54 protein-coding genes and 1 riboswitch (2 of these 55 cut by a window edge) are annotated in these 55555 nt (G+C 69.6%); of the genes, 31 read left to right on the forward strand and 23 right to left on the reverse strand.

From position 1 onward, the window contains the following. The 8 genes from sdhA to ACTIFV_RS04695 form a co-directional block, all read left to right on the forward strand. A protein-coding gene (gene sdhA, locus ACTIFV_RS04660; protein ID WP_439591607.1) for a succinate dehydrogenase flavoprotein subunit crosses the window boundary here: on the forward strand, positions 1-206 show its final stretch. 1621 nt of this gene lie to the left of the window's left edge; only the last 206 of its 1827 coding nucleotides appear in the window; its start codon lies beyond the left edge, outside the window; the stop codon is at positions 204-206. Beyond that, positions 206-991 carry a succinate dehydrogenase iron-sulfur subunit gene (locus ACTIFV_RS04665; RefSeq protein ID WP_439591608.1) on the forward strand — a complete coding sequence of 262 codons (786 nt, stop codon included), beginning with the start codon at positions 206-208 and terminating at the stop codon, positions 989-991. Before sdhA ends, ACTIFV_RS04665 begins: the two co-directional genes overlap by 1 nt. Positions 992-1065: 74 nt before the next feature. Next, positions 1066-2241, forward strand: coding sequence for an MFS transporter (locus ACTIFV_RS04670; RefSeq protein WP_439591609.1), 1176 nt, complete (start codon positions 1066-1068; stop codon positions 2239-2241). Positions 2242-2347: 106 nt separating this feature from the next. Continuing rightward, a complete protein-coding gene (locus ACTIFV_RS04675; RefSeq protein ID WP_439591841.1) occupies positions 2348-3514 on the forward strand; it encodes a YihY/virulence factor BrkB family protein in 1167 nt (388 codons plus the stop codon). Between the two features lie 31 nt (positions 3515-3545). Then, complete coding sequence (locus tag ACTIFV_RS04680; RefSeq protein WP_439591610.1) at positions 3546-4397, forward strand: exodeoxyribonuclease III; 852 nt, start codon at positions 3546-3548, stop codon at positions 4395-4397. 169 nt (positions 4398-4566) lie between these two features. Further along, positions 4567-5571, forward strand: a complete 1005-nt coding sequence (gene trpS, locus ACTIFV_RS04685; protein ID WP_439591611.1) for a tryptophan--tRNA ligase — start codon at positions 4567-4569, stop codon at positions 5569-5571. Between the two features lie 9 nt (positions 5572-5580). Continuing rightward, positions 5581-6141, forward strand: coding sequence for a GNAT family N-acetyltransferase (locus tag ACTIFV_RS04690; protein ID WP_439591612.1), 561 nt, complete (start codon positions 5581-5583; stop codon positions 6139-6141). Between the two features lie 12 nt (positions 6142-6153). After that, positions 6154-7014 (forward strand): Fpg/Nei family DNA glycosylase, encoded by an 861-nt coding sequence (locus ACTIFV_RS04695; protein WP_439591613.1) that lies wholly within the window; start codon positions 6154-6156, stop codon positions 7012-7014. Between the two features lie 2 nt (positions 7015-7016). Here ACTIFV_RS04695 and glpK read toward each other — a convergent pair whose 3' ends face one another. Next, entirely contained in the window at positions 7017-8555 is a 1539-nt protein-coding gene (gene glpK / locus ACTIFV_RS04700; protein WP_439591614.1) for a glycerol kinase GlpK, read from the reverse strand. A 32-nt stretch (positions 8556-8587) separates the two neighbouring features. Next, entirely contained in the window at positions 8588-10285 is a 1698-nt protein-coding gene (locus tag ACTIFV_RS04705) for a glycerol-3-phosphate dehydrogenase/oxidase (protein ID WP_439591615.1), read from the reverse strand. 89 nt (positions 10286-10374) lie between these two features. Here ACTIFV_RS04705 and ACTIFV_RS04710 point away from each other — a divergent pair, with 89 nt between their 5' ends. Then, the gene (locus ACTIFV_RS04710) at positions 10375-11361 is read left to right on the forward strand and encodes a sugar-binding transcriptional regulator (protein WP_439591616.1); all 987 of its coding nucleotides are present in this window, start codon (positions 10375-10377) and stop codon (positions 11359-11361) included. Positions 11362-11371: 10 nt separating this feature from the next. Here ACTIFV_RS04710 and ACTIFV_RS04715 read toward each other — a convergent pair whose 3' ends face one another. The 5 genes from ACTIFV_RS04715 to ACTIFV_RS04735 form a co-directional block, all read right to left on the reverse strand. Continuing rightward, positions 11372-13516 carry an alpha-galactosidase gene (locus ACTIFV_RS04715; RefSeq protein WP_439591617.1) on the reverse strand — a complete coding sequence of 715 codons (2145 nt, stop codon included), beginning with the start codon at positions 13514-13516 and terminating at the stop codon, positions 11372-11374. A gap of 8 nt (positions 13517-13524) precedes the next feature. Continuing rightward, positions 13525-14856 carry an ABC transporter substrate-binding protein gene (locus tag ACTIFV_RS04720; RefSeq protein WP_439591618.1) on the reverse strand — a complete coding sequence of 444 codons (1332 nt, stop codon included), beginning with the start codon at positions 14854-14856 and terminating at the stop codon, positions 13525-13527. A gap of 61 nt (positions 14857-14917) precedes the next feature. After that, positions 14918-15826, reverse strand: coding sequence for a carbohydrate ABC transporter permease (locus ACTIFV_RS04725; protein WP_439591842.1), 909 nt, complete (start codon positions 15824-15826; stop codon positions 14918-14920). 8 nt (positions 15827-15834) lie between these two features. Beyond that, positions 15835-16773: a carbohydrate ABC transporter permease gene (locus ACTIFV_RS04730; RefSeq protein ID WP_439591619.1), complete on the reverse strand. Its 939-nt coding sequence runs from the start codon at positions 16771-16773 to the stop codon at positions 15835-15837. After that, positions 16770-18809 carry a beta-galactosidase gene (locus ACTIFV_RS04735; RefSeq protein ID WP_439591620.1) on the reverse strand — a complete coding sequence of 680 codons (2040 nt, stop codon included), beginning with the start codon at positions 18807-18809 and terminating at the stop codon, positions 16770-16772. The genes ACTIFV_RS04730 and ACTIFV_RS04735 overlap by 4 nt, the downstream gene beginning before the upstream one ends. A 143-nt stretch (positions 18810-18952) precedes the next feature. Between ACTIFV_RS04735 and ACTIFV_RS04740 the strand changes: the two genes are divergently transcribed. Then, entirely contained in the window at positions 18953-19972 is a 1020-nt protein-coding gene (locus ACTIFV_RS04740; protein WP_439591621.1) for a LacI family DNA-binding transcriptional regulator, read from the forward strand. Positions 19973-19994: 22 nt separating this feature from the next. Here the strand turns inward: ACTIFV_RS04740 and ACTIFV_RS04745 are convergent, their stop codons facing one another. Further along, complete coding sequence (locus ACTIFV_RS04745; protein WP_439591622.1) at positions 19995-20825, reverse strand: helix-turn-helix domain-containing protein; 831 nt, start codon at positions 20823-20825, stop codon at positions 19995-19997. Positions 20826-20919: 94 nt separating this feature from the next. Here ACTIFV_RS04745 and ACTIFV_RS04750 point away from each other — a divergent pair, with 94 nt between their 5' ends. The 6 genes from ACTIFV_RS04750 (at position 20920) to ACTIFV_RS04775 (ending at position 26037) form a co-directional block, all read left to right on the forward strand. Next, on the forward strand, positions 20920-21852 hold the full coding sequence (locus tag ACTIFV_RS04750; protein WP_439591623.1) for a phytanoyl-CoA dioxygenase family protein: 933 nt from the start codon (positions 20920-20922) through the stop codon (positions 21850-21852). A gap of 91 nt (positions 21853-21943) precedes the next feature. Next, a riboswitch (FMN riboswitch) is annotated at positions 21944-22090 on the forward strand. A gap of 76 nt (positions 22091-22166) precedes the next feature. Continuing rightward, positions 22167-23189: a bifunctional diaminohydroxyphosphoribosylaminopyrimidine deaminase/5-amino-6-(5-phosphoribosylamino)uracil reductase RibD gene (gene ribD, locus ACTIFV_RS04755; protein WP_439591624.1), complete on the forward strand. Its 1023-nt coding sequence runs from the start codon at positions 22167-22169 to the stop codon at positions 23187-23189. Then, positions 23189-23842, forward strand: coding sequence for a riboflavin synthase (locus ACTIFV_RS04760; protein ID WP_439591625.1), 654 nt, complete (start codon positions 23189-23191; stop codon positions 23840-23842). The genes ribD and ACTIFV_RS04760 overlap by 1 nt, the downstream gene beginning before the upstream one ends. Next, on the forward strand, positions 23839-25110 hold the full coding sequence (ribA, locus tag ACTIFV_RS04765) for a GTP cyclohydrolase II (protein WP_439591626.1): 1272 nt from the start codon (positions 23839-23841) through the stop codon (positions 25108-25110). The genes ACTIFV_RS04760 and ribA overlap by 4 nt, the downstream gene beginning before the upstream one ends. After that, positions 25107-25583, forward strand: a complete 477-nt coding sequence (ribH, locus tag ACTIFV_RS04770; RefSeq protein WP_439591627.1) for a 6,7-dimethyl-8-ribityllumazine synthase — start codon at positions 25107-25109, stop codon at positions 25581-25583. The genes ribA and ribH overlap by 4 nt, the downstream gene beginning before the upstream one ends. 97 nt (positions 25584-25680) lie before the next feature. After that, entirely contained in the window at positions 25681-26037 is a 357-nt protein-coding gene (locus ACTIFV_RS04775) for a Fe-S protein (protein ID WP_439591628.1), read from the forward strand. A 36-nt stretch (positions 26038-26073) separates the two neighbouring features. On the opposite strand, the gene ACTIFV_RS04780 is transcribed toward ACTIFV_RS04775, so the two are convergent. From ACTIFV_RS04780 to ACTIFV_RS04800, 5 genes are all read right to left on the reverse strand, one after another. Next, on the reverse strand, positions 26074-26484 hold the full coding sequence (locus tag ACTIFV_RS04780) for a hypothetical protein (protein ID WP_439591629.1): 411 nt from the start codon (positions 26482-26484) through the stop codon (positions 26074-26076). Continuing rightward, complete coding sequence (locus ACTIFV_RS04785; RefSeq protein WP_439591630.1) at positions 26481-27158, reverse strand: TetR/AcrR family transcriptional regulator; 678 nt, start codon at positions 27156-27158, stop codon at positions 26481-26483. Before ACTIFV_RS04785 ends, ACTIFV_RS04780 begins: the two co-directional genes overlap by 4 nt. Positions 27159-27240: 82 nt before the next feature. Further along, positions 27241-28068, reverse strand: coding sequence for an ABC transporter permease (locus ACTIFV_RS04790; protein WP_439591631.1), 828 nt, complete (start codon positions 28066-28068; stop codon positions 27241-27243). Beyond that, the gene (locus ACTIFV_RS04795; RefSeq protein ID WP_439591632.1) at positions 28065-28931 is read right to left on the reverse strand and encodes an ABC transporter permease; all 867 of its coding nucleotides are present in this window, start codon (positions 28929-28931) and stop codon (positions 28065-28067) included. Before ACTIFV_RS04795 ends, ACTIFV_RS04790 begins: the two co-directional genes overlap by 4 nt. Continuing rightward, positions 28928-29869: an ABC transporter ATP-binding protein gene (locus ACTIFV_RS04800; RefSeq protein WP_439591633.1), complete on the reverse strand. Its 942-nt coding sequence runs from the start codon at positions 29867-29869 to the stop codon at positions 28928-28930. The genes ACTIFV_RS04795 and ACTIFV_RS04800 overlap by 4 nt, the downstream gene beginning before the upstream one ends. A gap of 121 nt (positions 29870-29990) precedes the next feature. Here ACTIFV_RS04800 and ACTIFV_RS04805 point away from each other — a divergent pair, with 121 nt between their 5' ends. Together ACTIFV_RS04805 and ACTIFV_RS04810 are read left to right on the forward strand one after the other, a co-directional pair. Next, positions 29991-30206, forward strand: a complete 216-nt coding sequence (locus ACTIFV_RS04805) for an AsnC family protein (protein ID WP_439591634.1) — start codon at positions 29991-29993, stop codon at positions 30204-30206. Between the two features lie 34 nt (positions 30207-30240). Continuing rightward, on the forward strand, positions 30241-32142 hold the full coding sequence (locus ACTIFV_RS04810) for an ABC transporter ATP-binding protein (RefSeq protein WP_439591843.1): 1902 nt from the start codon (positions 30241-30243) through the stop codon (positions 32140-32142). A 4-nt stretch (positions 32143-32146) separates the two neighbouring features. Here ACTIFV_RS04810 and ACTIFV_RS04815 read toward each other — a convergent pair whose 3' ends face one another. Together ACTIFV_RS04815 and ACTIFV_RS04820 are read right to left on the reverse strand one after the other, a co-directional pair. Then, positions 32147-32443 carry a hypothetical protein gene (locus tag ACTIFV_RS04815; protein WP_439591635.1) on the reverse strand — a complete coding sequence of 99 codons (297 nt, stop codon included), beginning with the start codon at positions 32441-32443 and terminating at the stop codon, positions 32147-32149. An 18-nt stretch (positions 32444-32461) separates the two neighbouring features. Continuing rightward, on the reverse strand, positions 32462-32863 hold the full coding sequence (locus ACTIFV_RS04820; protein WP_439591636.1) for a nuclear transport factor 2 family protein: 402 nt from the start codon (positions 32861-32863) through the stop codon (positions 32462-32464). Between the two features lie 63 nt (positions 32864-32926). Between ACTIFV_RS04820 and ACTIFV_RS04825 the strand changes: the two genes are divergently transcribed. Continuing rightward, entirely contained in the window at positions 32927-33400 is a 474-nt protein-coding gene (locus tag ACTIFV_RS04825; RefSeq protein ID WP_439591637.1) for a MarR family winged helix-turn-helix transcriptional regulator, read from the forward strand. Between the two features lie 66 nt (positions 33401-33466). On the opposite strand, the gene ACTIFV_RS04830 is transcribed toward ACTIFV_RS04825, so the two are convergent. Continuing rightward, positions 33467-35344: a phosphoenolpyruvate carboxykinase (GTP) gene (locus tag ACTIFV_RS04830; protein ID WP_439591638.1), complete on the reverse strand. Its 1878-nt coding sequence runs from the start codon at positions 35342-35344 to the stop codon at positions 33467-33469. 121 nt (positions 35345-35465) lie between these two features. Here ACTIFV_RS04830 and ACTIFV_RS04835 point away from each other — a divergent pair, with 121 nt between their 5' ends. After that, complete coding sequence (locus ACTIFV_RS04835) at positions 35466-36905, forward strand: helix-turn-helix domain-containing protein (RefSeq protein WP_439591639.1); 1440 nt, start codon at positions 35466-35468, stop codon at positions 36903-36905. Here the strand turns inward: ACTIFV_RS04835 and ACTIFV_RS04840 are convergent. The 4 genes from ACTIFV_RS04840 to ACTIFV_RS04855 all read right to left on the reverse strand — a co-directional run bounded on the left by ACTIFV_RS04840 (position 36902) and on the right by ACTIFV_RS04855 (position 40897). Beyond that, positions 36902-37792, reverse strand: a complete 891-nt coding sequence (locus tag ACTIFV_RS04840; RefSeq protein ID WP_439591640.1) for a DUF4436 family protein — start codon at positions 37790-37792, stop codon at positions 36902-36904. The two genes, ACTIFV_RS04835 and ACTIFV_RS04840, sit on opposite strands and share 4 nt — an antisense overlap. A gap of 24 nt (positions 37793-37816) precedes the next feature. Next, entirely contained in the window at positions 37817-38896 is a 1080-nt protein-coding gene (locus tag ACTIFV_RS04845) for a winged helix DNA-binding domain-containing protein (protein ID WP_439591641.1), read from the reverse strand. Positions 38897-38983: 87 nt separating this feature from the next. After that, the gene (locus ACTIFV_RS04850) at positions 38984-40471 is read right to left on the reverse strand and encodes an NAD-dependent succinate-semialdehyde dehydrogenase (RefSeq protein ID WP_439591642.1); all 1488 of its coding nucleotides are present in this window, start codon (positions 40469-40471) and stop codon (positions 38984-38986) included. 129 nt (positions 40472-40600) lie between these two features. Next, positions 40601-40897 carry a hypothetical protein gene (locus ACTIFV_RS04855; protein WP_439591643.1) on the reverse strand — a complete coding sequence of 99 codons (297 nt, stop codon included), beginning with the start codon at positions 40895-40897 and terminating at the stop codon, positions 40601-40603. Positions 40898-41014: 117 nt separating this feature from the next. Here ACTIFV_RS04855 and ACTIFV_RS04860 point away from each other — a divergent pair, with 117 nt between their 5' ends. Then, the gene (locus ACTIFV_RS04860) at positions 41015-42664 is read left to right on the forward strand and encodes a thiamine pyrophosphate-binding protein (RefSeq protein ID WP_439591644.1); all 1650 of its coding nucleotides are present in this window, start codon (positions 41015-41017) and stop codon (positions 42662-42664) included. A gap of 79 nt (positions 42665-42743) precedes the next feature. Here the strand turns inward: ACTIFV_RS04860 and ACTIFV_RS04865 are convergent, their stop codons facing one another. Genes ACTIFV_RS04865 through ACTIFV_RS04875 form a run of 3 tightly spaced genes read right to left on the reverse strand, consistent with a single transcriptional unit; the run spans position 42744 to position 46373 of the window. Beyond that, the gene (locus ACTIFV_RS04865) at positions 42744-43082 is read right to left on the reverse strand and encodes a hypothetical protein (RefSeq protein WP_439591645.1); all 339 of its coding nucleotides are present in this window, start codon (positions 43080-43082) and stop codon (positions 42744-42746) included. Positions 43083-43096: 14 nt separating this feature from the next. After that, the gene (locus ACTIFV_RS04870) at positions 43097-44959 is read right to left on the reverse strand and encodes an FAD-dependent monooxygenase (RefSeq protein WP_439591646.1); all 1863 of its coding nucleotides are present in this window, start codon (positions 44957-44959) and stop codon (positions 43097-43099) included. 34 nt (positions 44960-44993) lie between these two features. Continuing rightward, entirely contained in the window at positions 44994-46373 is a 1380-nt protein-coding gene (locus ACTIFV_RS04875; RefSeq protein ID WP_439591647.1) for an MFS transporter, read from the reverse strand. A 112-nt stretch (positions 46374-46485) separates the two neighbouring features. Between ACTIFV_RS04875 and ACTIFV_RS04880 the strand changes: the two genes are divergently transcribed. From ACTIFV_RS04880 to ACTIFV_RS04925, 10 genes are all read left to right on the forward strand, one after another. Next, the gene (locus ACTIFV_RS04880; protein WP_439591648.1) at positions 46486-47970 is read left to right on the forward strand and encodes a fumarylacetoacetate hydrolase family protein; all 1485 of its coding nucleotides are present in this window, start codon (positions 46486-46488) and stop codon (positions 47968-47970) included. After that, the gene (locus ACTIFV_RS04885) at positions 47952-48686 is read left to right on the forward strand and encodes a GntR family transcriptional regulator (protein ID WP_439591649.1); all 735 of its coding nucleotides are present in this window, start codon (positions 47952-47954) and stop codon (positions 48684-48686) included. The genes ACTIFV_RS04880 and ACTIFV_RS04885 overlap by 19 nt, the downstream gene beginning before the upstream one ends. A gap of 21 nt (positions 48687-48707) precedes the next feature. Then, positions 48708-50219: a 5-carboxymethyl-2-hydroxymuconate semialdehyde dehydrogenase gene (gene hpaE, locus ACTIFV_RS04890; protein ID WP_439591650.1), complete on the forward strand. Its 1512-nt coding sequence runs from the start codon at positions 48708-48710 to the stop codon at positions 50217-50219. Between the two features lie 28 nt (positions 50220-50247). Further along, positions 50248-51411 carry a 3,4-dihydroxyphenylacetate 2,3-dioxygenase gene (gene hpaD, locus ACTIFV_RS04895; RefSeq protein WP_439591651.1) on the forward strand — a complete coding sequence of 388 codons (1164 nt, stop codon included), beginning with the start codon at positions 50248-50250 and terminating at the stop codon, positions 51409-51411. Positions 51412-51413: 2 nt separating this feature from the next. After that, on the forward strand, positions 51414-52196 hold the full coding sequence (locus tag ACTIFV_RS04900; protein WP_439591844.1) for a 2-keto-4-pentenoate hydratase: 783 nt from the start codon (positions 51414-51416) through the stop codon (positions 52194-52196). Continuing rightward, positions 52181-52981 (forward strand): HpcH/HpaI aldolase family protein, encoded by an 801-nt coding sequence (locus ACTIFV_RS04905; RefSeq protein WP_439591652.1) that lies wholly within the window; start codon positions 52181-52183, stop codon positions 52979-52981. The genes ACTIFV_RS04900 and ACTIFV_RS04905 overlap by 16 nt, the downstream gene beginning before the upstream one ends. Positions 52982-53004: 23 nt before the next feature. After that, positions 53005-53802, forward strand: a complete 798-nt coding sequence (locus ACTIFV_RS04910) for a transglutaminase-like domain-containing protein (RefSeq protein WP_439591653.1) — start codon at positions 53005-53007, stop codon at positions 53800-53802. 20 nt (positions 53803-53822) lie between these two features. After that, on the forward strand, positions 53823-54365 hold the full coding sequence (locus tag ACTIFV_RS04915) for a hypothetical protein (protein WP_439591654.1): 543 nt from the start codon (positions 53823-53825) through the stop codon (positions 54363-54365). A gap of 173 nt (positions 54366-54538) precedes the next feature. After that, positions 54539-55393, forward strand: coding sequence for an ABC transporter substrate-binding protein (locus tag ACTIFV_RS04920; RefSeq protein ID WP_439591655.1), 855 nt, complete (start codon positions 54539-54541; stop codon positions 55391-55393). A gap of 22 nt (positions 55394-55415) precedes the next feature. Continuing rightward, positions 55416-55555, forward strand: partial view of an amino acid ABC transporter permease gene (locus tag ACTIFV_RS04925; protein ID WP_439591656.1) — the start only. It continues 706 nt past the right edge of the window; 140 of the gene's 846 nt are visible here — the first part of the coding sequence; its start codon is at positions 55416-55418; its stop codon lies beyond the right edge, outside the window.

Consider the following 55555-nt stretch of genomic DNA (forward strand, 5'->3'; position numbering starts at 1 on the left):
GCGAAGAGAGCCGCGGCGGCCACATGCGCGACGACTACCCCACGCGCGATGACGAGAAGTACATGCAGCACACGATGGCGTATCTGTCGGGGGATGCCGGCTCCTCGCACTCCGACGACCACATCCGCCTGGACTGGAAGCCCGTCGTCTTCACGAAGAACGAAGCCGGCGAGTTGCGCTACCCGCCGTTGGAGAGGAAGTACTGATGTCGACAGCACTCGTCGAGCCCGGCGCGATCGATGCGATCGAGGCCGAGACCGCGGACGACACCGGCATCCAGTCGTTCCTCGTCACGTTCATCATCCGCCGCTTCGACCCCGAGGTCGACGAGGAGCCGCGCTGGGTGGACTACGACGTCGAGCTGTACTCGACCGACCGCGTGCTGGACGCCCTCCACAAGATCAAGTGGGAGGTCGACGGGTCCCTCACGTTCCGCCGCTCGTGCGCGCACGGCATCTGCGGCTCCGACGCGATGCGCATCAACGGGCGCAACCGGCTCGCGTGCAAGACCCTCATCAAGGATCTCGACATCTCGCAGCCCATCTACGTCGAGGCGATCAAGGGCCTGCCCCTCGAGAAGGATCTCGTCGTCGACATGGAGCCGTTCTTCGCGTCGTACCGCGAGGTACAGCCGTTCCTCATCGCGAGCTCGAAGCCCGAGCCCGGCAAGGAGCGCATCCAGTCGATCGTCGACCGCGAGGTGTTCGACGACACGACGAAGTGCATCCTGTGCGCCGCGTGCACGTCGTCGTGCCCCGTCTTCTGGACCGACGGCCAGTACTTCGGTCCCGCCGCGATCGTCAACGCGCACCGCTTCATCTTCGACTCGCGCGACGACGCGGGCGACGTGCGCCTCGACATCCTCAACGACAAAGAGGGCGTGTGGCGCTGCCGCACGACCTTCAACTGCACCGAGGCCTGCCCGCGCGGCATCGAGGTGACGAAGGCGATCGCCGAGGTGAAGCAGGCTGTTCTGCGCGGTCGCTCCTGACGGCGCCGCTCGCGGTCGCGGAGCGCCGCACGCAGATCACGCGGTAGGGGCATCGCCTATGCCACGATGAGCGGATGGATCGTCCCCCCGCTCCGCTGCGCGCGTCGCGCCTGGCCGTCACCGCCGCCTACGTCTCGCAGGGCCTCGGCTACGCCGTCGTCGTGACGTCTCTGCCCGCGCTCAAGGCGCGGCAGGAGGTCGACGACACGATGGTGTCGATCATCGTGCTCGGCGTCTCCTTCGCCGCGGCCGCCGGATCCCTCGTCGCGAACGCGATCGCAGTGCGGTGGGGCAGCCGCGCGGCCCTCGCCTTCGGGCTGCTCGTGCAGGCGGTCTTCCTGCCCGTCATCGCGCTGCCGACCGCGTTCCCCGTCTTCTTCGCGGCGTTCATCCTCTTCGGCGTCGGGCTCGGCTGCGTCGACGCCGCCGCGGCGATGCAGGGCGTCGCCGTGCAGCGCAGCTACGGCCGCCACCTGCTCGGCGGCTTCTTCGCGGCAGCGACGGCGGCCGCCATCGTCGGTGCGCTCCTGGTCTCGTTCGTGGCGTTCTCGGCGCTGGGCGCCGGCATCGCTCTCGCCGCGGCCGGCGTCATCGCCCTGGTCGCCGCGCTCATCGTCATCCGCTTCGCCGCGCGCGAGGTCCCCGTCGACGAGGCGCTCCCCGCCGCGGAGCGTGCGAAGCTGCCCCGAGCCGGCATCTGGATCTTCGGTTTCGTCATCCTGGCCGTGTTCATCTCGGACTCGGCGATCAGCACGTGGAGCACGGTCTACCTCCAGGACGAGCTGCTGACGCTCGCGTGGGTGGCTCCCCTGGGCTACGCCGCGTATCAGGCGGTCGTGCTCGTCACGCGCCTGGTGACCGACCGGCTCGTCACGAAGCTCGGCCGGCGACCGCTCGTGACGGCCGCTGTCATCGTGTCGGGGGTCGGCTGCGTCGTGGTGGCGCTCCTCCCCTTCCCCGTCGCCGCGATCACGGGCTTCGCCCTCGCGGGCGTGGCCAGCGGCATCCTGATCCCCGTCACCTTCGGCGCAGCCGGCGAGCTCGCACCCGAGCACAGCGACCAGGTGATCGCACGCGTCAACATCTTCAACTACGCCGGCTCGATCTTCGGCGCGGTCGTGCTCGGGCTGCTCGCCGACGGCCCCGGTCTGGGGATCGCCTTCCTCATCCCCGCCGTCGCGCTGTTCGCGATCCTGTTCTTCGTGCGGCGCTTCCGCAATGCTCCTCAGGGTGCTGCCTCACCCCATTGAGGTGAGGCGAGCGGCGCCCTGTCCTCGATAGCCTGATGGCGTGAAGGACTCCCACGGCAAGCGCTCCCAACAGGCAGCCGCCGAGGCGCGCGCGCATGAGGAGACGCTGCGGGAGCGGTGGGAGGCGACCCAGGAGAACCTGCGGGAGCGCTTCGACGAGCCGATCAACCGCGCGACGCTCCTGACGCAGCGCACGCTCGCGTGGTTCCCCGTGCGCGTATGGCGCCACTTCCTTCAGCACAACGGATTCCTGCTCGCGGCGGGGGTGAGCTATCAGGCGCTGTTCGCGATCTTCGCGACGATCTACGTCGCGTTCACCGTCACGGGGCTCTGGCTGGGAGGGAGCGCCGAGGCCGTCGACGGGCTGATCGAAGTGATCAACAGCTATATCCCCGGGCTGATCTCCGACGACGGGTCGGGCCTCTTCACCACCGAGCAGGTCACGGCGATCGCGACCGGCAGCACGAGCGCGCTCGTGATCACGGGCGCCATCGCCCTCATCACCGCGATGTGGACGGCCATCGGATTCGTCACCTTCGCACGCCGCGCCGTGCGCGACATCTTCGGGATCGCGCCTGATCGACGCAGCTATCTCCTCCTGAAGGCGAGGGACCTGCTCGCTGCCGTCATCTTCGGCATCTCGCTCGTCGCCGGCTTCGCACTCTCATCGATCGGCACGTGGGCGCTCAACCTCATCTTCTCGTTGTTCGGATGGAACACCGCGACCGGCTGGTACGAGGTCGGCGTCCGCGTCTCGGCGGTCGTCGTGTCGCTCGCGCTCTACACCGCGGCCCTCGCTGCGCTGGTGAAGTTCCTGACCGGGCTGACACTGCACTGGCGCCAGATCTGGCCGGGCGCGGCCCTCGGCGGAGCGGCGGTGACGGTGCTGCAGGTCGGGGCGGGCTTCCTCCTCGTCTACACGCCCTCGAATCCCCTTCTCGCCACCTTCGCGATCTTCATCGGACTGCTGCTGTGGTTCCGCATCATCGGCGTCATCATCCTCGTCGCGTCGGCCTGGATCGCCGTCGCAGCGGCCGATCGCAACATGCCGCTCGTGACGAAGTCCGAGGCCGACCGTCTGCGCGAAGAGCACGCCGCGCTCGTCCTCGCAGCCCACGTGCGTCTGCGCACGGCGAAGGACGAGCGCGCGAGCGCGCCGTGGTTCCGCATCCCGTTCGCCGACCGGGCCGTCGCGCGCGCGCAGTCCGAACTCGCGCAGGTCGAGGCATCCGCTCCCCCGCCGCCGGACCGGAAGGGCTCGCTGCTCGACTGACGTGTCGGGGACTGCCCGTAGGCTGGAAGGCGTGTCCCGCCGCGTCCGCATCGCCTCTGTCAACGTCAACGGAATCCGCGCCGCAACGCGCAAGGGCATGCTCGAATGGCTCTCCGAGGCCGATGTCGACATCATGGCGCTGCAAGAGGTGCGGGCGACCGCCGACGAGCTCGCGAAGGCACTGCCGGGCTGGCAGCTCGTCAATGACGAGGCGCTCGCCAAGGGCCGAGCGGGCGTCGCCGTGGCATCCCGGTCCAGCTCCGTCGAGGTGCGTCGCGTGCTCGGCGACGACGAGACGCTCGATTCCGCGGGCCGCTGGATCGAGGTCGACTTCGACGTCGACGGCGAGCGGCTCGCGGTCGTCTCGGCGTACGTGCCGACCGGCGAGGCCGACACCGCCAAGCAGGACGCCAAGTGGGCGTTCCTCGACGCGATGGAGAGGCGGATGCCGCGGCTCGCCGCCGAGTCTCCACTCGCCGTCGTCATGGGGGATCTGAACGTCGGGCATCGCGAACTCGACATCCGCAACTGGAGGGGCAACGTCAAGAAGGCGGGCTTCCTGCCGCGCGAGCGCGCGTACTTCGATCGGTTCCTCGGCGCGACCGGCTCAGCCGTGACGGGCGTCGACGGCTCGACCGGCGAAGGACTCGGCTGGGTCGATGTCGGCCGTCGATTCGCGGGCGAGGTGGATGGACCGTACTCGTGGTGGTCGAACCGCGGCAAGGCCTTCGACAACGACACCGGCTGGCGCATCGACTACCACCTCGCGACGCCCGCGCTGGCGGAGCGCGTGACCGACTACCGCATCGTGCGCGCGTCGGCGTGGGACACCCGCTTCAGCGATCACGCGCCTGTCGTCGCGGACTACACCCTCGGGGTCTAGGCGGCCGCACCGCGGCCGCCTACATCCCGAGCCGCACGATCGGATGCGCTCAGCCCGCTGGCATCCCGGTTCACGCGAGACGCAGGAGGACGGTGCTCTGCCTGCGGCCCGTGTCGCCGGGATCGACGCGCGGCGCTGAGCCGCGGCATCCCTTCTCTAGACTGGACGGATGAGCAAACCCCGTCTGTACTCCGGCATGCAGCCCTCCGCCGACTCGCTCCAGGTCGGCAACTACATCGGGGCCCTCATGCAGTGGCGGGACATGCAGGAGACGTACGACGCGTTCTTCTCGGTCGTCGATCTGCACGCGCTCACCCAGCCGAACGATCCCGCCGAGCTTCGCGAGAAGACGCGGCGGACCGCCGCGCAGTACATCGCCGCGGGCATCGAGCCGTCGAAGTCGACGCTGTACGTGCAGTCGCACGTCCCGGCGCATCCGGAGCTCGCGTGGATCCTCTCGACGATCACGGGCTTCGGCGAGGCCGGGCGCATGACGCAGTTCAAGGACAAGTCGTCGCGCTACGGCACCGACGCGACGTCGGTCGGGCTCTTCACGTACCCGATCCTCATGGCGGCCGACATCCTGCTCTACCAGACCGACATCGTGCCGGTCGGCGACGACCAGAAGCAGCACGTCGAGCTGACCCGCGACCTGGCGGAGCGCTTCAACAGCCGCTACGGCGAGACGTTCCGGGTGCCGATGCCCGTCATCCAGCAGGACACCGCGCGCATCTACGATCTGCAGAATCCGACGGCCAAGATGTCGAAGTCGGCGGAGTCGGATGCCGGAGTCCTCTGGCTCCTCGACGACCCCTCGGTCTCGGCGAAGAAGATCATGCGGGCCGTGACCGACTCCGACGGCACCGTGCGGTTCGATCGCTCCGAGAAGCCGGGCGTGTCCAACCTCCTGGTGATCTATGCGGCCCTCACCGGCCGACAGATCCCGTCGATCGAGGACGAGTACGCGGGCCGCGGCTACGGCGACTTCAAGAAGGGGCTCGCCGAGGTGGTCGTGAACGAGTTCGGGCCGGTGCGCCAGCGCGCGCTCGACCTGCTCGACGACCCCGCAGAGCTCGACCGCGTCCTGGCCGCGAACGCCGCCAAGGCCGAGGCCGTCGCCGACGCGACGCTGGACGACGTCTACGACAGGGTCGGCCTCCTCCGCCGCCGCTGACCTGGCCCGATGCAACCCGTCACCCTGCGCACGGAGCGACTGGCGCTGTCGATCCCCACGATCGACGACGTCGACGCGATCTACGCGGCGTGCCAGGACCCGGACATCCAGCGCTACACGACCGTCCCTTCGCCGTACGAGCGGAAGCACGCCGAGGGGTTCGTTCCGCACGTCGTGACCAGCTGGGAGTCCGGCACCGAGCTCACGTGGGCGATCCGCGAGGGCCAGACCCTCGCCGGACTGATCGGCCTGTACCGCGTCTCGAACGGCGGGGGCGAGATCGGGTACTGGATGTCACCCGGCTCGCGCGGACGCGGTCTGCTGACCGAGGCGGGCAGGGCCGTCGTCGACTGGGGCTTCGCCGAGCTGCAGCTCCAGCGCATCGAGTGGCGCGCCGTCGTCGGCAACGCGGGCTCGGCCCGCATCGCGCAGAAGCTCGGCTTCGGCTACGAAGGACTCCTCCGCCAGGCGCTCAGCAGTCCCCGCGGGCGCGACGACGGCTGGATCGCCGGGCTGCTCGCCGAGGACGACCGCTCCCCCAAGCCCTGGCCCGTGCTCGACACCGCGTGACAGGATAGGCGCATGCCCGAGATGCCCGAGGTGCAGGGGCTCGTCGAGTTCCTCCGCGGCCGCGTGACCGGCCTCGAGATCACGAAGGCCACCGTCGCGAACATCGCCGCGCTCAAGACGTACGATCCGCCGATCACGGCCCTGCAGGGCACGACCGTCACCGGCATCGAGCGCCACGGCAAGTTCGTCGACATCCGCACGAGCGGCCCGCACCTGGTCTTCCACCTCGCGAAGGCAGGCTGGCTGCGCTTCACCGACACGCTCGCCCCGACCCTGATCCGCCCGGGCAAGACGCCAATCGCCCTGCGCATCGCACTCTCCGACGGCTCCGGGTTCGATCTCACCGAGGCCGGCACGAAGAAGTCCCTCGCCTACTACGTCGTGAACGATCCGGCGGATGTCCCGGGCATCGCGCGACTCGGCCCCGATCCGCTCGACTCCGCCTTCGACCGGGCGGCCCTGAAGGGCCTCCTGGAGGGTCGCCGGACGCAGATCAAAGGCGTCCTTCGAGATCAGTCGATCATCGCGGGCGTCGGCAACGCCTACTCCGACGAGATCCTGCACGCCGCGAAGATGTCGCCGTACGCGCTCGCATCGAGCCTCACCGACGAGGACGTCGATCGCCTCTTCGCCGCGATGCGGCAGACGTTGACGGATGCCGTGGCCGAGGCATCCGGCAAACCACCCGCCGAGCTGAAGGACGCGAAGCGTCGCGGCATGCAGGTGCACGGACGCCGCGGCGAGACCTGCCCCGTGTGCGGCGACGAGGTGCGCAGCGTCTTCTTCGCCGACAACTCGCTCGAGTACTGCCCGACCTGTCAGACGGGCGGCAAGATCCTCGCGGATCGCCGCCTCAGCCGTCTGCTGAAGTAGCGTCAGACGTCGTTCGTGCCCGCGAGGATGCGCGCATCCTCATCGACCCAGTCGTACGACTTCGTGACCGCTTTGCGCCACATGCGCACGCGGCGCTCGCGCTCCTCTTCGCCCATGGCAGGCTCGAAGCGCACATCCTCGCGCCACTGCGTGCGCAGCTGCGCGCGGTCCTTCCAGACCCCCGTCGCAAGCCCTGCCGCGTAGGCGGCGCCGAGCGCGGTCGTCTCGATGACTTGCGGGCGCACCACCGGGATGCCGAGGATGTCCGCCTGGAACTGCATCATGAGCTCGTCGCGCGAGCCGCCCCCGTCGACGCGCAGCTCGTCGAGCGTCGTGCCGGTGTCGGCCACGATCGCGTCGATGACGTCGCGCGACTGGAATCCCGCCGCTTCGAGCGCCGCGCGCGCGATGTGGGCTTTGTTGACGTAGCGCGTCAGCCCCACGAGCGCGCCGCGCGCGTCGGGGCGCCAGTACGGCGCGAAGAGCCCTGAGAACGCGGGGACGAAGTAGGCGCCGCCGCTGTCGTCCACCGTCGATGCGAGGCGGGACACCTCGGGCGCCGACGAGATGATGCCGAGGTTGTCGCGCAGCCACTGCACGAGCGAGCCCGTGACCGCGATGGAGCCCTCGAGCGCGTAATGCGCGGGCTCGTCGCCGCACTGGTACGCCACCGTCGTGACGAGCCCGTTCTGCGAGCGCACGATCTCGGTGCCGGTGTTCACGAGCAGGAAGTTGCCCGTGCCATAGGTGTTCTTCGACTGCCCGGCGTCGAACGCCGCCTGCCCGAAGGTCGCCGCCTGCTGGTCGCCGAGGATGCCCGCGATCGGCACGCCGCGCGCGGCGACCGGCTCGTGCACCTCCCCGAGCACCCCCGACGAGGGGACGATGTCGGGCAGCATCGAGCGCGGGATGCCGAAGGCCTCCAGCAGCCCGTCGTCCCACGTGAGCGTCTCGAGGTCCATGAGGAGCGTGCGGCTCGCGTTCGTGACGTCGGTGACGTGGATGCCGCGGCGCGTGTCGCCCGTGAGGTTCCAGATCACCCAGGTGTCGGGCGTGCCGAAGAGGAGGTGGCCCGCCTCGGCATCCGCCCGCGCCCCCGGCACGTGCTCGAGGATCCATGCGATCTTCGACGCCGAGAAGTAGGTCGCGAGCGGCAGGCCCGTCTTCGCGGCGAAGCGATCGGTGCCGCCGTCCTGGGCGAGCCGGTCGATCGCCTGCTGCGTGCGGGTGTCCTGCCACACGATCGCGTTGGTGACGGGGCGCCCCGTGCGCTTGTCCCACACGATGGCCGTCTCGCGCTGATTGGTGATCCCGAGCCCCGCGATGTCGCCGGCTCCCAGTCCCGCCGAATCGAGCGCCGTGGCGATGACCCACTGCGCATTGGTCCAGATCTCGACCGGATCATGCTCGACCCAGCCCGCGCGCGGGAAGATCTGCTCGTGCTCGCGCTGCGCGGTCGCGACGATCGCGCCCTCCGCATCGAAGACGATCGCACGGGTCGAGGTCGTGCCCTGGTCCAGGGCGAGCACGTGCTCGGGCATTCCGCCTCCTCGCGGTGTGTGAGACCGCCAGGCTATCGGGCGTCGACGGACGACCACGACGGGTCGGCCGCGTGTACGCGCGCGAGCCCGCGCTCCACCTCGACGGCGATGGATGCCGCATCCCACCCCATCACGGGCGCGATCGCCTCGGCGATCTCGGTTGCCGACGCGCGCGAGACGCGCCCCGTGAAGGCGAGCGACGTGCGCCGCTGCAGGATGTCGTCGAGGTGCGCGACTCCCTCGGTGCGGGCGAGATGACGCAGCTCGCCCGTGCTGTAGCCGGGCAGCGTCTCGAGCGGACGGTCGTCGGCGTCCAGCCCCGCGATGACGTCGGCCGCGACCGTGCCGTAGCGATCGAGGAGGGTCGCCGCGCGGGCGATGCCGATTCCGTCGTCGTGGGCATCGATCCACTGCCGGCGCGCGCGCTCCGTGGTCGGGTAGCCCCGTCCCCCGCCGATCGCGAGGCCCTTCGTGGTGCGCCGGCGCGGGCGGGCGAGCAGCTCGAGCACCCGATCGGCGAGGTGCTCGGCCGAGGCGCGGAAGGTCGTCCATTTGCCGCCGACGAGGCTCAGCACCGTCGGACCGCTCGGACCCGCGAGCGGCTCGGCCTCGATCCGGTAGTCGCGCGAGACGAAGCCCGGTGCGAGGTCGCCGTGACCGGGCAGGGGCCGCACACCCGAGAAGCGGTACACGATCTCGCTGCGATCGATCTCGATCTCCGGCAGCACCTGCTTCACGAGGGCGAAGAAGTAGTCGACCTCCTCCTCGGTGCACACGATCGGGTCGGCCATGTCGTGCTCGAGATCGGTCGTGCCGATGAGCACGCGGCCCTTCAGCGGGTAGATCAGCACGATGCGGCCGTCGGTCGCCTCGAAGAAGAGCTCGCGCCCGCCCGTCGCCGCGAGCAGCGCCGGGTTGTCGAGCACGATGTGCGAGCCCTTCGTCCCGCCCATGTAGGTCGTGGGATCGCCGAGCGCGAGGTTGGTCACGTCGGTCCAGGGTCCCGACGCGTTGACGACGACGGATGCCGCGAAGGCGAGCTCCTCGCCGGATTCGGCATCGCGCAGCACGACCTTGTCGCCGCTCGCACCGACCGCCGCCGTGTAGTTCGCGGCCCGAGCCTCGCCCCCGCCGGCCGACAGGCCGTCCGCCAGCAGATCGATCGCCAGACGCTCGGGATCGTGCAGCGAGGCATCCCAGTACGTCGCCGTGTACTTCACCGCGGGGTTCAGCTGCGGCAGCTGCGCGAGGGATCGACGCCGCCCGTGGAAGGCGTGCCGCGGCACGCGCCCGCCGCCGCGGGAGAACGAGTCGTAGATGACGAGCCCGATCTTGATGAGGATCGCCCCGCGCTCGCGCGGTCTGCCGGCGCCGTGCCGGAGGAACCGCAGAGGCGCGCTCAGGATGCCCGAGAAGGTCGAGTAGATCGGGATCGTCGTCTGCAGCGGCCGGACGAAGTGCGGCGCCGTGCGCAGCAGCGCGTTGCGCTCGGTCACCGCTTCGTGCACGAGGCGGAACTCGCCGTTCTCGAGATAGCGGATCCCGCCGTGGATCATGTGCGAGGACGCGGCGGAGGCACCGCTCACGTAATCCGATCGCTCGACGAGCGCGACGTCCACTCCCTGCAGCGCGAGATCGCGGAACGTCGCGAGCCCGTTGATCCCGCCGCCGATGATCAGCACGTCCGCGTACGGCCGCGCCTTGAGTGCCTCGAAACCGCCCCGCGTCATGCTGTCCCCCGCTTCGTGAACGCTGTCATCCTCTATCCTCGCATTGCTGACCGTTGTTGCAGCCTGCATGCACATACGTGCATGCTGACATGATGGATACCGCCGAGAGGGATGATCCGGACGACGCGCGGACGATGCAGCGCGCGCTCACGGCGGCTCACCTCTACTACGTGCAGAACCGCACGATGGAGGCGATCGCCGCCGAGCTCGGCACCTCGCGGTCGACCGTGTCGAGGCTGCTCGCCCTTGCACGGGCGACGGGCATCGTCGACATCCGGATCCGCTCCCCGTTCGAGGCCCCGCAGCGGCTGGAGGAGCGCATCGCCGAGCGCTTCGACGTCACGGCGCACGTCGTGCCCGCCCCCGACGACGCCAACGACGTCGAGCGGCTCGAGCGCGTCGCGGCCGCGGCGGCCCACCTGCTCGGCGAGCTCGTCGGGTCGGACATGACGATCGGCGTGGCGTGGGGTGCGACCACGGCCGCGATGAGCCGTCGCCTCGTGCCCAAGGCCGTCCACGGAACGGCATTCGTGCAGCTGAACGGCTCGGGCAACACCCGGACGACGGGACTCCTCTATGCGAGCGAGATCCTGAGTCGCTTCGCCGGCGCATACGGCGGCAGCGTGCAGCAGTTCCCGGTTCCGGCGTTCTTCGACGACCCGCGGACCAAGCTCGCGATGTGGCGGGAGCGCAGCACGCGCCGCATCCTCGCGCTGCAGGAGACCATGGACCTCGTGGTCTTCAGCACCGGTTCCGCCGATTCCCGGCTGCCGAGTCACGTCTACTCGGGCGGCTATCTCGAGCCGCCCGACCTCGAGAGCCTCGCGGCCGAGCGCGTGGTGGGCGACGTGGCGACGGTGTTCTTCCGCGCCGACGGGTCGAGCGACCGCATCGCCTTGAACGATCGTGCGACGGGTCCCCACTTCGATGTGCTCCGCCGCGTGGAGCGGCGGCTGTGCGTCGTGTCGGGCGTCTCGAAGCTCGACAGCCTGCGAGGAGCGCTCGCGGCGCGGCTCGCGACCGACATCGTCGTCGACGAGGCGACGGCACGGGGTCTCGTCGACGAGCCGGCCTGAGAACACGACGTCATTCCGTCCCGGCGATCGCGACAGCCTCGAGAACGATCGTCTGCTGCGGGGCGAGAAGAGGCAGCGGAAGCCCCATCGCCGCGAGCGCCGCACCCGCCATGCTGACCTCTCCCGCGACGTACCACGGCGGAGGTGCATCCTGGACGGCGCGAGGCTCGGCGGCGAGCGCTACGGGAGCCACGCGATAGGTGCGCCCGGAGACCAGACCGGGCAGCCGCACCGGCGGCGCGATCGCCGCCCGCGGCGCGTCGCGCATCGTCACCGCGAACACCGCGTGCGCGCCGTCGTCCGCGACCACTCCGTGCACCCACTCTGAAGGATCGTCGGGATCCGCCCGGACGACTCTCCCGCTGTGCAGGAGCGGTCTCAGCCGACGGTAGTGCCCGACCCACGACGTGATGACGGCGAGATCCTCGGCGGTCGCAGCGCTGAGGTCCCACTCGATGCCCGCGCTGCCGAAGAGCGCGGCGGCGAGCCGGAACGACAGGTCGGCGGAACGGCCGGTGAGGTGTGCGCGCTCGGCGCCCAGATGCGTGCCGAGGTACTCGGGCGGGATCAGGAGGGACGTGGCGGCGTGGATGCCCTGTCTGTCGAGGGGATCGTTGGTGTCGCTGGGCCAGACACGATCGACTCGCGTCAGCATCCCGAGATCGAGGCGAGCGCCACCCGACGCGCAGGACTCGATCTCCAGACGCGGGAAACGGCGACGCAGGCGATCGATGAGCGCGTAGACCGCGGTCGTCTGCCGATGCGCGGATCCGTCGAGCAGATCGCGGTTGTGGTCCCACTTGAGATACGCGATCGGGTACTCCTCGATCAGTGCACTCAGCCGTGAGTAGACGTGCTCGGCGACGGCGGCATCGCCGAGATCCAGCACGCGCTGGAAGCGCCACTCGAGGGCATCCTCGCGACCGAGCAGCCACTCGGGATGCGCGCGGGCGAGAGTCGAGTCGACGCTCACCATCTCAGGCTCGACCCAGAGCCCGAACTCCATTCCTGCTCCGGTCACCCGCTCGATCAGCGGATGCAGCCCCTGCGGCCAGACCTCGGAGTCGACCACCCAGTCTCCGAGCGCACGACGGTCGTCACGGCGTCCCGCGAACCAGCCGTCGTCGAGCACGAATCGCTCGACCCCCACGCGGGAGGCCGCCTCCACGAGGGGCAGGAGTCTCTCGAGCGACTGACCGAAGTACACCGCCTCCCACGTGTTCAGCGTGACCGGCCGCGGACGGCGGATCGTCGACCAGGACCTCACCCACGGATGGACGCGATCCGAGATCCCGTCCAGGCCCGAGTCGGAGTACACGCCGATGGTCCAGGGCCCCGTGTAGCGCTCTCCCGGCTGGAGGACGATCTCGCCCGGCGACGGGAGCTCGCCTGCGGCGAGCACCGCCGGCCCGAGCGCCGATGCCTCGGCCCACAGCTCGGTATCGCCGCTCCATGCCGCGTGCACCGCCCACACCTCTCCGCGACGGTAGCCGAACCCGGGGGTCCCGGCGGCGAGCAGGAAGGCCGCATCGTGCCCTCCGCGCCCGTGGCGCCCCTCGCGCGAATGGATGCCGTGCTCGAGCGGTCTGCGGATGGGGCGACGCTCCCTGCCCCAGACCCCGCTGAAGTCCAGCAGTTCGGCGGCGCGGGCGGGAAGAGGCAGCACCGCGGCGGCGCGCGCGACCGTGAGCGGCCCCGCTCCCGCGTTGACGATCTCCATCCGCTGGGAGAGCACCCCCTCGGGTGCCAGCTCGAGCCGGACACGGAGGCCGACCGCAGCCTCGGCGTCGTACAGGTCGAATGCGATCGATCGACCCAAGGCATCCGTCACGGCATCCGGACCCGGTTCTCGCGACCAGCGCGGCGTGCGGGCTCGATCGGCAGCGGCCGGACCGTCCCGACCCGCCGGGTCCCGTGAGATCTGCACGCCCGGCCGCCCTGTCCACCCGTCGCCCCACGTGGGCACGAGTCCGAGGCGGAAGGGGATGTCGATGGATGACGGCGCCACCGCGGCGATGGATGCCTCCGCCAGAGCCTCGGCCTGGTCCGACGTGAGGGGGCCGAGCTCGGGCCCCCAATGAAGGACAGCGGGCATGCCCGTGCCGCGGGCGTCGATCAGAAGACTGACGCCCGCGGCACGGAGATGATGGATCACAGGACCGACTAGTTCGCGACCGGGATGGACTGCGCCTCGAGTGCGGCGATCGTCTTCGCCTGGCCGTCGGCGAGCGCGTCGGCGAGGGTGCCGTCACCCGAGATCGCCGCCTTGAACCCGTCCGAGACGTCGGCGTAGGTCTGCGTCATCGTCGGCCCCCAGACGAAGTCGGGGTTGACCTGACCAGCGGCCTCGGCGAACACCTCGTAGATCTTCTGGCCGCCGTAGAACTCGACGCCTTCCTGCAGCACGGGCAGCTCCAGCCCCGCCTTGGTGGCCGGGTAGATCGCCGCGGTCTCGTTCAACGAGGTCAGCGCTTCCTCGGAGGAGTTCAGCCACAGCGCGAACTTCGCCGCCTCGTAGAGGTGCTCCGTGCCCTTGAACACGGCGATCGAGGATCCGCCCCAGTTGCCTGCGGCGGCCTGTCCGGCCTCCCACTGCGGGGACGGCGCGACCGACCACTTGCCGGCGGTGTCCGGTGCTCCGCTCGCGATGGAGTTCGCCCCCCACACGGCCGAGTTCCACGTCCAGACCTCACCCGAGTTGTAGGCGTTGTTCCACTCGTCGGTCCACGGCGGGTACACCGAGACCAGATCGTTCTCGATGAGGTCCTGCCAGTAGTCGGCGACCGTCGTGGACACGTCGCTGGTCAGATCGACCGTCCACTCGTCGCCGCTGTTGGTGAACCACTCGCCTCCGCCCTGCCAGACGAACCCGGCGAACTGGTTGATGTCCGACTGGGAGAAGTTGGTGATGTAGCCTCCCAGTTCGCGCACCTTGACGGCGGCGTCACGGTACTCCGCCCACGTCGTGGGGACGGCGATGCCGTTCTGCTCGAACAGGTCGGACCGGTAGAACAGTGCCATGGGCCCCGAGTCCTGCGGCACGCCGTACACCTCCGAATCGGTGCCGAGCGTCACCTGCCCCCAGGTCCAGTCGACGAACTGGTCTTCCGCGGCGACGATCTCCTCGCACGCGGCGAGGTCCTCCAGACCGTCCTGCACGCGGAAGTTGGGGATCGCGTCGTACTCGATCTGGCCCAGGTCGGGGGCGTTGCCCGCCTCGAGCTGGTTGAAGAAGTTCTGATACGTGCCGGCGTTGCCCGAGGGTCCCGTCTGCACCTCCACCTGGATCTCGGGGTTCGCCTCGTTCCAGATCGCGACGGCGTCCTCGATGCCGGGGATCCACGACGTGAACGTGAGCGTGACGTCGCCTTCCGACGGCGCGCAGGCCGCGGCATCCGCGCCGCCGCCTCCATCGCCGCCGGCCGAGCACGCGGCCATCGTCAGCGCGACGGCCGTGAGGGCCGCGACGCCTCCTATTCGTTTCATGTGACGCATTTCTCTCTTCTCTCGGTGGTGTCTTGCGGTGGGCCGACCGGTCGGATCCGGTCGGGGTCTGTCACTTCAGTGCGCCGGTGCCCAGGCCCGTGCGCCAGTAGCGCTGAAGGAGGAGGAACGTGATGATGAGCGGGATGATCGACAGCAGCGCGCCGATCAGCACGAAGCCGCGCAGCTCCGGGAACTGATTGATCGTCGAGTTCCAGGCGTAGAGCCCGTAGGTGACCGGGAACAGCTCTTCACTGCGCAGCATGATCAGCGGCAGGAAGAAGTTGTTCCAGATGCCGACGAACTGGAAGAGGAAGATCGTGATCAAAGCGGGCACCATGAGCCTGATCGAGACCGTGAAGAACGTCCGCACCTCGCCGGCCCCGTCCAGCCTGCTCGCCTCCAGCAGCTCTTCGGGCACGCTCGCCTCCGCGAACACACGCGCGAGGTAGACGCCGAACGGGCTCACGATGCTGGGCAGGAACACGGCCCAGAAGGTGTTGGTCAGCTGCACCTGGCTGAAGAGCAGGAACAGGGGCAGCGCGAGCGCGGTCGCCGGGACCAGCACACCCCCGAGGATGACGTTGAACATCAGCTCGCGACCGCGGAAGCGGTACTTGGCCAGCGCGTAGCCGCACATCCCGGAGACGATCGTCGCGACGAGAGCGCCGATGCCGGCGTACGCGACGCTGTTGACGATCCATCGCACGTAGATCCCGCCGTCGTAGCTCAGCAGCGAGGTGATGTTCTGCCAGAGCGCCGGTTCTGCGAACCAGAGCGGATTGGTCGTGAAGAGGTCGGCGCGATTCTTCGTCGAGGCGACCAGCAGCCACCAGATCGGGATGAGGAAGTAGAGGGTGAAGACGAGCATGATCACCATCGCGACGGTGCGCGAGATCACGCTCTCTCGCGGCCCCCGGCGGGAGCGGGTGCTCTGCGCACGGCGCCCGGCATCCGGAAGCACGGTGGCCCTGGTGTCCATCGCGCCGCTCATGAGTCCGCCTTCCGTCGGGTGATGCGCAAGAACGTGAACGACAGGACGAACGTCGCGAGCGCCAGGACGACGGAGAACGCGGCAGCCAGGCTCACGTTGGGAATCGCCGACGTCGCATAGATCGTCATGTTCGGCGTGTAGGTGCTGGTGACAGCCGAGCTGAACGAGCGGAACACCTGCGGCTCGGCCAGAAGCTGGAGCGTGCCGATGATCGACAGGATCGCCGTGAGCACGAGCGACGGCCTCACCATGGGGATCTTGATCGACCAGGCGATGCGCATCTGACCGGCGCCGTCCAGTCGCGCCGCTTCGTACATCTCGGACGGGATCGCGAGCAGCGACGAGTAGATGATGAGCATGTTGTATCCCACGAACACCCACGTGACGACATTCGCGATCGCCCACAGGACGAGGTCCGCCGAGAGGAAGTCGACGTTCCCGGTGAGGATCGTGAAGGGCGACAGATTGGGCGAATAGAGGAAGCCCCACATGATCGCCGCGATGACGCCGGGCACCGCGTACGGCACGAAGAAGGCGAGCCGGAAGAACTTCTTGCCGCGCAGGAGCGGCGAATCCAGCAGGAGGGCGAACAGGAGCGCGAGTCCGAGCATGACCGGCACCTGTACGACGCCGAAGAGGAGCACCCGGCCGACAGACTGCCAGAACGCTTCGTTCTGGAAGACGAGGACGTACTGCGAGAGTCCGCCGAACACCTCCTTCGCCTCGCCGAACGTGCCCTCGCGCTCGACCACGAGGAGCGATTGCCACACCGCGTAGCCGATCGGCAGCAGATAGAAGAGGAGGAAGAGGATGACGAACGGCGCTGTGAAGATCACGATCGCGCCCTTGTGCGGGATACGGCCGCGGGTGCGAGTGGGCGCGGTCCCCCGGCCCTTCGGCGTGACGAGCGCTTCCGTCGCAGTGCGTACGGTCATGAGCTGCTGTCCTCTCGGATCACACGGACCGCGCCGGCGGGCACGCGAACGCTTCCATCGGCGATCTCGCCCGTCACGAGTTCCACACCGCGAGCGCTGTGGAGCAGGTCGTCCGGGCCGTTGTTGATGATGAATCGATAGCTGCCGCCGGCGCCCGCGCGGCGGACGACGTCGACGTCCCGGCCCGCGTCGGCGAGCCGGCTCGCGCCGGCCGCGCGGAGCACGTCGTCGAGGATGCGCGTCAGAGATGCCTCGTCCGGAAGGGTCGCGAGGTACCAGGCGTCGCCGTCCCCATCCGCACCGCGGCGGCGAGTGACGGCGGGCATGCCCGCCGCGGGACCGCCCACGAACCGGTCGACGACGTCGGCGTCCCGCGCGACCATGCGCTCGGTCCACAGCGAGGCCGTGCCACCCGACTCGAGAGTGAGCACCTGGCCCGGGAGGACGGGCGCGAACTCCTCGACGCGGATGCCGAGGAGATCTCGCCATACCGCCGGATATCCGCCCGGCCGGACGCGGTCGTTCTCGTCGACGATGCCGCTGTAGAAGGTGACGAGAGCGTGGGTGCCCGCGGCGACGGCGGCGTCGAGGGTCGCGGCCTCCTCATCCCGCACGAGATGCAGGCCCGGAACCACGACGAGCCGATACCCCGTGAGATCGGCCCCGGGGCGGACCACGTCTACCTCGGCCCCCGTCGCGCGCAGCGCGCGGTGGAGTGCCCACACCTGATCGAGGTAGGAGACGGCCGAGCTGGGGCGGTTCTCGGCGTCGGTGGCCCACCACGCCTCCCAGCTGAACAGCAGCGCGACATCCGCTACGACCCGCGTACCGGCCACTTCGGCCACACGCTCGAGAATCGCGCCGAGCTCGAGCGCCTCTCGCCACAGAGCGGAGTCGGTGCCGGCGTGCGGGATGAGAGCGGAGTGGAACTTCTCCGACCCCTGTACCGAGGCCCGCCACTGGAAGAAGCAGATGGAGTCCGCCCCGCGCGCGAGGTGCTGGAGGGAGTCGCGGATCATCTGCCCGGGCGCCTTCGCGAGGTTGTGGGGCTGCCAGTTCACCGATCCCGTCGAGTGCTCCATCAGCATCCACGGCGCCCCCTGCGCCAGTCCGCGCGTCAGGTCCGCGGCGAAGGCGAGCTCTGCCTCGGGGTCCGCGAGCCGATGGTCGAGGTAGTGGTCGTTCGCGACGACGTCGACTTCGGGCGCCCAGGTCCAGTAGTCGAGCTCGCGGATGTGAGCGGTGACCATGAAGTTCGTCGTGATCGGAACGCTGCTGTGGCGGCGGATGACGGCGTGCTCTGCGCGGTAGTGCGCCAGCAGCTCGTCGGAGCTGAACCGCGAGAAGTCGAGCACCTGGCCCGGATTGCGGGTCGACAGGGTGAGCCGGGGAGTGCCGATCTCGTCCCAGTCGGTGTAGCGCTGGCTCCAGAAGCTCGTCCCCCATGCGCGGTTGAGCGCGTCGATCGAGCCGTAGCGCGCGTGCAGCCACGCCCGGAAGGATGCGGCGCTCTGCTCGCAGTAGCACAGCGCGTTGTGACAGCCGAGTTCGTTCGACACATGCCAGAGCGCGACGGCGGGATGCTGCCCGTACCTCTCGGCGACGGCGTCGACGAGCGCCAGAGCGTAGTCGCGGAACACGGGGGAGCTGGGGCACCAGGCCTGCCTGCCGCCTGGGAACCGCGTGGTGCCGTCGGCCACCACGGGGAGGATCTCGGGATGCCGGGTCGTCAGCCACGGCGGCGGCGAGGCGGTGCCGGTGCCGAGGTTGACCCGGATGCCGGCGTCGTGGAGCAAGCCGATGATCTCGTCGAGTCCGGAGAAGTCCAGCGAACCGTCGGGCGACTGCAGTTCGGACCACCCGAAGATGTTGACCGCGACGAGGCCGATCCCGACTTCGCGCATGAGGGCCACATCTTCGCGCCACACGCTGCGGTCCCACTGCTCCGGGTTGTAGTCGCATCCGAAGTCGATGCCGCGGTGTTCGTAGCGGGGACGAGCGAGCTGGCGCTCGGTCGTTGCCAGTGGGCGGTTCACGGAACTCCTGGGTCGACGTCTTCGGCGGGTTGTGCACGTGCACAGACTCGAGGAGAGAAGTTCTTCGTCGAGCTTCTGTGAACGTACACAGAATGACATCGAGGCTCGGGGGTGTCAAGCGATCCGAGCGATAAGGTGGTCGCGTGTCGACGACATCCGGACGACCGCGCCGCGCCACGGTCCATGACGTGGCCGTCGTCGCGGGCGTGTCGCGCGGAACCATCAGCCGCTACGTCAACGGCGACCCCTACGTCTCCGACTCTGCCCGGCGGGCGATCGAGAAGGCGATCGCCGAAGTCGGATACGTGCCCAACACCGCCGCCCGGCATCTGGTCATGCAACGCACCGAGACCATCGCCTTCATCGTCCATGAGCCGCACTCGCTCTTCGTCGAGGACCCCAACATCGGCGGAATCCTGCTCGGGGCGAATGCCGCCCTGTCAGAGGCCGACCACCAGATGGCGGTGCTGATCGTCGATTCCGAGCGCGACACCGAGCGGGTCGCCAGGTACCTGTCGGGCGGTTCTGTCGACGGAGTGATCATCGTCTCGGCCCGCGCATACGACCCGGTCGCCCGCGTCGTCGAGCGGCTCCGCCTTCCTGCGGCGTTCGTCGGGCATCCGCCGGGAGCGACCTCGGCGGCATTCGTCGTCATCGACAACCGCGGTTCGGCTCGGGCGATCACGGAGCGACTGGTGCGCACGGGTAGGCGACGGATCGGCATGATCGCCGCAGCGCTCGACCGCGACTCCGGAGCCGAGCGGCTCTCGGGCTTCACCGACGCGTTGGGCGACGCGTACGATGACGCGCTCGTCGAACGCGTCGCGCTGTACTCCTACTCGGCCGGGCGGGACGGAATGAACGCACTGTTGGAGCGAGCCCCCGACATCGACGGCGTGTTCGCCGCGTCGGATGCCGTCGCCGCCGGCGCGATGGAAGCGCTCCGCGCGGCGGGTCGGCACGTGCCGGACGATGTGGGTGTCGTCGGCTTCGACGACAGCGCGTGGGCACGCCGCACTCTTCCCGCGCTGTCGACCGTGCGCCAGCCGGCTGAAGGGCTCGGGCGCGAAGCGGCCGCCCTCGTCCTGGAGCAGCTGCGCGGAGACGCCGCACCGCGCGAAGTCCTCCTGCAGTCCGAGATCGTCTGGCGCGAGTCGGCGTGAATGTGCCGCTCGCCGGCCGCGTTCACGCCGCGCGCAGGCGACGCCGGTAGGCAGCCGGCGTCTCGCCGCACCACCTGCTGAAGCGATCGTAGAACTGGCTGTGCGAGCCGAAGCCTGCAGCGAAGGCGACGTCGGGGACCGCGAGATCGGTCGTCAGCAGCAGTTGCTGGGCGGTGGCCACGCGACATTGGGCGAGGTAGTCGCCGATCGTGATGCCGAGGGCGCCGCGGAAGACCGCCATCGCGTACTGCGGATGGAGGTGGACGTGCGCAGCGATCGCGCCGACGGAGAGGTCCTCCGCGGATCGCTCCGACATGAATGCGGCCATCGCGGCCGCCGCTGCCCGCGGAGCGCCGCCGTCCTGGCGGAGCGATGGGTCGTCGATCCGGACCGCCTCGGGGGCGTCGCGGGCGGCGGCGAGGCGCAGCGCGAAAGCCTCGATCTCGAGTTCGGCGATCCGGCGCGGGAGTCCCGGAGCAGCGAGCTCGGCCGTCCATCGTGCGACACGTTCGCCGAGACCGACGCCCGGATCCACAGGGAGCGCCACGACGTCGCCCGCCATCATCCTCCGCATGAACTGCGCGGGAAGGCGCCACGCGAGGGCCTGCCGGAGAGGCACCGTGAGCCAGGCCTCCGTCCCCGGCTCGGGGCCGCCGACGAGCTGGTGCGGGCGTGCCGCCCAGAAGACGGCGACCGTCCCTGCGGGAATCACCAGCGGCCGCCCGTCGATGACGTACTCCAGGTCGACGTCGGCGTGATTGAACTCCAGGTCGTCGTGGCGGTGCGCGGCGGTCATGCCTCGGGTCGCGCCCTGCCAGCAGTCGAGACCGAATGAGGCCCGCTGGACATCCATATGCTTACTATCCCAGAATTCTTACCGCCGATCTCGGAGGTCGTGCGGAATAGTGCTTCCTATCGTGGACACATCACCGATCAGAGGAGATCACATGTCGACCACGACCACCGTCGAGCCCTCCGTCGCGGCTCAGCCCTATCACCTGAGCGCGGAGGAGATCGCTCACTTCGATCGCGAGGGATATCTCATCCTGAGGAACCGCATCCCCGCCGCCCTGCTGGACCGGCTTCGCCGCGCGGCGGACGGGTGGATCGCCGACGGACGCGACATCGCGCCCGACGCGCCGGCATCGCCGGACTATCACTACGCGCAGCGTGGAGGGGAGCGGCGGATGTTCCGCGTCGACTACCTGCACAGCAAGGGCCGGTCGGCATCACTGGAACTCCTCGGCAGCCCGGCCGTCCTCGGCATCGCAGAGAGCCTGGCCGGCCCGAACTTCGTCCCGACGTACGAATCGCTGGTGTTCAAGGACGAGGGCGACGGAGCCGCGATCGACTGGCACCAGGATGCCGTGCACCCCCGCACGCGGAGGATCTTCAACATCGACGTCTATCTCGACGCCTCTCGTGCAGGAGAAGGCGCGCTTCGCGTGGCTCCCGGATCCCATCGGGCACCGGTCGATGTCTGTCAACTCCAGGAGGAATACGGCTGGGACGCCCCGGGGGTCATCCAGGTCGAACTCGAGCCCGGCGATGTGCTCGTGCACGACGTGATGATCGTCCATGGCAGCGAGGCGGTCCAGGGCAACCGGCTGCGGCGCACGATCTACTACGAGTTCCGTGCGGCCGAGCAGATCGCCGCCGAGGGCCCCTGGGATGCCGAATGGGTCGACCGGCGACTGCGCCTTCTGCCCGTCGGTCTGCGCGAGCATGCGCGCCGCAATGCGGACGAGGACGCGTTCATCTGGAACGTCACGCCGACGTTCGCGCCGGATGCGACGCAGGACGACGAGACGGAACTTCGGATCGCCCACGGCGTCCACTCCCCCGGCTCCTACTGCAGCGCCGGGAACGTGCCGTTCTGAGGGCGACGGGACTCGCCCGTGTCGCCTCCCGTCGCACGGAGGCGACACGGAATGAAACGCGGCCCCGGGCGTTGAGTAGACTCGTGAGCATTACGTGCTCCGGGGTCGGTGGGAATCCGAACCGGCGGTCATAGTCCGCGAGCCGACGCAGATCCTGCTGAGGCTGATCCGGTGGAAATCCGGAACCGACGGTGATGCGATGGTCAGCCATCGCTAGTCCGGATGGGAGGCGCACGAAGGCATCCGACACGAGTCGGAGGCCCCGTCGTCCCGTTGCCCCGGAGTCCGAGAACTCGGAACTCAGGATGGATCGGATGACGGCGAACGACGCGGAGCGGCAGGCCATGCGCCACGCGCTCCAGCTGGCTGTGCGCGGACCCCGCGGGATCAACCCGCAGGTGGGCGCCGTGCTGCTGTCGCCGTCGGGCGAGGTGCTGGCCGAAGGCTGGCACCGAGGTGCCGGCACGCCGCACGCCGAGGTGGACGCCCTGGCCAAGACGGACTCCGCGCGGGGTGCGACCGCTGTCGTCACGCTCGAGCCGTGCAACCACACGGGCCGCACGGGACCCTGCTCCGAGGCCCTGATCGCCGCCGGCGTCGCACGGGTCGTCTACGCCGTCGACGACCCGGGGGAGCACTCGTCCGGTGGCGCCGAGCGACTGCGGGCCGCGGGGGTCGACGTCACTGCGGGCGTCCTGGTCGAAGAGGCGGAGGACCTGCTGTCCTCCTGGCTCACGCTCCAGCGGCTCGGCCGCCCGCACGTCACCGTCAAGTGGGCGCAGAGCCTCGACGGACGCGCCGCCGCGAAGGACGGCACGAGCCAGTGGATCACCGGCCCGACGGCGCGAGCCGATGTGCACCGCCGCCGCGCCGAGGCCGACGCGATCGTCGTCGGGACGGGAACGCTCCTGGCCGACGACCCCTCCCTCACCGCGCGGCGCGACGACGGCACGCTCTACGACAACCAGCCCATCCCCGTCGTGCTCGGCGCGCGCGCCGTGCCGTCGGGCTCGGCCCTGACACGGCATCCGCGTCCCTATCTGCAGCGGTCGGGCGACGACCTCCGCACGGTGCTCGTCGAACTCGGCGACCTGGGCGTGCAGCGCGTGTTCGTCGAGGGCGGCCCCACGCTCGCGAGCGCCTTCGTGCGCGACGGACTCGCCGACGAGATCCTCGCCTACGTCGCGCCCGTGCTGCTCGGGGGCGACCGGCTCGCACTCGGCGACGTCGGCGTCGACACGATCTCGCAGGCACGGCGGCTGGCCGTGGCATCCATCCAGAACCTCGGCGACGACATCCTGATCGTCGCCCGGCCCGCTCGCGAAGGAGATCGCTGATGTTCACGGGAATCGTCGAAGAGATCGGCGCCGTCACGGCCGTCGAGCCGTCGGGCGACGGCGTGCGGGTGACGGTGCGGGCGCCGAAGGCGGTGTCGGATGCCGCGCACGGCGACTCGATCGCGGTCAGCGGCGTGTGCCTCACGGTCGTCGATCAGGGCGAGGACTGGTTCACCGCGGACGTCATGCGTCAGACGCTCGAGATGTCGACGCTCGCGGGCATCGACGCGGGACGCGCCGTCAACCTCGAGCGCGCGACCGTGGCGCACGGGCGGCTGGGCGGTCACATCGTGCAAGGCCACATCGACGGCACCGGCCGCATCCTCGAGGTCCGCCCCGGCGAGCAGTGGCGCGTGCTGCGCATCGAGCTGCCGGCCGCCCTCGCTCCCCTGGTCGTCGACAAGGGCTCGATCGCCGTCGACGGCGTGTCGCTCACGGTCTCGGCCGCATCCCCCGCAGACGAGCCGCAGCAGTGGTTCGAGGTCTCGCTGATCCCCGAGACGCTCGCCGCGACGACGCTCGGCGCCCGCGAGGTCGGCGACTCCGTCAACCTCGAGACGGACATCCTGGCCCGCCACGTGCAGCGGCTCCTGGCATTCACCCCTCAGCACACGACGTACGAACTCGCAACGAACGAAGGAGGCTCCGCATGAGCCTTTCGACCATCCCCGAGGCACTCGCGGCCCTGAAAGAGGGCAAGCCCGTCATCGTCGCCGACGATGAGAACCGCGAGAACGAGGGCGACATCATCCTGTCGGCCGAGCTCGCGACGACCGAATGGCTCGCCTGGACGATCCGCTGGTCGAGCGGGTTCCTGTGCGCGCCCATGCCCGCCGACTGGGCCGACCGCCTCGACCTGCCGCCGATGGTCGCGCAGAACGAGGACTCCCGCGGCACGGCCTACACCGTGAGTGTCGACGCCGCAGACCGCGTGTCCACCGGCATCAGCGCAGCCGACCGCTCGCACACCCTCAACGTTCTGGCCGACCCCGCGTCGACGCCGCTCAGCGTCATCCGCCCCGGACACATCCTGCCCCTGCGTGCCGTCGACGGCGGCGTCCGCGAGCGCGCGGGCCACACCGAGGCCGCCGTCGACCTCATGAAGCTCGCGGGCCTGCAGCCCGTCGGCGCGATCGGAGAGGTCGTCGCCGAGGACGGCAGCATGATGCGTCTGCCCGGCCTCATCGAGCTCGGCGAGCGCGAGGGTCTCCCGGTCATCACGATCGAGCAGCTCATCGCGTACCTCGACGAGGTGCAGCCGGTGGATGCCGCACCCGTGCACAAGCGCCGCGTGAGCCTTCGTGCCGAGGCGCACGTGCCGACCTCGCACGGCGAGTTCCGCTTCCTCGCATACAAGGATCGCATCACCGGCACCGACCACCTCGCGGTCGTCTCGGGCGACCTGGCCGACGACGCACCCCTCGTCCGGGTGCACTCGGAGTGCCTGACCGGCGAGGCGTTCGGCTCGCTCAAGTGCGAGTGCGGCCCGCAGCTCGAGGCGGCGCTCGACGCCATCGAGCAGGACGGCGGCGTCGTGATCTACATGCGCGGTCACGAGGGCCGTGGCATCGGCCTCATCAACAAGCTGCGTGCCTACAGCCTGCAGGAGCGCGGCCTCGACACCGTCGACGCGAACCTCGCGCTCGGTCTGCCGGCCGATGCCCGCGACTACGCGGCGGCCGCCGGCATCCTCTCCGACCTCGGCATCGACAAGGTGCGCCTGCTGACCAACAACACCGACAAGGTCAAGCAGCTCCGCGACTTCGGCCTCGACATCGTGGAACAGGTGCCGCTCATCGTCGGCGTCGGTCCGAACAACCACCAGTACCTCGAGACGAAGCGGGATCGCATGGGCCACATCCTCGACGAGGGCGATCTGCGCGACGCCCTGGCCGGACTCCACGAAGGCGCCGAGCGGTGAGCGGCGTCGGAGCCCCGAAGCCGGGAGAGCCCGTCGACGCGACGGGACTGAAGGTCGTCGTGATCGCCGGCACCTGGCACGACGCGATCAGCGACGGACTGATCGCGGGCGCCGAGCGCGCACTCGAGGCATCCCACGCCTCCTGGCGCCTCGTCCGCGTGCCGGGCTCCTTCGAGCTGCCGGTCGTCGCGAAGGCGGCGCTGGATGCCGGAGCCGACGCCGTCGTGGCGCTCGGCGTCATCATCCGCGGCGGCACACCGCACTTCGAGTTCGTCTCATCGGCCGCGACCGACGGCCTGACCCGCGTCGCGCTCGACACGGGCAAGCCCGTCGGATTCGGCGTGCTGACGCTCGACGACGAGAAGCAGGGCCTCGACCGTGCGGGTCTCGAGGGCTCGAAGGAGGACAAGGGCTATGAGGCGGCGGATGCCGCGGTGCGCACGGCCCTGGTCCTCCGCTCGCTCCGCGCCTGACGGCCGGGATCCGCGCGGCGGGCGCCGCGTGCGGTGCTGCTCTGGCTGAGGCTCGCCTTGCTAGCGGCGAGGCGGTCGCACGTCCTACCGTGACGGCATGGAGATCCTTCGCCACATCGTCGTGTTCGTCCACATCACCGGCTTCGCGCTGCTGTTCGGCGGCTGGGCCGTCGAGGCATTCAGCCGCCGCTTCCAGATCAACAGCGTCATGAACTGGGGCCTCATCCTGGCCGCCGTCGCCGGGCTCGCGCTCGCGGCGCCCTGGGGCATCTCGTACGACCTCAACTACGTCAAGCTCGGCGTCAAGCTCGTGATCCTGCTCGCGATCGGCGCGCTCATGGGCATCGGCGCCTCGCGTGCCCGCAAGGCCGGCTCGTCGGTGGCGCCCGGGCTGTTCTGGGCGATCGGCATCCTGACGCTCCTGAACGCGGCCCTCGCCGTCATCTGGCGCTGACGTGGGCATCGATGGATGCCGCGGCAGCGGCATCCATCAGTTGACGAGGTCGCCCACCAGCGCCATGACCGTGCCGAGCGCGGTGAGGACGATCGGCGCGCCCAGCACGATCGTGCCCCAGACGGTCAGGGCACGGAGGAACCGCGCGCCCTTATCGGCCGGATGCACGATGGTGCCGAGGGCTGAGAACAGGACGGCGAAGGCGAGCACGACGAACCAGGCCAGGGGCAGGGCGAACAGGGCCGGCACGACGGGGAAGGCGATGAACATCCACCCGTCGATCGACCAGCGAAGCTGGGACTCGACGACGGCGCCGATCGCCGAGACCACCACGATCGTCGAGTTCAGGATCGTGAGGACGCGGAACCAGCGCAGCCGCCAGAGCCCGGGATCCCCCGGCGATGCCGCGGATGACTCGGAGGCCCGTGTGTCGGGCTCGACGCTCATGCTCCGACCTCCGCGACGAGATCGAGAAGCTCTCGCAGCGGCTTGCGCAGGATGCGCATGCGGATCAACGGCAGCGCCGTCTTCAGCAGGCGCAGCCCGCGCGACAGGAGCCGCTGCGTGCGCACCCGGTCGGGCGAGGAGTCGTAGACCCAGAAGAGCGCCAGCAGCAGGTGCCCGACCATGAGAGCCGAGGGGATCGCCTCTTCGAACTCCGCCGGGAGCTTGTCCGCGGCGCCCGTGACCGCATCGCGGAAGAGTCCGATGACGATGTCGCGCGACTCGGTGGAGTCGCCGGAGAGCGGGTTGATGGACGACCGGGGCGAGACGGCGGCGGAGAGGAACTCGGGGGCGAAGCGATGGTACGGCTCGAGCTGCTCGAGCCCCGAGCGGTACACGATGCCCAGCCGCTCGACGAGATCGTCGGTCTCGGCCAGGAGCGGCAGCGCGACGGTGCGATGGGCCGTCTGCACCTCGAGGTAGAGCTCCTGCACGAGATCGTTCTTCGACGCGAAGTGGTAGTTCGTCGTGCCGACGGACACCCCCGCCTCCTGCGCGATCAGCCGGATGGTCGTCTGGTCGTACCCGCGCTCGCGGAACGACCTCAGAGCGACGTCGCGGATGAGCGCTCTCGTGCGTTCGCTCTTGGTCGTCGTCGGCGCCGCATTACTGGACATGTTCAGAATCTACTCGAAGTCCTGAACATGTTCAAGAATCGCTCGCACAGACGCGACGCGCCCTCGACTGCGGCTCCCGCCGTCAGTCGAGGAAGAGCGCGCGCAGCCGCTTCGTCGTGAAGACCAGGCCGACGGCGATCATGACCACGAAGTAGAGCACGTGCACCCACATGACGGGCTGCAGCGAGCCCGTCGTGAGGCCGCGGATGAGCTCTACCGCGTGCCACAGCGGGAACGCCTGGATGATGCCCTGCACCCACTCGGGGTACACGGTGATCGGGTAGAGGGTCGCCGAGAAGAGGAACATGGGCAGCAGGACGATGTTGATCCAGTCCATCTGCTGGAAGGTCTTCATGTAGCTGGTGACCGCCATGCCGAGGCTCGCGAACCCGAACGCGATGAGCAGCACCGCGGGGATCGCGAGGATCGCCGTCCACGCGAGGTTGAGTCCGAGGAACTGCATGATGATCATGAAGCCGGTCGCATACAGCAGGCCGCGCAGCAGGGCGTAGAGGATCTCGCCGAGCGCGACGTCCAGCGGACCCAGCGAGGTGGCCAGCATCCCCTCGTAGAGCTTGCCGTAGTTGAGCTTGAAGAAGACGTTCCACGTCGAGTCGTAGATCGCACCGTTCATCGCCGACACCGCCAGGAGTGCGGGGGCGATGAATGCCGCGTACGAGACCTCGAGCCCACCCGAGGTGGTCACGTCGCCGACGAGCGTGCCGAGGCCGATGCCCATCGACAGCAGGTAGAAGACCGGCTCGAAGAAGCCCGACACCACCACGACCCAGCTCGACGAGCGCGCTGCGACGAGGCCTCGCTGCACGACGGCCTGCGGATTGCCCGCCCACAGTGCACGCACACCGCCGCGGCGCGCCGTGGCCTCCATCGTCTGCTCGACCGTCGTCATGACGCGAGCCTCTTCTGGAAGATGCGGCGGCACACGAGGTACCCGCCGATCGAGAGCACGAGCAGGAACAGCAGGTGCCCCCACATCAGTGCAGGGCTGATGGGCAGGCCGTAGCTCACCACGCGTCCGAGCTCGGTCGCGTGCCACAGCGGCGAGATCCACGCGATCCAGCGCAGCTCGAGCGGCAGGTTCGTCAGCGGATAGAACGTCGCCGAGAACAGGAACATCGGCATGAAGACGAAGCGCTGCACGAGCGCGAACTGTCCCTTGTCTTCGGTGATGGATGCCGCGTACGCCGCATACGGGACCCCGAATGCCAGGCCTGCGAGCAGGCCGATCGGGATCATGAGCCAGCCCGTCAGCGGGTTCGGCACGGCCTGGAACGCCCAGATGAAGAGGTAGTACGCCACCACGGCGAAGCCCATCCGCGCGGCGGCCGCCATGATGACTCCCCCGGCGATCTGCCCCGGCGAGAGCGGGGAGGCGCTGAAGCCGAAGAAGAGCCGCCGCCACTTGAAGCCCGAGACCACCGGGTACGACAGCTCTTCGGACGCGACCGCGACCGACGCCGTCATGAGCAGCGCCGGCGCGACGAAGACGAGATAGCTGACCTCCTGCCCACCCTGTTCGATGGGCAGCTGGATGATCGCCGCGAGACCCACGGCGAGCCCCAGCAGGTAGACGATCGGCTGGCCGACGGCGCCGACGACGATCGTCCAGCCGTAGGCGCGCATCGAGCGCACCATGTGCTCGGTGACGTACCAGAGGCCTCGCGCGCGGGGCTTGCGCCCCCACTCGAGCGCCTCGGCGCGGGCGGCTTCGACCGACGGGTCGAGCGCGGGGAGAACGGGTCCGGCGCTCATTCGATCAGCGTCCGTCCCGTGAGGCGCAGGAACACGTCTTCGAGCGACGACCGCCGCACGAGCGAGGTGACCGGCTCGAGACCGTCGGCGGCGATGCGCTCGAGGGCGGCCTCGCCGTCGGCTGTGTATACGAGGATGCGATCCGGCAGCACCTCGACGCGATCGCCGAAGCCCTGCAGTCGCGGCGCGTACCGCTCGTTGCGGTCGGAGCCGAAGCGCACCTCGAGCACCTCGCGGCTCGAGTGCTCGCGGATGAGCGACGCCGGGGTGCCCTCGGCCATGATGCGGCCCTTGTCCACGACGATCAGGCGGTCGCACAGCTGCTCGGCCTCGTCCATGTAGTGGGTCGTCAGCACGAGGGTCGTGCCGCGCTCCTTGAGACGGAAGAGGCGGTCCCACAGCACGTGGCGCGCCTGCGGGTCGAGCCCCGTCGTGGGTTCGTCGAGCAGCAGGATGCGGGGGTCGTTGATGAGCCCGCGCGCGATCGTGAGGCGGCGCTTCATGCCGCCCGACAGCGCATCGACCTTGCTCTTGGCCTTGTCTTCGAGCTGCGCGAAGGCGAGCAGCTCGTCGGCCTTGAGCGAGCAGTCCTTGCCCGGGATGCCGAAGTAGCGCCCGTACATGTAGAGGTTCTCGCGCGCGTTGAGCTCGCCGTCGAGGTTGTCCTGCTGGGGGACGACGCCGAGCCGCGAGCGGATCTCAGGGCCGTACGCGTCGGGGTCGAGCCCCAGGATCGAGAGGTCGCCGCCGGTGCGCGTCGAGACCGCGCCGATCATCTTCATCGTCGTGGACTTGCCCGCGCCGTTGGGGCCGAGGAGCCCGAACGACTCCCCCGGGGCGACCTCGAACGAGAGGCCGTCGACGGCCAGGAAGTCGGCCTTGCCTTTGACCTTGTAGGTCTTGACGAGGTTCGACGCGGAGATGACGGGAGCAGGCACCGGACTACCCTAACGCCGCGCGCCGACACCCCCATCGTCAACGCAGGTTGACCATCCAGTCGACGTCAACTACGGTTGACGACGGATGCCGCGCCCGCCGCATCCGTCGAAAGGAACGGCCATGAGCGGCGACGACATCCGCACCCTCATCGGCTCCGCCCCCGAGCGCGAGCCGATCGCCGAGCTGCATCGCCTCGCCGACGTGCGGCGCGAGCTGGCCCGCGCCGAGGAGGTGCAGGTGCGGAAGGCCCGCAACCAGGGCTACTCGTGGCAGGCGATCGCCGCCGCCCTCGGCGTGACCAAACAGGCCGCGCACAAGAAGTACGGTCGTAAGTGAACCCCCCGCGCGAGATCGAGGTACCCCCATGTCCATGAACCGCTCCGGTCGCGGCCGCCGACGCGCACAGCAGGAGGGCCCGCGCGCGAGCCTGAAGCAGCTCATCCCCTTCCTGCTCGAGCACAAGGGCGTCCTGGCGATCGTCGCGGTCCTCAGCGTCTTCGGCGCTGTCGCGACGCTCGCGCAGCCCCTCATCGTGGGCCAGGTCATCGAGCGCGTGCAGGAGGAGATCCCCCTCGGCAACCTGCTCTGGGCGATCGTCGCGCTCGTCGTGGCCTCGTCGCTCATCTCGGGCTTCCAGCACTACCTGCTCCAGCGCACGGGCACGGCCGTCGTCTACTCGAGCCGCCGCAAGCTCATCGCCCGCATCCTGCACCTGCCGATCAGCGAGTTCGACGCCCGCCGCACGGGCGACCTCGTCTCGCGCGTCGGCACCGACACGACCCTCCTCTACGCCGTGCTGACGCAAGGGCTGGCGGATGCCGTGGGCAACGCCCTGCTCTTCGTCGGCGCGATCATCGCGATGGCGCTCATCGACTGGATGCTCCTCGCGCTCATCGTCGCCGTCATCGGCATCTCGGTCGTGGGCGTCACGCTGCTGTCCGGTCGCATCCGCACAGCGACCGCGCAGCAGCAGGAGAAGGTCGGCGAGCTCGCCTCGAGCGTCGAGCGCGCGGTCGGTTCGATCCGCACGGTGCGCGCCTCGGGCGCCGCGGATCGCGAGATCTCGTCGATCACGGCGACCGCGACCGACGTGTACGGCATCGGCGTGCGCATCGCCAAGGTGTCGGCCCTCGTCGTGCCGATCGCGGGCATCGCCCTGCAGGTCTCGCTGCTCGTCGTGCTGGGCGTCGGCGGGTTCCGCGTGGCATCCGGAGCCATCTCCATCGCATCGCTGGTGACGTTCGTCATGTTCCTGTTCCTGCTCATCGCGCCGCTCGGCTCGTTCTTCGGCGCGATCACCTCGGTGAACCAGGCGCTCGGCGCGCTCGGGCGCATCCAGGAGGTGCTGGATCTGCCGACCGAGGAGCAGGACGACGCGGCGCTCGCCGCGACGCTGCGCCCGACCGAGCGGGCGGATGAGGGCGCCCCCGCGATCGAGTTCCGCGACGTGCGCTTCGCCTACCCCGAGGCCGTCGTCGCCGCGCGACGCAAGGCCGAGTCGGAGGCGCTGACCGCCCTGGAAGCGGCACACGTCGACACCTCGAGCGTGACACTCCCCGACGCGCCCTCCGACGTCGTGCCGATGACCGACCGCGACGTACTGAGCGGTGTCTCGTTCTCGGTGCCGCGAGGCGCCCGGGTGGCGCTCGTCGGCCCCTCGGGCGCAGGCAAGAGCACGACGCTCGCGCTCATCGAGCGGTTCTACGACCCGACCGAGGGTGCGATCCTCCTCGACGGCGTGGATGTGCGGTCCATCGAGCGCACGGCGCTGCGGGCGCAGCTCGGCTACGTGGAGCAGGACGCCCCGACCCTCGCCGGCACGATCGGCGACAACCTGCGGCTCGCCTCGCCCGACGCATCCGACGCGGAGTGCGACGCCGTGCTGCGCGCCGTCAACCTGGGCGACGTGCTCGATCGGAGCGAGCTGGGCCTCGACGCACCGGTCGGCGAGTCGGGCGTCATGCTCTCGGGCGGCGAGCGCCAGCGCCTCGCGATCGCCCGCGCGCTCCTGGCCGCTCCCCCGATCCTCCTGCTCGACGAATCGACGTCGTCCCTCGACGGACTCAACGAGCAGCGCATGCGCGAGGCGATCGACGCCGTCGCCGCCGGTCGCACGCTCATCGTGATCGCGCATCGCCTGTCGACCGTCGTCGACAGCGACCTCATCGTCGTGATGGATCACGGGCGGGTGGTGGGTCAGGGCACGCACTCCGAGCTCGTGCAGTCGACACCCCTGTACCGCGACCTCGCGAAGCACCAGCTGCTCGTCTGACGTGTCACCGCAGGCTGACGGGGAACAGCTCCGTCCTGCTGATGACGCGGTCCCGTTCCTCAGCCATCTCGGCGCGGCGCGGATCGTCGATGTAGGCGTCGAGCGCCTCACGCCGCGGGACGCGATAGAGATGCGTCTCGATCGGCCGGCCGGCCGCACCATCCCCGATAGCGCGGGCCACCAGCTCGATGCCATGGTCGGACAGGAGTGCGAGAACGCGATCCTCGTAGTCCGTCAGCGCGGATTCGGCGCCCTCGCGCGCCCAGAGCAGGCAGCACAGGTCGAAGGATTCTGACTCCATGCGCCGATTGTCGCAGGCTCAGTGAGCGGGAAGGGGCTCGTAGCAGTCGAAGGTCTCGATGCTCGCGATCCGACCATCGCGCACGCGCGCGAACTGGGCGATGTGGGCCTCCAGCTCGTCGCCCGCGCGGAACGACCCTGCGTCGCGCGCGATCGTCGCCGTCCAGGTGAGGCGCGCGATCACCAGATCGCCCGCTTCGACGATGTCGTGCACCGCGTAGCGCTGACGCTCCAGCAGCGCGGCTCCGGCGATGGAGCCGGCGACCATCCCGTCGAGATCGTCGGACCCGCCCGCGGGCCGCACGAGGTTGGGATGCTCTCGGACGGTGGCGTCGGGTGTGAAGAGCCGTCGCAGAGCGTCGCCTGACGTCCCTTCCTGAAGAGCGCGGTGGAGGGCGACGAGCGCATCGGAGTTCGACATATACACAACCTACATTGTGCAACTACGGTTGTCGATATCTTCGGATCGTGGGATGCTGAATGGATGACCGACCTCACGTCCGACGAGCTCGACCTGCCTACGCTGCTGACTCTCGCCGGTGGCGTCGTCTCGTCGCAGATCGTGGAGCGCATGCGCCAGGAGGGCTTCGCTGACGTGCGCACATCGCATGGGTACGTGCTCCAGCTCGTCGTGGCCGACTCTCCCACCATCGGCTCCATGGCCGAGTCGCTCGGAGTGACGCAGCAGGCGGTGTCGAAGTCGGTCGGAGAGCTGCAGCGGCTCGGCTACGTGGACCGCGTCGCCGATCCGGTCGATGCACGCGCGCGGCGTGTCGAGCTGACCGCGCGAGGACGAGAGCTGATCGAAGCCGGTCGCGCCGCGCGGCAGGATGCCGAAGCATCCATCGCCCGCGAGGTCTCCCCCGAGGACCTCATGGCCGCACGCCGGGTCTTGGCCGCGATCCTTCGCGACAACGCCGCGCAGATCGCCCGTCGGAGGATGCCGCTCCCCGGCTGAGGCCGCGGGGACGATGAATGCCCCGGCCCGCCGCGCTGGCGGGGCCGGGGCATCCGGAATCGATGGCTACGCGCGCTGCAGACGGTAGCGCAGGGCGGCGAGCTCGGCCCACAGCGGCGCCGGCACGCGACCCTCGAAGGTCTGGTAGAACTCCTCGGTCAGCTCGGCCTCGCGCAGCCACGAGTCGACATCGATCGCGAACAGCGCGTCGAGGTCCTCCTGCGCCACCTCGATGCCGTCGAGGTCGATGTCCTCCGTGAGCGGCAGGCGACCGATCGGGCTGTCGACGGCGGCGACCTCGCCCTCGATGCGGCGGATGATCCAGTCGACGACACGCGCGTTGTCGCCGAAGCCCGGCCACAGGAAGCGGCCGTCGGCGCCCTTGCGGAACCAGTTGACCTGGAAGATGCGGGGGGCGCGGTCGAAGCGGAGCTTCTGACCGACCTTGAGCCAGTGACCGAAGTAGTCGGCCATGTTGTAGCCGCAGAACGGCAGCATCGCGAAGGGGTCGCGGCGCAGCTCGCCGACCGTGCCCTCGGCAGCGGCCGTGCGCTCGGACGAGATGTTCGACCCCATGAAGACGCCGTGCGTCCAGTCGGTCGCCTCGACGACGAGCGGCACGTTGGTCGCCCGGCGCCCGCCGAACAGGATCGCGTCGAGCGGCACGCCCTCGGGCGAATCCCAGTCCTCGGCGATCTGCGGGCACTGGGCGGCGGCGACGGTGAAGCGCGAGTTCGGGTGGGCGGCGGGACGACCGGATGCCGGAGTCCACGCGTTGCCCTCCCAGTCGGTGAGCTCGGCGGGAGCCTCGTCGGTGAGGCCCTCCCACCACACGTCGCCGTCGGGGCGGAGCGCGACGTTCGTGAAGATCGTGTTGCCCCACAGCGTCTCGACCGCGGCGAGATTCGTCGACTCGCCCGTGCCGGGCGCGACGCCGAAGAAGCCGGCCTCGGGGTTGATCGCCCACAGGCGCCCGTCCTCGCCCGGGCGCAGCCACGCGATGTCGTCGCCCAGCGTCTCGACGCGCCAGCCGGGGATCGTGGGGCGCAGCATCGCGAGGTTCGTCTTGCCGCACGCCGACGGGAAGGCCGCGGCGACGTGGTAGCGACGGCCGGCGGGGTCGATGACGCGGATGAGCAGCATGTGCTCGGCGAGCCAGCCCTCGTCGCGGCCGATGACCGAGGCGATGCGCAGCGCGAAGCACTTCTTCGCGAGGATCGCGTTGCCGCCGTAGCCCGAGCCGAACGACCACACCTCGAGGGTCTCGGGGAAGTGCACGATGTACTTCTCGTCGTTGCAGGGCCACTCGACGTCGTCCTGACCGGCCTCGAGCGGCGCGCCGACCGAGTGCACGGTCCTGACCCACGGGGCCCCGTCGGCGATCTCGGCGAGCACGGCCGCGCCGACGCGCGTCATGATGCCGATCGAGGTGACCGCGTAGGCGCTGTCGGTGATCTGCACGCCGATGTGCGAGAGCGGGCCGCCGACGGCGCCCATCGAGAACGGCACGACGTACATCGTGCGTCCGCGCATCGAGCCTTCGAACAGCGGCGTGATCGTCGCGCGGATCTCGTCCGGCGCGACCCAGTTGTTGGTGGGACCGGCGTCCTCTTCGCGCTCGGAGGCGATGTAGGTGCGGCCCTCGGTGCGGGCGACGTCGCTCGGGTGCGAACGAGCCAGGTACGAGCCGGGTCGCCACTCGGGGTTCAGCTTGATGAGCTTGCCCTCGTCGACCATCTCGCGCAGCAGTGCGTCGTTCTCGGCGCGCGAGCCGTCGACCCAGTGGATCCGGGCCGGCTGGGTCAGCGCTGCGATGTCGTCGACCCAGGCCATCAGCTCGGCGAGGCCTTCGCCGACGGGGCGCATGCCGAAGGAACGGGTCGTGGCGGGCATCGGTGCTCCGGAGGTGGGGGTGGGGCGCGTGAAGATGTCGGCCAGTGCCATGGGTCGCTCCTCTGCGATCAGGTGAACAGATTCGAGTTCTCCTCTACTGTGACGCCGAATGGATGACTCTTACCATCGACATCGGTGTCAAGAGTTGCGATTCTTTCCGTATCATGAAGGAATGCCGACCGCGATCGAACTGTCCACGCTGGGGCACCGCATCCGCCACCAGCGCGTCTCGAGCGGATACACGCTCGACGAGCTCGGCGAGCGGGTCGGGATCGCCGGCAGCCAGCTGAGTCTCATCGAGAACGGCAAGCGCGAACCGAAGCTCTCGGTCCTGCAGGCGATCGCGACCGCGACCGGCGTCGAGGTGACCGATCTGCTGTCGAACGAGCCGCCCAATCGCCGCGCGGCGCTCGAGATCGAGCTCGAGCGCGCGCAGGCGGGGTCGGTGTTCCGCCGGCTGGGGATCGCGCCGGTCAAGGTCACGAAGGGCATGCCCGACGAGACCATCGAGTCGGTGCTGGGTCTGCATCGCGAGCTGCAGCGGCGCGAGCGCGAGGCGATCGCGACACCCGAAGAGGCCCGGCGCGCCAACACCGAGCTGCGCCTGCGGATGCGCGAGGTCGACAACCACCTCCCCGAGATCGAGAAGCTCGCCGAGAAGCAGCTGTGGGCGGCGGGTCACCGCACCGGCGCGCTGACCCACCGCACCGTGAGCATCATGGCCGAGCAGCTCGGCTTCGAGCTCATCTACGCGAGCGACCTGCCCCACTCGGCGCGCTCGGTCACCGACCTCGAGAACGGACGCATCTATCTGCCCCCGGCATCCATCCCCGGCGGCCACGGCCTGCGGTCGATGGCGCTCCAGGCGATGGCGCACCGGCTTCTCGGACACACGCCGCCCACCGACTACGCCGACTTCCTGCAGCAGCGACTCGAGATCAACTACTTCGCGGCCTGCTGCCTCATGCCCGAGACAGCGTCGGTCGCCTTCCTCGCCCAGGCGAAGAAGGACCGCAACCTCGCCGTCGAGGACTTCCGCGACGCGTTCGGCGTCACCCATGAAGCCGCCGGCATGCGGATGACCAACCTGCTCACCGTGCACCTCGGCATCCCGCTGCACTTCCTTCGTGTCGACGGGTCGGGGGCGATCTCACGCGTCTACGAGAACGACGGACTGCCGCTGCCGCTCGACGTGACGGGCGCCGTCGAGGGCCAGATCGTATGCCGGAAGTTCCTCGCGCGCGCCGCTTTCGAGGAGCAGAACCGCACGACGGAGCACTATCAGTACACCGACACCCCCGGCGGAACGTTCTGGTGCTCGACCCAGACCGGCACGACGACCGACGGCGAGTTCTCGATCACGGTCGGCGTTCCCTTCGACGATGCGAAGTGGTTCCGCGGGCGCGAGACGCCGATGCGCGGCGTCTCGACGTGCCCCGATGAGTCGTGCTGCCGCAAGCCCGACCCCGGCCTCGCCGAGCGCTGGGCCGGCAAAGCCTGGCCGAGCGCGCGCGTGCACCAGTACATGTTCTCGCCGCTTCCGCGCGGCGCCTTTCCCGGCGTGGATGACGGCGAGGTCTACGACTTCCTCGAGCGGCACGCACAGGGCTAAGGTCGCTCGCCGGGCGGTGCCCACTTGCGCCATGCGAGCGTATAGATGACGAGGCTCGCGACGAGTCCGGCGACGACCCAGAGCACGACGAGGTAGTCGACCCACGAACCGATGGGCGGGGCGCCCGGCAGGAAGCCTCGGAGCGGGAGCGTCGCGAAGAGCATCGCGGCGATCCAGCTCATCGTGGTCGCCTCGACCTTCTTCCGGCCCCGGTAGACGCGGATCGCGACGGTGAGCCCCAGCACGGGCAGGACGATCATCAGGCACAGGATGACGATGCCGAACGCGACGGTCGAAGGGGCGCGCTCGGCGATCAGCTCGACCTTCGTAACGGGCTCGCCTTCGATGACGAGGGAGCTGTCGCCGGGAAGCTCGCGCGACGAGAAGGTCCAGCCCGGTACGTTCGCCGACCCGCAGAGCCTGACGGGAACATCCCGCTGCGCGCCCGACGGATCGGCGATCGCGGCGATCGCTGTCTCGCCCGTGTGGACGTCGAAGGGCCATTGCTCGATGACGCCGTCGGTGAGATACCTCAGGGCGATCGTCGAAGTGATCGACTCCGCCGGGATGTCGTAGCTGCGCGACCCGTCGGTCCCCGTGACGATGAGGGTGATGTCCTCTCGGGCGAGTCCGGACTCGGCGGCGGCGACCGGCCCGAACGACACCACGTGGAGGTTGGCGACGAGCCGGTTCGCGGCAGCGTCGACGGACTGCGGATCGAGCGCCAGAAGGATGGCGTCGCCGGGCGCCTCGTCGGTGCACCCGACGATCTTCGTCTGGGTCATGTTCGTCGCGTAGAGGGCGACGACCGCACCGTAGACGAGGACGCACGCCGCAACGATCACGACGATCAGCCGTCGCCCGCTCAGCTTCGCCCCCTCGGCCACGGGATCAGTGTGGCACGCAGCGCGTCAACCGGTCACGAACCTGCGATACCTCGCGAGCGCCTCGGTCACCTCGGCCGGGGTCGCGGCATCCGGCGCGAAGAGCTCGGGCAGCGGGTCGTCTTCGTGTCGGCCCGTCGCGAGGGAGTGGGTCCAGACGCCGATGATCTCGCCGCGCGCGAGGATGATCGGGCGCACCATGCCGTTGACACCCGGGCCGACCGCCGCGAGGAACTCGGGCGAGCACGTGACCGTGCGGTCGGCGTACGAGATGTAGTACTCCTCGAACGGCGGCAGCGCGACGACCTCGTGCGCGCCCGCGGACCGGCGGGGCCGCGGCCCCGCCGCGACGAAGATCGGCTCGGGTTCGTCGTCGACGACGACGAGGCGATCGGATGCCCGTTCCGCCGCCGTCCGCGAGATTCCGAGCGGCAGTCCGCTCCACCACGCGAAGTCGCGGGCGCCGGCGGGTCCGTGCGACGCGACGAAGCGTTCGAAGAACTCGGCGAGCGGATCGGCGGGGGCCGCCGCATCCGGAATCCATTCGTCTGCCAGCACGAAGTACTGCTCGCGCGTCGGCGCCCCGTCGCGCGGAACCACCGGCCCCTGCACGATCACGGGATTCATCGAGAGCCGGGTGAGCACGTGGTACCCGCGCTGGCCGGCCGTCGGCACCCCGCCGGCATCGAAGACGGCGAACAGCTCCTTGCGGGTCAGCTGGTTGCGTCCCGCGAGCGCCCCGCGGGCGATGCGCTCTGCCCGCGCGACGACCTCGTCGTCGATGCCCTCGCGGCGGTGGACCGCCGCACCCTGCCGGATCTGCCGCTCCCCCGTGACCCCGAGCACCCACGCGAGGTCTTCTGCGGGGATGGCGTGGATCGTGCCGCGCATCGTCCAGGACCGCACGATCTCGGCGCGGTCGAAAGCCGCATCGACATCGCGCATCGTCGGCTCGCCCTTCGTTCGCGCGGCGAGCGCGAGCCGCCCGCCCCAGAACTCCTGGGCCTGCACAGCGAGCATGTGCCGAGCGGCGTCGACGACCGTCGGCCCGGGCGCGTCCAGGCGATGCGAGCGCAGGCGCTCCGCGCGGACGGACGCGGCTTTCATGCCCCCATCATGCCCGGGACAGCGGACACCGCGTGTCCTCGATCGATCGGCGTTCGGCACGCAGCGAGCGACCGAGCGAGACGGACGTCAGGCGTAGGGGTTCGCCGTCAGGGTGTACTTCGTCTGGAGGTACTCGTGGATGCCCTCGGCACCGCCCTCGCGGCCGAGTCCCGACATCTTCCAGCCGCCGAACGGCGCGGCCGCGTTCGAGACGACGCCGACGTTGAGGCCCATCATGCCGGTCTCGAGCCGGTCGATCATGCGCTGGCCACGCGAAAGGCTCTCGGTGAAGACGTACGAGACGAGCCCGTACTCCGTGTCGTTCGCGAGACGCACGGCGTCGTCCTCGGTGTCGAACGGCACGATCGCCAGCACGGGTCCGAAGATCTCCTCGCGCAGGATGCTGCTGCCGGCCCGCACGTCCGTGATGACGGTCGGCTCGTAGAACGTGCCTTCGCCCTCGGGGCGCTGACCGCCGGTGCGCAGCGTCGCGCCGCGCTCGATCGCGTCGCCCACGAGCTCCTCGGCCTTCGCCACGGCCTTGTCGTCGATGAGCGGGCCGATCTGCACGCCGTCCTCGGTGCCGCGGCCGATCTTCATGGCCTGCACGCGCTCGGTCACGCGGTTCGCGAACTCCTCGGCGACGGAGCGGTGCACGATGAAGCGGTTCGCCGCCGTGCACGCCTGCCCGATGTTGCGGAACTTCGCGAGCATCGCGCCGTCGACGGCCTTGTCGAGGTCTGCGTCGTCGAACACGACGAACGGCGCATTGCCGCCGAGCTCCATCGAGGTGCGCAGCACGCCCTGCGCCGCCTGCTCGAGCAGGCGCTGGCCGACCGCGGTCGATCCCGTGAACGACAGCTTGCGCAGCCGAGGGTCGCGGATGATGGGCTCGGACACCGCGCCCGACGTCGACGTCGTGAAGACGTTGACGACGCCCTTCGGCAGGCCCGCGTCCTCGAGCAGCTTCGCGAAGTACAGGGTCGTGAGCGGCGTGAGCTCCGCCGGCTTGATCACGACGGTGCAGCCCGCGGCGAGCGCGGGCGCGATCTTGCGCGTCGCCATCGCGAGCGGGAAGTTCCACGGGGTGATGAGGAAGCACGGACCGACGGGATGCTGCGACACGATCATGCGTCCGGTGCCCTCGGGGTTCGCGCCGTAGCGGCCCTGGATGCGCGCCGTCTCCTCGCTGAACCAGCGGAGGAACTCGCCGCCGTACCCGACCTCTCCCCGCGCCTCGGCGAGGGGCTTGCCCATCTCGATCGTCATGAGGAGGGCGAAGTCCTCCTTGCGCTCCTGGAGCAGATCGAAGGCTCGGCGCAGGATCTCCGCGCGCTCGCGCGCGGGAGTCGCCGCCCAGTCGTCGGCCGCCGCGACGGCGGCGTCGAGCGCCGCCTTGCCGTCTTCGGGCGATGCGTCGGCGATCGTCTTCACGACACGACCGGTGGCGGGGTCGAACACGCGCAGCGTGCGGTCGCCGGTGGCCGGGCGCCACTCGCCGCCGATGAACAGGCCGTCGGGGACGGATGCCAGCAGTTCGCTCTCGCGGGTCTCGGTCACGCTGCTCGCCGCCATCGGTGCTCCTTCGTCGCAGATCGGGATGCCGCGGCATCCACTCATCGCGTCAATTCTGTCGCTGTTGCCCGTACGCATCGATGTACAGCGCGTACAGCTCTCGGACGAGAGTGTCCGATACGGCGACTGTCAGAACGCGTCGACGAAGGCGACGTTGTAGACGGCGACGCGCTGCGGCACCCCGGCGAACGCCTCGGCTCGCGCGTCCGAGGCCATGTACTCCTTCTCGAGGGCGAGGAAGGCGTCGCGGTCGCCCTCGGCGCTCACGGCCCACACGAACTCGTTGGACTCGCGGAGTCCGTAGGCGAACTCGATCGTGAACCCCGCCGCGGGACGGACGCGCGGCATGCAGCCTTCCCACCACGCGACGAACGCGTCGTACTCCCCGTCGACGAGCGTGTACCGCCGGAGCTGAATCGTCTTCATGACTCCTATACTGGCCGTGTCCGGCGGCTTCTTCCGCCGGTGCTCGAAAAAAGGGCACGCAGCGTTCGGCGCGAGACACATACGGCCTTCGATCCGTTCTGTCTGAAAGGCATTCCCATGCCCACCGTGTCCACCCACGTCGCCGTCACCCTAGCCCGCCACATCGACCACGTCTTCGGGGTGATGGGCAACGGCAACGCCTGGTTCCTCGATGCACTCGAGCGCTCGACCCCCGCGACCTACACCGCCGTCCGTCACGAAGCCGGAGCCGTCGTGGCCGCCGACGCGTTCCACCGCGCGTCCGGCCGGCTCGCCGCCGCGACCGCGACCTACGGCGCGGGCTTCACCAACACGCTCACGGCCCTCGCCGAAGCCGTGCAGGCGCACGTGCCCCTCGTCCTCGTCGTCGGCGACGAGCCCACGTCGGGCCCGCGCCCGTGGGACGTCGACCAGATCGCCCTCGCGGCGGCGGTCGGCGCACGCACCTACACGGTGGGGCGGACGGATGCCGCGGCCACCACGATCATCGCGATCGAGCACGCCCTCACCTATCGCGTGCCCACGGTGCTCGCGATCCCCTACGACGTCGCGACGCTCGACGCGGGCGAAGTGCCCGAGACCGCGGAGCCGCGCCTGCCGGCTCCGCTCGCGCCGACGCCGTTCGGCGACGCGGCGATCGCCGAGCTCGCCCGTGTCCTGGCGGGCGCGAAGCGTCCGTTCCTCCTCGCCGGCCGCGGAGCATGGGTCGCGGGCGCGGGAGCGGCCCTGGGCGCCCTCGCCGACGCGACGGGCGCGGTCACGGCCTCCACGGCCCTCGGGCGCGGGATCTTCCCGCGCGACGAGTTCGACCTCGGCGTCACAGGCGGATTCGGAGCCGAAGACGCGATGGAGCTCGTGCGCGAGTCCGACGTCGCCATCGTGTTCGGAGCATCCCTCAACCAGTTCACGATGCGCTTCGGCGAGCTCTTCGCCCCCGGTACGCACGTCGTACAGATCGACGTCGCGCCGACCGCGACCCATCCCCACGTGGGCGGCTACATCCGCGGTGATGCGCGGCTGGTCGCCGAAGGACTCGTCGAGCGGCTCGGGGCGCTCGGCGCGGAGCCGTCGGGGTGGCGCGAGTCGCTCGCCGTCACGGCTCTGCGATCGCGCGAGCGCGGCGAGGGCGTCGCTCCCGACGGCCTGCTCGACCCGCGCACCGTCGCCGCGCGCATCGGCGAGCTGCTGCCGCAGGATCGGGTCGTCGTGTCGGACGGCGGGCATTTCATCGGGTGGGCGAACATGTACTGGCCGGTCGCGGCGCCCGACCGCATGATGATGGTCGGCACGGCCTATCAGTCCATCGGGCTCGGGTTCCCGTCGGTCCCCGGTGCCGCTCTCGCGCAGCCCGACGCGACCGTCGTGCTCACGACCGGAGACGGGGGCGGTCTCATGGCGCTCGCGGATCTCGAATCCGCCGTACGCGTCGCGGGCGGTCGTGGGCTCACGGTGGTGTGGAACGACGGCGCCTACGGCGCAGAGGTCAACCTCTACGGCCTCAAGGGCGTGGCGACCGGGCCGATGATGATCCCCGACGTCGATTTCGCAGGTCTCGCACGCGCCGTCGGCGCCGAGGGTGTCGTCGTCCGGGAGATGGCGGACCTCGAACGGCTCGCGACGTGGACGGCGGAGGATGCGGCATCCCGCCCCTACCTGCTGCTCGACGTCCGCATCTCAGGAGCTGTCGTCGCGCCGTACCAGCAGGAGATCGTCCGCGTGAACTCCTGAGAGCTGCGCGCCCCGGCCACCCGACGCCGAAGAGTCGGGGCAGGCGCCGCTGTGCGAGCGGGATGGGGGCGCCGCTCGATCACTCGGCGGGTGCGGCACCGGCGCCGGGCGTGCGCCATTCGGCGACGAACTCCGCGACGCTCTTCGTGTCGAGATCCTGGCGCACGCGTGCGAGCAGGCGATCGGATTCCTGCACGGTGCCGGCCGAGACACGGAGCACCTCGTTGCCCGAATCGCGGCGCGTGACGACGAGGTCGAGCACCGACGGCCCGGATTCGAGATCACTGGTCATGAGCCCTGCCGCGATCGTCGCGATCGTACGCAGGGCCTTCACACCGGTCGACCCCTTGCGCGGCAGGATCGCGGCTTCGAGGTACATCGATGCCGGCTCGAAGCCGTCGGGATGCGCGTCAGTCATGCGTCGAGTCTGCCTCAGACCGCGGGCAGAAGCGCGCCCTCGAAGAACGTCGCGAGCTCCGCGGTCGCGGCGAGCGGCAGCACCGCGGCCACGTACTGGTCGGGCCGGACGACGACGACGACGCCGTCGCGGGAGATCCCGCGCTCCTCGAAGATGTCGGTGGCCGTCCAGGTGCTCGGCGCAGCCGCGAAAACCTTCTCCCAGTCGATCAGCCCGAGCGGGCCGGTGCGTGGCAGGAAGAGATCGGGCACGCCCGAGATGTCGACATCCTCGAACCGCTGCTGGTACACGGCCTTCACGTCGAAGACGGCATCTGCGTCACCGTCCGACGGGGTGAATCGCTGCAGCGTCGGCGCGATGAGTTGCGCCCACGCGGCGAGCTCGACGCCGGCCGCGTCGGCGAAGGCGTAGACCCTCCACCGACCGTCGGCCTTCGCATGGTGGCCGAGATGCACGGCGTTCCCGTCGCTCACGCGGACCACAGGACTGCTCTTGAAGCGCTTGCCGACCGGGAAGCCGTCGGCGAGCGCCTGATGCCGGACTCCGCCCACGATCTGCGAGGGACCGTACTGCGTCATGAACCCGGATGGGAACTCAGCCGTCGCGAGGTAATAGGTGGCGAGCTCCTGCGGATCGGAGATCTCACCGGGCTTGCGCGCCATGAGCGACGACCACTCGCGATCGAAGTCGATGAGCTCCTGCGCGACCGGTCGACGTTCGGCGGCGTACGTGGCCAGCAGGGTCTCAGGCGCGCGCCCGGTGAGTACGGAGCCGAGCTTCCAGCCGAGATTGAAGCCGTCCTGCATCGACACGTTCATGCCCTGGCCCGCCTTGGCGCTGTGCGTGTGGCATGCGTCGCCCGTCAGGAAGACCCGCGGACTCCCCTCCCCCTCAGGGGTCACGTCGTCGAATCCGTCCGTCACGCGATGCCCGACCTCGTACACGCTGTGCCAGGCGACCTCTTTGACGTCGAGGGTGTACGGATGCAGGATCTCCCCTGCACGCCGGATGATCTCGTCGATCGGCGTCTGGCGCACGCGATGGTCGTCGTCGGGGGCGACCTCGCCGAGATCCACGTAGATGCGCGACAGATAGCCGCCCTCGCGCGGGATGTGCAGGATGTTCCCGGCGGTGGAGTTGATGGCGCACTTCGTGCGCCAGTCCGGGAAGTCGGTGTTCACCACGACATCCATGACCCCCCACGCGTGCGCGGAGACATCGCCGACGTGCGTGCGACCGATCGCGTCGCGCACACCACTGCGAGCGCCGTCGCATCCGACGACGTACTTCGCGCGGACGGTGCGCACCGCGCCCTGCCGCGCGCCGGCGATGTGGCGCACGTGCACGTCGACGCCGTCGGCATCGACCTCGAGCCCCGTGAATTCGACGCCGTAGTCGGGTGCGATCCGCGCCGGGCCGTTCGCCGCGGCCTCGGCGAAGTAGTCGAGCACGCGCGCCTGGTTCACGATGAGGTGCGGGAACTCGCTGATCTTCAGCGCGTAGTCGTCGGTCCGCGACGTGCGGATGATGTTACCGGGATGCTCGGGATCGGGCCCCCAGAAGTTCATGTAGGCGATGTTGTACGCCTCGGCGACGATGCGCTCGGCGAAGCCGAAGGCCTGGAAGGTCTCGACGCTGCGCGGCTGGATTCCGTCGGCCTGACCGAGCACGAGACGCCCCTCGCGGCGCTCGATGATGCGCGTCGTGACGGTCGGGTACTGCGAGAGCTGCGCCGCGAGGAGCATGCCCGCGGGCCCCGAACCCACGATCAGCACGTCGACTTCATCGGGGAGATCGCGCGGGCGATCGATCCCGGTGCCGGCCGCGGGCTGCACCCGCGGATCACCCGACACGTACCCGTGGTGATGGAACTGCATGCGACTCCCTCGTCGTTACCAGGCTACGTCTGACTCAGGCCTTCGACAGCCCGTGGATCGGGCTGACCGCCTGCTCCGCTTCGTGGTCGGGACCGAGCGGGATACCCGACCGATCGCGCAGGAGCAGCGTCGCGATCAGGCCGATGACGGTCATGCCCGCGAGGTACCAGGTGACCGACATCGTGGTCCCCGTCGCCTGCACGAGTGCCGTCGCGATCGTGGGGGCGAAAGCGCCGCCGAGGATCGCGCCGATCGCGTACGAGATCGAGACGCCGGAGAAGCGGATGGATGCCGGGAACAGCTCGGAGTACAGAGCCGCCTGGGGGCCGTAGGTGAATCCGAGGCCGATCGTCAGAATCGCCAGGCCCGCGAAGACGAGCCAGATGTCGCCGGTGTTCACGAGCGGGAAGAGCGTGAACACGCCGACCAGCTGCAGGATCCAGCCGATGATGTACGTCGTCCGTCGCCCGATGCGGTCCGAGAGGAATCCCGCGGCGAGGGTCGATGCGAGCCAGGTGACGGCAGAGCCCGCGACCGCCCACAGGACCGGTCCGCGCTCGAGTCCGATCGGCCCCTCGGGGTTCGTCGTGTAGCCCTGGATGTATCCGCCGGTGGTCATGTAGCCCACGGCGTTGTTGCCCGCGAAGACGAGTGCGGCGATCAGAACCAGCAGCGCGTGCTTGCGGAAGAGCTGGATGATCGGCATCTGGGCCTTCTCCTTGCGCGCGGCGAGCTCCGCGAACACGGGGCTCTCCTCGACGCGTCGGCGGACGTACCAGCCGATCAGGATGAGCACGACGCTCAGCAGGAACGGCACGCGCCAGCCCCACTCGAGGAAGGCCTCGCCCGGAGCGATCATCGCCATGAGCGCCATCACGCCCGATGCGAGGAGGAGGCCGAGCGGCACGCCGATCTGCGGCGAGGCGCCGAATGCGCCGCGGCGCGTCTTGGGAGCGTGCTCGACAGCCATGAGCACGGCACCGCCCCACTCGCCGCCGGCCGACAGCCCCTGGAGGATTCGCAGGAGCACGAGAAGGATCGGAGCGGTCACGCCGATCGCCTCGTACGTCGGCAGCACGCCGATGAGCGCCGTCGCGACGCCCATGAGGATCAGCGTCCACATGAGCACGACCTTGCGACCGTACTTGTCGCCGAAGTGCCCCGCGAGGAAGGCGCCGAGGGGTCGGAACAGGAAGCTCACGCCGACGGTCGCGAAGGCGACGATCGTGCTGTTCTCGCCGAGCGGCGCGAAGAACAGCTGCCCGAAGACGAGCCCGACCGCCGTCGCGTAGATGAAGAAGTCGTACCACTCGACCGTCGTGCCGACGACGGTCGCGAAAACGACTCTGCGTCTGTCGGCCGGCGTCGCAATCGTCCCGGTCGGGGTGAAGCCCTGCGGCTGTCGCGTGCTCATGGGTGACTCCTTCGTCGTGCCGACATCTCTGTGCGGGTCGAGCGTGCGGACACTTGCTCGACGTCGACCGATCATATACGATTTCGAATACGACGCAAGAGCGAGGGAGCTCATGAGCACAGGACCGAACGCTGAAGACGCGCGTTTCACCGGCCTCCCCGGCAGGCCGGGCAAGATCATCGCGATCCACCTCAGTTACGCGTCGCGTGCCGATCAGCGCGGTCGCCGCCCCGAGCACCCCTCCTACTTCTTCAAGCCGTCGAGCTCGGTCGCCGCATCCGGCGGCACGATCGAACGCCCCGCAGGCACCGAGCTGCTCGCCTTCGAAGGCGAGATCGCGCTCGTCATCGGGCGCGAGGCCCGTCGCGTGCCGGCCGGCCGGGCGTGGGAGCACGTCGCGTCCGTCACGGCGGCGAACGACTTCGGACTCTACGACCTCCGCGCGAACGACAAGGGCTCGAACGTCCGATCGAAGGGCGGCGACGGCTTCACGCCGATCGGGCCCCGGCTCCTGGATGCCCGCGGGCTCGATCCCGCGCGGCTCCGCGTGCGCACCTGGGTCAACGGCGATCTCGCGCAGGACGACACGACGTCGGGGCTGATCTTCCCGCTCCCCCAGCTCGTGGCCGACCTCTCGCAGCACTTCACGCTCGAGCCCGGCGATGTGATCCTCACCGGCACGCCGGCCGGGTCGTCCGTCGTCCGCCCGGGCGACGTCGTCGAGGTCGAGGTCGACGACCCGACCACGGACTCTTCGAGCGGTCGACTCGTGACGACGGTCGTCGAGGGCGACGTCTCATTCGACGCGTCCGTCGGCTCGCTCCCCGCTGTCGACGACACGCAGCGCGCAGAGGCCTGGGGGTCCCGCGAGGCGGCCGGCCTCCCGGCCGAGTCGGCATCCGTGCTCTCGCCCGAACTGCGCGCGAAGCTCGATTCCGTTCCCGTGGCCGCGCTCTCGCAGCAGCTGCGCAAGCGCGGCCTGAACGACGTCACGATCGACGGCGTGCGGCCGCTGCATCCCTCGTCCAAGCTCGTCGGAACCGCACGCACTCTGCGCTTCGTGCCGCACCGCGAAGACCTGTTCGCCTCGCACGGCGGTGGCTACAACGCCCAGAAGCGCGCGTTCGATGCGGTCGGCGAGGGCGAAGTGATCGTGATCGAGGCCCGAGGCGAGGCGGGTTCCGGCACCCTCGGCGACATCCTGGCCCTCCGCGCGCACGCGAACGGCGCCGCCGGGATCGTGACGGACGGCGGCGTGCGCGATCTCGACGCGGTGGCCGCCGTCGGCATCCCCGTCTACACGGTCGGCGCCCACCCCGCGGTGCTGGGGCGGAAGCACGTGCCGTGGGACGCCGACGTCACGATCGCGTGCGGGGGCGCGACCGTCCAGCCCGGCGACGTGATCGTCGGCGACGCCGACGGCGTCATCGTCATCCCGCCCGCGCTCGTCGAAGAGGTCGTCGAGGCGGCGGTGACGCAGGAGGCGGAGGATGCGTGGATCGCCGATCAGGTGCGGGCCGGGCATCCCGTCGACGGACTGTTCCCCCTGAACGACGAGTGGAGAGCGAGGTACGAAGCATGGCGCGCGAAGAACTGACCGCGCGGGCGCTCGGCGAGTCCGGTCTCGAACAGGCCACGGCCGCGACCCTCGGCAAGTCCCAGCACGCGTACCTCTGGATCAAGGAGCGCATCGCGAGCCAGGACTTCACCCCCGGTTACCGGCTCGTGCTGAGCTCGATCGCGAGCGAGCTCGATATGAGCGTCGTCCCCGTCCGCGAGGCGATCCGTCGGCTCGAGGCCGAGGGACTCGTGATGTTCGAGCGCAACGTCGGGGCGCGCGTGTCGATGGTGGATGACTCGCAGTACCGATTCAGCATGCAGTCCCTGTCGATCCTCGAGGGGGCGGCGACGGCTCTGGCCGCCCGCCGACTCACCGCCGACGACATCCGGCGCGCCCGCGGCATCAACGACCTCATGGTCGAGACGCTCGATCACTTCGATCCGCGGGCGTTCACACGGCTCAACCAGGAGTTCCACTCCGCGCTGTACGAGAAGTGCCCCAATCCGCGCATGCTCGACCTCGTCCATGCCGAATGGGCACGGCTCGGTCACCTCCGCGATTCGACGTTCAGCTTCGTCCCCGGCCGTGCCGCCGAATCGGTGCGCGAGCACGAGAACATCGTGCAGCTCATCGAGACCTCGGCTCCGCTCGGCGAGATCGAGAAGGCGGCACGGCGACATCGCTCGGCCACCCTCGACGCCTACATGATCCACGAGCATCCCGACGAGGCCCTCGGCCTCCCGGCGTTCTGACCCCTCCAGCGAAGGAGCACCATGAGCCCGCACATCCCGACGGATCTGCCCGATCGCATCCGCCACTACATCGACGGCGCATTCGTCGATTCCGTCGACGGCGACACGTTCGACGTGCTCGACCCCGTGTCGAACGAGACGTACGTCACCGCCGCGGCCGGCAAGAAAGCCGACATCGACCTCGCCGTCGCCGCCGCGAGACGCGCCTTCACCGACGGGCCGTGGCCCCGGATGCTGCCGCGCGAGCGATCCCGCATCCTGCACCGCATCGCCGACATCGTCGAGTCGCGCGACGAGCGCCTCGCCGAGCTCGAGTCGTTCGACTCCGGCCTCCCCATCACCCAGGCGCTCGGCCAGGCCCGGCGCGCGGCCGAGAACTTCCGCTTCTTCGCCGACCTGATCGTCGCCCAGACGGACGACGCGTTCAAGGTGCCCGGTCGCCAGCTCAACTACGTCAATCGCAAGCCGATCGGCGTCGCGGGGCTCATCACACCGTGGAACACCCCGTTCATGCTCGAGTCGTGGAAGCTGGGGCCGGCCCTCGCGACGGGCAACACCGTCGTCCTCAAGCCCGCCGAGTTCACCCCGCTCTCGGCGTCGCTGTGGGCGGGCATCTTCGAAGAGGCAGGGCTGCCCACGGGCGTCTTCAATCTGGTCAACGGGCTCGGCGAGGATGCCGGCGACGCGCTCGTCAAGCATCCGGACGTCCCGCTCCTCTCGTTCACGGGCGAGAGCTCGACGGGCCAGCTGATCTTCGCGAACGCCGCCCCCTACCTCAAGGGCCTCTCGATGGAGCTGGGCGGCAAGTCACCGGCGATCGTCTTCGAGGACGCCGATCTCGACGCCGCTATCGACGCGACGATCTTCGGGGTCTTCTCGCTGAACGGCGAGCGCTGCACGGCGGGCAGCCGCATCCTCGTCCAGCGGTCGATCTACGACGAATTCGTCCAGCGGTACGCGGCGCAGGCGTCGCGTGTCATCGTCGGCGACCCGCACGATCCGAAGACCGAGGTCGGCGCGCTCGTGCACCCCGAGCATTTCGAGAAGGTCATGTCGTACATCGAGCTCGGCAAGACCGAGGGCCGACTGGTCGCCGGCGGCGGCCGGCCCGAAGGCTTCCCGACCGGCAACTTCGTGCAGCCGACGGTGTTCGCCGACGTCGCACCCGACGCGCGGATCTTCCAGGAGGAGATCTTCGGCCCGGTGGTCGCGATCACCCCGTTCGACACGTGGGAGGACGCCCTCGCCCTCGCCAACGACACGAAGTACGGTCTCGCCGCGTATCTGTGGACCAACGACCTGCGCGGCGCGCACAACTTCGCCCAGTCGATCGAGGCGGGAATGGTGTGGCTCAACTCGAACAACGTCCGCGACCTGCGCACGCCCTTCGGCGGTGTGAAGGCCTCGGGCCTCGGCCACGAGGGCGGCTATCGCTCGATCGACTTCTACACCGACCAGCAGGCCGTGCACATCACGCTCGGCCCGGCGCACAACCCCACGTTCGGCAAGGGCGACGCGCCCGCCGCACACTGACCCGCCCACGCACGCAAGGACGCATGACATGAGCCACCGCGATGAGATGACCCTGACCTCCTCGGGTTTCTACGTGAGCCAGGAGGCACCGATCGCGTCGAGCGATCCGATCCCGACACCCGAGGCGTCCCCGCCCGACATCCTGCGGTGCGCCTACATGGAACTCGTCGTCACCGATCTCGCGGCATCCCGCGTCTTCTACGTCGACATCCTCGGCCTCCACGTGACGGAAGAGGACGACGACGCGATCTACCTGCGCTCGACCGAGGAGTTCATCCACCACAATCTCGTCCTGCGCAGGGGCCCGCTGGCAGCGGTCGCCGCGTTCTCCTACCGCGTGCGCAGCGAGGACGACCTCGATCGCGCTGTCGCTTTCTACACCGAGCTCGGCTGCGACGTCCGCCGCGAACCGGGCGGATTCACGAAGGGCATCGGCGACTCGGTGCGGGTCGTCGACCCGCTCGGGTTCCCCTACGAGTTCTTCTTCGCCACCGAGCACCAGGAGCGCCTGTCCTGGCGCTACGACCTGCATATCCCGGGCGAGCTCGTGCGCCTCGACCACTTCAACCAGATCACCCCCGACGTGCCCCGTGCCGTGGGCTTCATGCAGTCCCTGGGGTTCCGCGTCACGGAGGACATCCAGGACAAGGAGGGCACGGTGTACGCCGCATGGATGCGCCGCAAGCCCACGGTGCACGACACCGCCATGACCGGCGGCGACGGCCCGCGCATGCACCACGTCTGCTTCGCCACGCACGAGAAGCACAACATCCTCGCGATCTGCGACAGGCTCGGTGCTCTGCGGCGATCCGACGCGATCGAGCGCGGTCCCGGGCGTCACGGGGTGTCGAATGCGTTCTACCTCTACCTGCGCGATCCCGACGGCCACCGCGTCGAGGTCTACACCCAGGACTACTACACCGGCGATCCCGACAACCCCGTCGTCACGTGGGACGTCCACGACAACCAGCGCCGCGACTGGTGGGGCAACCCCGTCGTGCCGTCGTGGTACACCGACGGCTCGATCGTGCTCGACCTGGACGGCCGCCCTCAGCCGGTGATGGCCCGGACCGAGAGCTCCGAGATGACGGTCACCATCGGCGCCGACGGCTTCAGCTACACCCGGCCTCAGGACGACGCCGGTATGCCGGAGTGGAAGCAGGGCGAGTACAAGCTGGGGCACCAGCTGTGACCCTGCGGGCCGACGAGATCGCGGCGATCGCGGGCGAGCTCGCCGAGGCCGACCGCGCGCATACCGTGATCCCCCGCATCACCTCGCGGTTCCCCGCCGCGACGATCGAGGACTCGTACGCGATCCAGGGCGTGTGGCGCGACGCCAACATCGCCGCCGGCCGCACCCTCGTGGGTCGCAAGATCGGACTCACGTCGAAGGCGATGCAGCATGCCACGGGCATCACCGAACCCGACTACGGCGTCATGTTCGACGACACCGTCTACGCGAGCGGCTCGGACATCCCCGTCGACCACTTCTCCAACGTCCGCGTCGAGGTCGAGCTCGCCTTCGTTCTCGCGCATCCGCTCGAAGGCCCGGACTGCACGCTGGACGACGCCCTCGCGGCGATCGAGTACGCCGTGCCCGCGCTCGAGGTCCTCAATTCGCACATCGAGCTCGAGGGTCGCACGATCGTCGACACCATCGCCGACAACGCCGCGTACGGCGCGATGGTGCTCGGCGACGTGCGCAGGCGCCCCGACGAGATCGACCTGAGATGGGTGCCCGGGCTGCTGTATCGCAACGGCGAGATCACCGAGACCGGGGTCGCCGCCGGTGTGCTCGACCACCCCGCACGGGGCGTCGCGTGGCTGGCGAACAAGTTCCACCAGCACGGCGCGCGTCTTGAAGCCGGCGAGATCATCCTGGCAGGCTCGTTCACGCGCCCGATGTGGGTGTCGCGGGGCGATGACGTCCTGTGCGACTACGGACCGATGGGAACCATCTCATGCCGCTTCGTCTGACGCCCACGTTTCGCGACCGACTCGGTGCGGCGCAGCGACCGCTCGCGGGCATGTGGGTGAGCTCGGGCAGCGCGCTCGTCGCCGAGATCTGCGCCGGCTCAGGTCTGGACTGGCTCCTCATCGACATGGAGCACTCTCCCAACGGCCTCGAGTCCGTGCTCGCGCAGCTGCAGACCGTCGCGGCCCACCCGATCACTCCCGTCGTGCGTGTGCCGATCGGCGACGTCGTGACGGTCAAGCAGGTGCTCGATCTCGGAGCCCAGAATCTTCTCGTGCCCATGATCTCGTCGGCCGCCGAGGCCGAAGAGGTCGTGGCATCCGTCCGCTATCCGCCGCGCGGACGACGCGGGGTGGGCTCCGCGCTCGCTCGGTCGGCGCGCTGGAACCGCGTCGACGACTACCTCGCCCACGCGGATGAGCACACCTCGCTGTTCGTGCAGATCGAGACTGCGGCGGGAGTCGAGGCGGCCGCCGAGATCGCGGCCGTCGACGGCGTGGACGGCGTCTTCGTCGGACCCGCAGACCTCGCGGCCTCCATGGGCCTGCTCGGCCGGCAGGGGCATCCCGATGTCGAGGCGGCCGTCCTGCGCACCTTCGACGCCGTGCGCACGGCGGGCATACCTGTCGGAGTCAACGCCTTCGATCCCGCACTGGCAGACCGCTATCTCGCCGCCGGCGCCTCGTTCGTGCTCGTCGGCGCCGACGTCGCGCTGCTCGCGCGGGGCTCCGAAGCGCTCGCCGACCGATACGGCGCCGCCGGCGATGTCAAGGGCGCGTCGTACTGACGCGGGGCTGACATGCTGTTCGCATGCAGAGAGACGTCTCCAGCCGCATCGTCCTGAATGTGACCGAACCCGCTGATCTGGTCTTCTCGGTCGCCGTGTCGGGCCACTACGCCCCCAACCACGAAGTGTTCACGGCTTCTCTCGACGGCGAACCCGTCACGAGCACCGAGATCTTCGATGTGCACGGCACGCGGCTGCACCGCGTCGAGTCCGGCGCGGGAACGCTGACGGTCGAGTACTCGGCCATCGTGCTCGGCGCCGGAGACACGGCCATCGCACGCGAGATCGACGTGCTCACCTACCTGCGACCGAGTCGATACGCGCAGTCCGACGAGCTCGCCGCGACCGCCGCCGCCGAGTTCGCCGGCATCGACAGCGGACCGGATCTGCTCGCTGCGGTCTCGTCGTGGGTCGGCACGCGGCTCGCCTACGTTCCCGGTTCGTCCCTCCCGACCGACGGCGCGACGCGCACGCTCCTCGCGCGGCAGGGCGTGTGCCGCGACTACGCCCACCTGTGCGTCGCGCTCCTGCGCGCCTGCGGAGTGGCCGCCCGACTCGTCTCGGTGTACGCCCCCGGCCTCTTCCCCATGGACTTCCATGCCGTCGCCGAGGCGTGGATCGACGGCGCGTGGAGAGTGGTGGATGCCACGACCCTCGCGCCCCGCTCGACCCTCGTGCGGATCGGCACCGGTCGTGACGCTGCCGACACCGCACTGCTCAACGTCGTGTCCGGCCGTGCCGACTTCGTCGAGATGGAGGTCACCGCGACCGTCGACGCGCTTCCGAACGACGATCTGACGCAGCTGGTGTCCATCAGCTGAACCCGCAATACAGTGATGCCATGAAGAAATGGGTCGTCCGGTTCGTCTCGCTGCTCGTCTTCAACATCGCCGTGCTGCTGATCATCGGCTGGCTGACTCCGGCGCGGGTCGGCTGGGCGGCGATCTGGGCCGGCATCGTCCTCACCGCCGCGACCATCTGGATCAAACCGCTCATCACGAAGATGTTCCGATCGATGGCCGCCCGGTCGGCGAATCAGCGCACGAAGGCCGGCGAGAAGGTCGTGCAGTTCTTCCTCGTCCTGCTGGTCGCGTTCATCGTGTGGATCCTCACGATCCTCCTGTCGGGCGTGAGCGTCGGCGGCTGGTTCTGGGGCTACATCCTCCCGCCCGTCATCCTCGTCATCGGCTGGGCGATCTACGACGCGATCGACGACCGCGTCGAAGCGCACGCCGGCGCGCTGTACGACAGGGCGACCGGCTCGACGTCCGCGACGACGATCGCCGACCGGCCCGCCGTGCCCTCGCCGGAAGCCCAGGCCGGCGCGCGGGAGCTGAAGGACGGTCTGACGGCCGAGCAGCGGAAGATGCTCGACGAGCTCTGACACGCACGGAGGCGATCGGCAGCGCGCGCGCAGCGGTCGGCGGCATCCATGACGACCGCGTAACAAAGCGACCACCGCGGCCCCTGCGCCCTCGCGAGCACGACAAAATGGACGGAGTCCAGCGTGCCGACAGCACGGAGGCGCTGGCCACCCCGACTCCTGGAGGCACCGTCTTGTCCCGTCGCACCCCCTTCCTTCGCACCGCCGCCGTGGGCATCGCCCTCGCGGCCCTCGCCCTCACGGGCTGCGCCTCGGGCGGCACGCCGTCCGGCGGCGAGAGCGACGCTCCCGCCGAGGACGCCTACGTCACCCCCGGCAAGCTCACGATCGCGACCGGCGACATCGCCTACGAGCCCTACGTCGTCGACGACGACCCGTCTTCGGGTGAGGGCTTCGAGGCCGCCATCGCGTATGCGATCGCCGACCAGCTCGGGTTCGCGCCCGACGACGTCGAATGGGTGCGCACGAGCTTCGAGGCCGCGATCGCACCGGGCCCGAAGAACTTCGACTTCAACATCCAGCAGTACACGATCACCGACGAGCGCAAGCAGGCCGTCGACTTCTCGTCGCCGTACTACTCGGCGAGCCAGGCGGTCGTCGGGATCAACGGCGGCGCCGTGGACGGCGTGGACTCGATCGACGGTCTCAAGGACGTCGTGCTCGGGGCGATGGCGGGCTCGACGAGCGCGCAGACGATCGAAGACGTCATCCAGCCCACCACCGAGCCGCTGCTCTACGCCTCGAACGAGGATGCCGTCGCCGCCTTCAACGCGGGCCAGTTCGACGCGTTCGTCATCGACCTGCCGACCGCATACCTCGCCACCGCGCTCTACATCGACGACTCGTTCATCGTGGGCGAGCTGCCGGCCGGCGGCATCGCCGACGAATGGGGCGTGGTGCTCGCGAAGGACTCGCCCCTCACCGAGAGCGTGAGCGCCGCGATCGACGCGCTGCGCGAGGACGGCACGCTCGCCGAGATCACCGACGAGTGGCTGGGTGCGGGCCAGGGCGTCACGCTCCTCAAGTAGGGCGCTCCGGTACGGTCGACGGGTGACCTCCCACACTCCGAGCGCGCTCGAGCTCGAGCGCCGCGCGTTCCGCGCGCGGCAGTCGCAGCGCTCGGTGCTCGTCGCGATCGCCTCGACCCTGGCGTTCGCGCTCATCGTGTGGATCACGGTCATCGCGACGCC

It is taken from the genome of Microbacterium sp., assembly GCF_051860965.1.
In the GTDB taxonomy this organism is placed as follows: domain Bacteria; phylum Actinomycetota; class Actinomycetes; order Actinomycetales; family Microbacteriaceae; genus Microbacterium.

Bases quoted from the DNA above. Each gene is read 5' to 3' on its own strand.
- ACTIFV_RS04665 (WP_439591608.1), top strand. From the start codon at position 206: ATGTCGACAGCACTCGTCGAGCCCGGCGCGATCGATGCGATCGAGGCC.
- ACTIFV_RS04670 (WP_439591609.1), top strand. From the start codon at position 1,066: ATGGATCGTCCCCCCGCTCCGCTGCGCGCGTCGCGCCTGGCCGTCACC.
- trpS (WP_439591611.1), top strand. From the start codon at position 4,567: ATGAGCAAACCCCGTCTGTACTCCGGCATGCAGCCCTCCGCCGACTCG.
- ACTIFV_RS04690 (WP_439591612.1), top strand. From the start codon at position 5,581: ATGCAACCCGTCACCCTGCGCACGGAGCGACTGGCGCTGTCGATCCCC.
- ACTIFV_RS04695 (WP_439591613.1), top strand. From the start codon at position 6,154: ATGCCCGAGATGCCCGAGGTGCAGGGGCTCGTCGAGTTCCTCCGCGGC.
- glpK (WP_439591614.1), bottom strand. From the start codon at position 8,555: ATGCCCGAGCACGTGCTCGCCCTGGACCAGGGCACGACCTCGACCCGT.
- ACTIFV_RS04705 (WP_439591615.1), bottom strand. From the start codon at position 10,285: ATGACGCGGGGCGGTTTCGAGGCACTCAAGGCGCGGCCGTACGCGGAC.
- ACTIFV_RS04710 (WP_439591616.1), top strand. From the start codon at position 10,375: ATGATGGATACCGCCGAGAGGGATGATCCGGACGACGCGCGGACGATG.
- ACTIFV_RS04720 (WP_439591618.1), bottom strand. From the start codon at position 14,856: ATGCGTCACATGAAACGAATAGGAGGCGTCGCGGCCCTCACGGCCGTC.
- ACTIFV_RS04725 (WP_439591842.1), bottom strand. From the start codon at position 15,826: ATGGACACCAGGGCCACCGTGCTTCCGGATGCCGGGCGCCGTGCGCAG.
- ACTIFV_RS04730 (WP_439591619.1), bottom strand. From the start codon at position 16,773: ATGACCGTACGCACTGCGACGGAAGCGCTCGTCACGCCGAAGGGCCGG.
- ACTIFV_RS04745 (WP_439591622.1), bottom strand. From the start codon at position 20,825: ATGGATGTCCAGCGGGCCTCATTCGGTCTCGACTGCTGGCAGGGCGCG.
- ACTIFV_RS04750 (WP_439591623.1), top strand. From the start codon at position 20,920: ATGTCGACCACGACCACCGTCGAGCCCTCCGTCGCGGCTCAGCCCTAT.
- ribD (WP_439591624.1), top strand. From the start codon at position 22,167: ATGACGGCGAACGACGCGGAGCGGCAGGCCATGCGCCACGCGCTCCAG.
- ACTIFV_RS04760 (WP_439591625.1), top strand. From the start codon at position 23,189: ATGTTCACGGGAATCGTCGAAGAGATCGGCGCCGTCACGGCCGTCGAG.
- ribA (WP_439591626.1), top strand. From the start codon at position 23,839: ATGAGCCTTTCGACCATCCCCGAGGCACTCGCGGCCCTGAAAGAGGGC.
- ACTIFV_RS04775 (WP_439591628.1), top strand. From the start codon at position 25,681: ATGGAGATCCTTCGCCACATCGTCGTGTTCGTCCACATCACCGGCTTC.
- ACTIFV_RS04780 (WP_439591629.1), bottom strand. From the start codon at position 26,484: ATGAGCGTCGAGCCCGACACACGGGCCTCCGAGTCATCCGCGGCATCG.
- ACTIFV_RS04785 (WP_439591630.1), bottom strand. From the start codon at position 27,158: ATGTCCAGTAATGCGGCGCCGACGACGACCAAGAGCGAACGCACGAGA.
- ACTIFV_RS04790 (WP_439591631.1), bottom strand. From the start codon at position 28,068: ATGACGACGGTCGAGCAGACGATGGAGGCCACGGCGCGCCGCGGCGGT.
- ACTIFV_RS04795 (WP_439591632.1), bottom strand. From the start codon at position 28,931: ATGAGCGCCGGACCCGTTCTCCCCGCGCTCGACCCGTCGGTCGAAGCC.
- ACTIFV_RS04805 (WP_439591634.1), top strand. From the start codon at position 29,991: ATGAGCGGCGACGACATCCGCACCCTCATCGGCTCCGCCCCCGAGCGC.
- ACTIFV_RS04810 (WP_439591843.1), top strand. From the start codon at position 30,241: ATGAACCGCTCCGGTCGCGGCCGCCGACGCGCACAGCAGGAGGGCCCG.
- ACTIFV_RS04815 (WP_439591635.1), bottom strand. From the start codon at position 32,443: ATGGAGTCAGAATCCTTCGACCTGTGCTGCCTGCTCTGGGCGCGCGAG.
- ACTIFV_RS04820 (WP_439591636.1), bottom strand. From the start codon at position 32,863: ATGTCGAACTCCGATGCGCTCGTCGCCCTCCACCGCGCTCTTCAGGAA.
- ACTIFV_RS04825 (WP_439591637.1), top strand. From the start codon at position 32,927: ATGACCGACCTCACGTCCGACGAGCTCGACCTGCCTACGCTGCTGACT.
- ACTIFV_RS04830 (WP_439591638.1), bottom strand. From the start codon at position 35,344: ATGGCACTGGCCGACATCTTCACGCGCCCCACCCCCACCTCCGGAGCA.
- ACTIFV_RS04835 (WP_439591639.1), top strand. From the start codon at position 35,466: ATGCCGACCGCGATCGAACTGTCCACGCTGGGGCACCGCATCCGCCAC.
- ACTIFV_RS04845 (WP_439591641.1), bottom strand. From the start codon at position 38,896: ATGAAAGCCGCGTCCGTCCGCGCGGAGCGCCTGCGCTCGCATCGCCTG.
- ACTIFV_RS04850 (WP_439591642.1), bottom strand. From the start codon at position 40,471: ATGGCGGCGAGCAGCGTGACCGAGACCCGCGAGAGCGAACTGCTGGCA.
- ACTIFV_RS04855 (WP_439591643.1), bottom strand. From the start codon at position 40,897: ATGAAGACGATTCAGCTCCGGCGGTACACGCTCGTCGACGGGGAGTAC.
- ACTIFV_RS04860 (WP_439591644.1), top strand. From the start codon at position 41,015: ATGCCCACCGTGTCCACCCACGTCGCCGTCACCCTAGCCCGCCACATC.
- ACTIFV_RS04865 (WP_439591645.1), bottom strand. From the start codon at position 43,082: ATGACTGACGCGCATCCCGACGGCTTCGAGCCGGCATCGATGTACCTC.
- ACTIFV_RS04870 (WP_439591646.1), bottom strand. From the start codon at position 44,959: ATGCAGTTCCATCACCACGGGTACGTGTCGGGTGATCCGCGGGTGCAG.
- ACTIFV_RS04875 (WP_439591647.1), bottom strand. From the start codon at position 46,373: ATGAGCACGCGACAGCCGCAGGGCTTCACCCCGACCGGGACGATTGCG.
- ACTIFV_RS04880 (WP_439591648.1), top strand. From the start codon at position 46,486: ATGAGCACAGGACCGAACGCTGAAGACGCGCGTTTCACCGGCCTCCCC.
- ACTIFV_RS04885 (WP_439591649.1), top strand. From the start codon at position 47,952: ATGGCGCGCGAAGAACTGACCGCGCGGGCGCTCGGCGAGTCCGGTCTC.
- hpaE (WP_439591650.1), top strand. From the start codon at position 48,708: ATGAGCCCGCACATCCCGACGGATCTGCCCGATCGCATCCGCCACTAC.
- hpaD (WP_439591651.1), top strand. From the start codon at position 50,248: ATGAGCCACCGCGATGAGATGACCCTGACCTCCTCGGGTTTCTACGTG.
- ACTIFV_RS04905 (WP_439591652.1), top strand. From the start codon at position 52,181: ATGCCGCTTCGTCTGACGCCCACGTTTCGCGACCGACTCGGTGCGGCG.
- ACTIFV_RS04910 (WP_439591653.1), top strand. From the start codon at position 53,005: ATGCAGAGAGACGTCTCCAGCCGCATCGTCCTGAATGTGACCGAACCC.
- ACTIFV_RS04915 (WP_439591654.1), top strand. From the start codon at position 53,823: ATGAAGAAATGGGTCGTCCGGTTCGTCTCGCTGCTCGTCTTCAACATC.